The sequence below is a fragment of the Cupriavidus sp. 05L411 genome, assembly GCF_056398045.1.
This window is the reverse complement of the sequence record NZ_JBFTOQ010000013.1, coordinates 57672-115342: the sequence shown is the minus strand read 5'-3', so window position 1 is coordinate 115342 and position 57671 is coordinate 57672. Positions and strand designations below refer to the sequence as shown.

46 protein-coding genes (2 of these 46 cut by a window edge) are annotated in these 57671 nt (G+C 67.2%); 25 read left to right on the top strand and 21 right to left on the bottom strand.

Annotation, left to right across the window (positions count from 1 at the left end; all coding sequences use genetic code 11):
• Positions 1-185: the final stretch of an ABC transporter ATP-binding protein gene (locus AC1DQR_RS17600; protein WP_416053170.1), read on the top strand. It extends 664 nt beyond the left edge of the window; the window shows 185 of its 849 coding nt (coding positions 665-849); the start codon falls outside the window, past its left edge; its stop codon occupies positions 183-185.
• A gap of 18 nt (positions 186-203) precedes the next feature.
• Positions 204-1100, top strand: a complete 897-nt coding sequence (locus AC1DQR_RS17595; protein ID WP_416053169.1) for an ABC transporter permease — start codon at positions 204-206, stop codon at positions 1098-1100.
• A 55-nt stretch (positions 1101-1155) separates the two neighbouring features.
• On the opposite strand, the gene AC1DQR_RS17590 is transcribed toward AC1DQR_RS17595, so the two are convergent.
• The 3 genes from AC1DQR_RS17590 to AC1DQR_RS17580 all read right to left on the bottom strand — a co-directional run bounded on the left by AC1DQR_RS17590 (position 1156) and on the right by AC1DQR_RS17580 (position 4544).
• Positions 1156-1701: a shikimate kinase gene (locus AC1DQR_RS17590; RefSeq protein WP_150987212.1), complete on the bottom strand. Its 546-nt coding sequence runs from the start codon at positions 1699-1701 to the stop codon at positions 1156-1158.
• A gap of 88 nt (positions 1702-1789) precedes the next feature.
• Positions 1790-2614, bottom strand: a complete 825-nt coding sequence (locus tag AC1DQR_RS17585) for a 3-oxoadipate:acetyl-CoA acetyltransferase (protein ID WP_416053168.1) — start codon at positions 2612-2614, stop codon at positions 1790-1792.
• Positions 2615-2660: 46 nt separating this feature from the next.
• Positions 2661-4544 (bottom strand): bifunctional sugar phosphate isomerase/epimerase/4-hydroxyphenylpyruvate dioxygenase family protein, encoded by a 1884-nt coding sequence (locus tag AC1DQR_RS17580; protein WP_477133445.1) that lies wholly within the window; start codon positions 4542-4544, stop codon positions 2661-2663.
• A 131-nt stretch (positions 4545-4675) separates the two neighbouring features.
• Here AC1DQR_RS17580 and AC1DQR_RS17575 point away from each other — a divergent pair, with 131 nt between their 5' ends.
• The gene (locus AC1DQR_RS17575) at positions 4676-5443 is read left to right on the top strand and encodes an IclR family transcriptional regulator domain-containing protein (protein WP_416053166.1); all 768 of its coding nucleotides are present in this window, start codon (positions 4676-4678) and stop codon (positions 5441-5443) included.
• A 24-nt stretch (positions 5444-5467) separates the two neighbouring features.
• On the opposite strand, the gene AC1DQR_RS17570 is transcribed toward AC1DQR_RS17575, so the two are convergent.
• From AC1DQR_RS17570 to AC1DQR_RS17555, 4 genes are all read right to left on the bottom strand, one after another.
• A complete protein-coding gene (locus AC1DQR_RS17570; protein ID WP_477133444.1) occupies positions 5468-6427 on the bottom strand; it encodes an AEC family transporter in 960 nt (319 codons plus the stop codon).
• A gap of 74 nt (positions 6428-6501) precedes the next feature.
• Positions 6502-7563 carry a porin gene (locus AC1DQR_RS17565; protein WP_477133443.1) on the bottom strand — a complete coding sequence of 354 codons (1062 nt, stop codon included), beginning with the start codon at positions 7561-7563 and terminating at the stop codon, positions 6502-6504.
• 330 nt (positions 7564-7893) lie between these two features.
• Entirely contained in the window at positions 7894-9306 is a 1413-nt protein-coding gene (locus tag AC1DQR_RS17560; protein ID WP_416053163.1) for an MFS transporter, read from the bottom strand.
• 291 nt (positions 9307-9597) lie between these two features.
• The gene (locus tag AC1DQR_RS17555; protein WP_416053162.1) at positions 9598-10557 is read right to left on the bottom strand and encodes a LysR family transcriptional regulator; all 960 of its coding nucleotides are present in this window, start codon (positions 10555-10557) and stop codon (positions 9598-9600) included.
• Positions 10558-10676: 119 nt separating this feature from the next.
• Between AC1DQR_RS17555 and AC1DQR_RS17550 the strand changes: the two genes are divergently transcribed.
• Together AC1DQR_RS17550 and aroQ are read left to right on the top strand one after the other, a co-directional pair.
• Positions 10677-11729: a Gfo/Idh/MocA family protein gene (locus tag AC1DQR_RS17550; RefSeq protein WP_416053161.1), complete on the top strand. Its 1053-nt coding sequence runs from the start codon at positions 10677-10679 to the stop codon at positions 11727-11729.
• Between the two features lie 77 nt (positions 11730-11806).
• Positions 11807-12256 carry a type II 3-dehydroquinate dehydratase gene (gene aroQ / locus AC1DQR_RS17545; protein WP_150987230.1) on the top strand — a complete coding sequence of 150 codons (450 nt, stop codon included), beginning with the start codon at positions 11807-11809 and terminating at the stop codon, positions 12254-12256.
• A gap of 421 nt (positions 12257-12677) precedes the next feature.
• On the opposite strand, the gene AC1DQR_RS17540 is transcribed toward aroQ, so the two are convergent.
• A complete protein-coding gene (locus AC1DQR_RS17540; RefSeq protein WP_416053160.1) occupies positions 12678-13511 on the bottom strand; it encodes a shikimate dehydrogenase family protein in 834 nt (277 codons plus the stop codon).
• Between the two features lie 447 nt (positions 13512-13958).
• Between AC1DQR_RS17540 and AC1DQR_RS17535 the strand changes: the two genes are divergently transcribed.
• The 3 genes from AC1DQR_RS17535 (at position 13959) to AC1DQR_RS17525 (ending at position 17177) form a co-directional block, all read left to right on the top strand.
• A complete protein-coding gene (locus AC1DQR_RS17535) occupies positions 13959-15104 on the top strand; it encodes a 4-hydroxyphenylpyruvate dioxygenase family protein (protein ID WP_082055181.1) in 1146 nt (381 codons plus the stop codon).
• Between the two features lie 252 nt (positions 15105-15356).
• Positions 15357-16319 (top strand): hypothetical protein, encoded by a 963-nt coding sequence (locus AC1DQR_RS17530; protein WP_416053159.1) that lies wholly within the window; start codon positions 15357-15359, stop codon positions 16317-16319.
• 87 nt (positions 16320-16406) lie between these two features.
• Positions 16407-17177 (top strand): class I SAM-dependent methyltransferase, encoded by a 771-nt coding sequence (locus AC1DQR_RS17525; protein ID WP_416053158.1) that lies wholly within the window; start codon positions 16407-16409, stop codon positions 17175-17177.
• 41 nt (positions 17178-17218) lie between these two features.
• Here the strand turns inward: AC1DQR_RS17525 and AC1DQR_RS17520 are convergent, their stop codons facing one another.
• Genes AC1DQR_RS17520 through AC1DQR_RS17510 form a run of 3 tightly spaced genes read right to left on the bottom strand, consistent with a single transcriptional unit; the run spans position 17219 to position 23180 of the window.
• Positions 17219-18715 carry an efflux transporter outer membrane subunit gene (locus AC1DQR_RS17520; RefSeq protein WP_416053157.1) on the bottom strand — a complete coding sequence of 499 codons (1497 nt, stop codon included), beginning with the start codon at positions 18713-18715 and terminating at the stop codon, positions 17219-17221.
• A gap of 1 nt (position 18716) precedes the next feature.
• The gene (locus AC1DQR_RS17515; protein ID WP_416053156.1) at positions 18717-21932 is read right to left on the bottom strand and encodes an efflux RND transporter permease subunit; all 3216 of its coding nucleotides are present in this window, start codon (positions 21930-21932) and stop codon (positions 18717-18719) included.
• 15 nt (positions 21933-21947) lie between these two features.
• A complete protein-coding gene (locus AC1DQR_RS17510) occupies positions 21948-23180 on the bottom strand; it encodes an efflux RND transporter periplasmic adaptor subunit (RefSeq protein ID WP_416053155.1) in 1233 nt (410 codons plus the stop codon).
• A gap of 697 nt (positions 23181-23877) precedes the next feature.
• Here AC1DQR_RS17510 and AC1DQR_RS17505 point away from each other — a divergent pair.
• The 6 genes from AC1DQR_RS17505 to AC1DQR_RS17480 all read left to right on the top strand — a co-directional run bounded on the left by AC1DQR_RS17505 (position 23878) and on the right by AC1DQR_RS17480 (position 28573).
• The gene (locus AC1DQR_RS17505; RefSeq protein ID WP_416053154.1) at positions 23878-24039 is read left to right on the top strand and encodes a hypothetical protein; all 162 of its coding nucleotides are present in this window, start codon (positions 23878-23880) and stop codon (positions 24037-24039) included.
• A gap of 46 nt (positions 24040-24085) precedes the next feature.
• Positions 24086-24652, top strand: a complete 567-nt coding sequence (locus tag AC1DQR_RS17500) for a sigma-70 family RNA polymerase sigma factor (protein ID WP_416053153.1) — start codon at positions 24086-24088, stop codon at positions 24650-24652.
• Positions 24649-25440 carry an anti-sigma factor family protein gene (locus AC1DQR_RS17495; protein WP_416053152.1) on the top strand — a complete coding sequence of 264 codons (792 nt, stop codon included), beginning with the start codon at positions 24649-24651 and terminating at the stop codon, positions 25438-25440. Before AC1DQR_RS17500 ends, AC1DQR_RS17495 begins: the two co-directional genes overlap by 4 nt.
• Positions 25441-25642: 202 nt before the next feature.
• Positions 25643-26101 carry a hypothetical protein gene (locus tag AC1DQR_RS17490; RefSeq protein ID WP_416053151.1) on the top strand — a complete coding sequence of 153 codons (459 nt, stop codon included), beginning with the start codon at positions 25643-25645 and terminating at the stop codon, positions 26099-26101.
• A gap of 283 nt (positions 26102-26384) precedes the next feature.
• The gene (locus tag AC1DQR_RS17485; protein ID WP_477133442.1) at positions 26385-27113 is read left to right on the top strand and encodes an IclR family transcriptional regulator; all 729 of its coding nucleotides are present in this window, start codon (positions 26385-26387) and stop codon (positions 27111-27113) included.
• A 230-nt stretch (positions 27114-27343) separates the two neighbouring features.
• Complete coding sequence (locus tag AC1DQR_RS17480) at positions 27344-28573, top strand: GGDEF domain-containing protein (protein ID WP_416053149.1); 1230 nt, start codon at positions 27344-27346, stop codon at positions 28571-28573.
• Positions 28574-28592: 19 nt separating this feature from the next.
• Here the strand turns inward: AC1DQR_RS17480 and AC1DQR_RS17475 are convergent, their stop codons facing one another.
• From AC1DQR_RS17475 to AC1DQR_RS17450, 6 genes are all read right to left on the bottom strand, one after another.
• Positions 28593-29459 carry a citryl-CoA lyase gene (locus AC1DQR_RS17475; RefSeq protein ID WP_416053148.1) on the bottom strand — a complete coding sequence of 289 codons (867 nt, stop codon included), beginning with the start codon at positions 29457-29459 and terminating at the stop codon, positions 28593-28595.
• Entirely contained in the window at positions 29456-30655 is a 1200-nt protein-coding gene (locus AC1DQR_RS17470) for a CaiB/BaiF CoA transferase family protein (protein ID WP_416053147.1), read from the bottom strand. The genes AC1DQR_RS17475 and AC1DQR_RS17470 overlap by 4 nt, the downstream gene beginning before the upstream one ends.
• A 72-nt stretch (positions 30656-30727) precedes the next feature.
• Positions 30728-31711, bottom strand: a complete 984-nt coding sequence (locus AC1DQR_RS17465) for a Bug family tripartite tricarboxylate transporter substrate binding protein (protein ID WP_416053146.1) — start codon at positions 31709-31711, stop codon at positions 30728-30730.
• Between the two features lie 1069 nt (positions 31712-32780).
• Positions 32781-33503, bottom strand: coding sequence for an MgtC/SapB family protein (locus AC1DQR_RS17460; protein WP_477133441.1), 723 nt, complete (start codon positions 33501-33503; stop codon positions 32781-32783).
• Between the two features lie 127 nt (positions 33504-33630).
• Complete coding sequence (gene mgtA, locus AC1DQR_RS17455; RefSeq protein WP_416053091.1) at positions 33631-36387, bottom strand: magnesium-translocating P-type ATPase; 2757 nt, start codon at positions 36385-36387, stop codon at positions 33631-33633.
• Positions 36388-36511: 124 nt separating this feature from the next.
• Entirely contained in the window at positions 36512-36679 is a 168-nt protein-coding gene (locus tag AC1DQR_RS17450) for a hypothetical protein (protein WP_416053090.1), read from the bottom strand.
• Positions 36680-37332: 653 nt separating this feature from the next.
• Here AC1DQR_RS17450 and AC1DQR_RS17445 point away from each other — a divergent pair.
• From AC1DQR_RS17445 to AC1DQR_RS17395, 11 genes are all read left to right on the top strand, one after another.
• Entirely contained in the window at positions 37333-37833 is a 501-nt protein-coding gene (locus AC1DQR_RS17445) for a DUF6630 family protein (protein WP_416053089.1), read from the top strand.
• A gap of 559 nt (positions 37834-38392) precedes the next feature.
• On the top strand, positions 38393-39295 hold the full coding sequence (locus AC1DQR_RS17440) for a polysaccharide deacetylase family protein (protein ID WP_477133440.1): 903 nt from the start codon (positions 38393-38395) through the stop codon (positions 39293-39295).
• Positions 39296-39422: 127 nt separating this feature from the next.
• A complete protein-coding gene (locus AC1DQR_RS17435; RefSeq protein WP_416053087.1) occupies positions 39423-40109 on the top strand; it encodes a MotA/TolQ/ExbB proton channel family protein in 687 nt (228 codons plus the stop codon).
• Positions 40109-40525: a DUF2149 domain-containing protein gene (locus AC1DQR_RS17430; protein WP_416053086.1), complete on the top strand. Its 417-nt coding sequence runs from the start codon at positions 40109-40111 to the stop codon at positions 40523-40525. Before AC1DQR_RS17435 ends, AC1DQR_RS17430 begins: the two co-directional genes overlap by 1 nt.
• Positions 40525-44652, top strand: a complete 4128-nt coding sequence (locus AC1DQR_RS17425) for a cobaltochelatase subunit CobN (protein ID WP_477133439.1) — start codon at positions 40525-40527, stop codon at positions 44650-44652. Before AC1DQR_RS17430 ends, AC1DQR_RS17425 begins: the two co-directional genes overlap by 1 nt.
• A 200-nt stretch (positions 44653-44852) precedes the next feature.
• Positions 44853-45935, top strand: a complete 1083-nt coding sequence (gene cobW / locus AC1DQR_RS17420) for a cobalamin biosynthesis protein CobW (protein ID WP_416053084.1) — start codon at positions 44853-44855, stop codon at positions 45933-45935.
• A gap of 45 nt (positions 45936-45980) precedes the next feature.
• Positions 45981-49832, top strand: a complete 3852-nt coding sequence (cobN, locus tag AC1DQR_RS17415) for a cobaltochelatase subunit CobN (RefSeq protein ID WP_477133438.1) — start codon at positions 45981-45983, stop codon at positions 49830-49832.
• On the top strand, positions 49829-50893 hold the full coding sequence (locus AC1DQR_RS17410; RefSeq protein ID WP_416053082.1) for a magnesium chelatase ATPase subunit I: 1065 nt from the start codon (positions 49829-49831) through the stop codon (positions 50891-50893). The genes cobN and AC1DQR_RS17410 overlap by 4 nt, the downstream gene beginning before the upstream one ends.
• Positions 50803-51567: a vWA domain-containing protein gene (locus tag AC1DQR_RS17405; protein ID WP_416053081.1), complete on the top strand. Its 765-nt coding sequence runs from the start codon at positions 50803-50805 to the stop codon at positions 51565-51567. Before AC1DQR_RS17410 ends, AC1DQR_RS17405 begins: the two co-directional genes overlap by 91 nt.
• Positions 51568-51838: 271 nt before the next feature.
• The gene (locus tag AC1DQR_RS17400; protein ID WP_416053080.1) at positions 51839-52081 is read left to right on the top strand and encodes a type II toxin-antitoxin system Phd/YefM family antitoxin; all 243 of its coding nucleotides are present in this window, start codon (positions 51839-51841) and stop codon (positions 52079-52081) included.
• Positions 52078-52497, top strand: coding sequence for a type II toxin-antitoxin system VapC family toxin (locus AC1DQR_RS17395; RefSeq protein WP_416053079.1), 420 nt, complete (start codon positions 52078-52080; stop codon positions 52495-52497). The genes AC1DQR_RS17400 and AC1DQR_RS17395 overlap by 4 nt, the downstream gene beginning before the upstream one ends.
• Before the next feature lie 43 nt (positions 52498-52540).
• On the opposite strand, the gene AC1DQR_RS17390 is transcribed toward AC1DQR_RS17395, so the two are convergent.
• The 4 genes from AC1DQR_RS17390 to AC1DQR_RS17375 form a co-directional block, all read right to left on the bottom strand.
• Entirely contained in the window at positions 52541-53410 is an 870-nt protein-coding gene (locus AC1DQR_RS17390) for an alpha/beta hydrolase (protein WP_477133437.1), read from the bottom strand.
• Between the two features lie 234 nt (positions 53411-53644).
• Positions 53645-54703 (bottom strand): HoxN/HupN/NixA family nickel/cobalt transporter, encoded by a 1059-nt coding sequence (locus AC1DQR_RS17385; RefSeq protein ID WP_416053077.1) that lies wholly within the window; start codon positions 54701-54703, stop codon positions 53645-53647.
• Between the two features lie 53 nt (positions 54704-54756).
• Entirely contained in the window at positions 54757-56271 is a 1515-nt protein-coding gene (locus tag AC1DQR_RS17380; protein WP_477133436.1) for a PepSY domain-containing protein, read from the bottom strand.
• A gap of 7 nt (positions 56272-56278) precedes the next feature.
• A protein-coding gene (locus AC1DQR_RS17375) for a TonB-dependent receptor (RefSeq protein WP_477133435.1) crosses the window boundary here: on the bottom strand, positions 56279-57671 show its 3' portion. 872 nt of this gene lie beyond the right edge of the window; only the last 1393 of its 2265 coding nucleotides appear in the window; its start codon lies beyond the right edge, outside the window — the gene reads right to left on this strand; the stop codon is at positions 56279-56281.

Sequence of the window (57671 nt, the reverse complement as noted above, 5' to 3'; positions counted from 1 at the left end):
GCCGCATCCTGCTGCTGTCGCCGCATCCGGGGCGCGTGCGCGCCGAGCTCAACAGCCACCAGTTCGACCTGGCCAGCCAGGGCGGGGCGGAGTTCCAGGCTACCGCGCAACGCATCCACCATCTGCTGTTCGACGAGACGCCGCAGCCGGCGCCGTCGCCGGCGCGCACCGCGCAGGCGCGCTGAGCCCCGCCAGGATCCACCATGACGAGCACGCACACGAGCACAACCTCTTTTTCCGCCACCACGGTGGTCCGCGCCGAATACGAGCGCAAGCTCGAGCCCTTCACCGCCTTGCCGGTGGCGCGCGCCGTGCCCTGGCCGCAACGCCTGTGGCAGCAAGGCTGGCTGCGCAAGGCGCTGATCCTGGTGGTGCTGGCCTGCCTGTGGGAAATCATCGCGCGCGTGCAGGACAACGACCTGCTGTTGCCGGGCTTTCTTGCCACCGCACGCGCCTTTGCCGAAGGCATCGGCAATGGCGAGCTGCTGGCCAAGGCCGGCATCTCCATGTCGGTGCTGCTGCAAGGCTATGCCGGCGGCATTGTGCTGGCCTTCGTGCTGACCACGCTGGCGGTGTCCACCGAACTGGGGCGCGACGTGCTGGACACGCTCACCTCCATGTTCAACCCGCTGCCGGCCATCGCGCTGCTGCCGCTGGCACTGCTGTGGTTTGGCCTTGGCAGCAAGAGCCTGGTGTTCGTGCTGATCCATTCGGTGCTGTGGCCGCTGGCGCTCAATACCTATGCGGGCTTTCGCGGGGTGCCGGCCACCTTGCGCATGGCCGGGCGCAACTACGGCCTGCGCGGGCTGCGCTATGTGCTGCTGATCCTGGTGCCCGCCGCGCTGCCGGCCATTCTCTCGGGCCTGAAGATCGGCTGGGCCTTTGCCTGGCGCACGCTGATCGCGGCGGAGCTGGTGTTTGGCGCGTCGTCGGGCAAGGGCGGGCTGGGCTGGTACATCTTCCAGAACCGCAATGAGCTGTACACCGACCGCGTCTTCGCGGGCCTGGCCATGGTGATCCTGATCGGGCTGCTGGTGGAGAACCTGGTGTTCAGGACGCTGGAGCGTGTGACCGTGCGCCGCTGGGGCATGCAGCACTGAGGCTGGCGGTAACGGGAAATAGTGCTGTTTCCGGCACGCGGCGCCGGGGGCGGCTTCAGGGATCGACCGGAGGCGGCAGAACCCGCTCGCTCAAGCCCAGGCGCTCCAGCACGCGGCCGGCAGCATTCGCCACGCTGTCGCCATGCGGGGGCATGATCAGATGCGCGGTCTCGCGATACAGCGGGTCGCGCACCTGGAACAGCGCTTCCAGCGTGGCGCGCGGGTTGGCGACCTGCAGCAGCGGGCGGTTGCGGTTGCGCCGCGTGCGGTGCCACAGCTCGGCGGGCGAGGCACACAGGTAGATCACGCAGCCGCGCGAGCGCAGCATCTCGCGGTTTTCCGGGCGCAGCACGGCGCCGCCGCCGGTGGCCATCACGATGCCGCGGCGCTGGCTGAGCTCATCCAGCACCCGGCTTTCGCGCTCGCGAAAGCCTTCCTCGCCTTCCAGCTCGAAGATCGTGGGTATCCGCACGCCGCAACGCGCCTCGATTTCGTGGTCGGAATCGAAAAAAGGCAGCCCGAGCCGGCGCGCCACCGTCCTGCCGATGGTGGTCTTGCCGGCGCCCATGAAGCCCACGAAGAAGAGGTTATCGAAATCCAAGTTTGCGTTGAGCCGTTTTCGGCTCCGGATCCGGTCTTCTCTACGGTAGCACGAGATGCGTGGCGATCAAAACGTATGGGTAAGAAGCTCATGCCAGGCCGAGCAGCTGGCGAGCCTCTTGCGGCGTGGCCACGGCACGGCCGTACTGCGCGCACAGCGCGGCCACCCGGCCCACCAGCTGCGCGTTGCTGGCGGCCAATGTGTCCTTGTCCCAGCGCACATTGTCTTCCAGGCCGGTGCGGCAGTGGCCGCCGAGCTGGAGCGTCCAGTGATTGACCTCCAGCTGGTGCCGGCCGATGCCCGCCGCGGTCCAGGTCGCGCCGGGCAGTACCTTGCCCAGTTGCGCCACCTGGAATTCGAGGATGTCCTTGCGCGCCGGCAGCGCATTCTTGATGCCGAACACAAATTGCACGTGCACCGGTGGCAGCAGCAAGCCCTCCTTGACCAGGTCCGCCGTGTTGTAGAGCATCGCCAGGTCGAAGATCTCGATCTCGGGCTTGATGTGGTAATCGCGCATGGCCTTGGCCAGCGCCCGCACGAAGTCGGGCGGGTTCTCGTAGACGGTGGTGGGGAAGTTGACCGAGCCCGTGGCCAGCGAGGCCATGTCCGGGCGCAGGTCGAGCATGGCGCCGCGCTGCTCCATGGCGCGTCCGCGCCCGCCGGTGGAGAACTGCACGATCATGCCCGGGCAATGCTTGCGGATGCCTTCCTGCAGCTCGGCGAAGCGCACCGGGTCCGAGCTGGAATTCCCGGCATCGTCGCGCACGTGCAGATGCACCAGCGTGGCGCCTGCCTCGAAGCTCTGCTGCGTGCTCTCGATCTGCTCGGCCACCGAGATCGGAATGGCGGGATTGTCTTTCTTGCGGGGCACCGAGCCCGTGATGGCGACTGAGATGATGCAGGGATCTTGCATGTGAGGCTCCAATGTGAGGCTCTGATAAGGGATGACGCCGCCGCCTTCAGGCCGGACGGGCCTGGCGGTTGCGGCTGGCCAGGGCTTGCGCGGCCATGCGCAGCGAGGCGTTGGCCGCGCCGAAGCCGAGGTAGCCATCGCGCTGCACCAGCTCGAAGAAGAAGCGGTCGTGGAAGGGCTCGGTGTACGCGTGCAGGAATTCACCACCGGCATCCCTGTCGTATAGCAACTGGTGTTGCCTCAGGCGTTCCAGTGCCGCATCGTCCAGCCCGAGCCGGGCGCCGACATCGTCGTAGTAGTTGTCCGGCACGTGGAGCATGGCGGCCTCGGCGGGGGCGACCTGCGCCAGCGTCGCGCACAGATCCGGCGTACGGAATGCGATGTGGTGGATGCCCGAGCCCGCGTAGGCGGTGATGAACCGGCCGGTCGCGGTGCGGCTGCTCTCCGAGACATTGAGTGGAATCCGCAGGCTCTGCTCCGCGCTGACCATGGCGCGGCTCTTGACCAGTCCATAGGGATCGGCGATTTCGTGCAGCGCCTGCGCCTGCAGGCCGAACACCGTCTTGTAGAACAGCACGAAGCTGTCGAGCCTGTGCGGCGGCAGGGCCTGGGCGATATGGTCGATGGCCATCAGCCCCGCGCCCGCGCTGTCGGCGCCGCCAGGTTCCAGCACGAAGTCGCTTTCGTAGATGCTGCGGTCCGAGCCCTGTTCGTCGATCAGGTAGAACAGCATGCCATCGGGCGCGCGCAATGCCGGAATGCGGCGCTCGTGCGGGCCGATGCGCTCGCGCCACTCCTTGCACAACAGGGTCCGGGCACGCGTGACGGCGCGTTGGGCATCGTCCACCTTCAGGCCTAGCGCGCACACGGAGGGGCCGTGCAGCTGGAAGTGCTCGGCCGCGGCGCTGTCCTGCTCGGCATTGAGGATGATGTTGACGCCGCCCTGCCGGTACAGCTCCACCGCCTTGGAGCGGTGGCGGCCCGCATGGCCAAAGCCCAGCGAGCGCAGGCGCGCGCCCAGCTCGCGCCCGGTCACGTAGTCCACCGCGAACTCCAGGAAGTCCACGCCGCCGAAGCGCGGCGGCGCCGGCAGGGGCGGGCCGCCTGCCTCGGACTCGAGCCAGATCAGCGAGCGCAGCCCATCGAGCGCGGTCAGGCGCGCGGGCGCCGCGCGGAATTCGTCATTGAAGATCTCCAGCGAGAGCGGTCCGCGATAGCCCGCGTCCATTGCCGCGCGCGCAAACTCGGTGACGGCCAGGTCGCCCTGCCCGGGGAAATTGCGGTAATGCCGGCTCCACGACAGCACGTCCATGCTCATCCGCGGCGCGTCGGCCAGTTGCATGAAGAAGAGCTTTTCCGCGGGCACTTCGCCGATGCCTTTGAGCGTGTCGCCAAGCGCAAGCGTGTGAAAGCTATCCAGCACCAGGCCCAGCGCGGGGTGGTCGGCCTGCCGCACGATTTCCCACGCCTGGCGCCAGCGCCGGATGTGGCGGCCCCAGGCCAGCGCCTCGTAGGCTACCGACAGCCCGCGTTTCGCCGCGGCCTCGGCCATGGCGCGCAGGTCGGCCGCCGCGCGCGCGGGATCGTCGATGGCGATCTCCTGCACATTGCTGCAGACCAGCACCATGCGCGCACCGAGTTCTTCCATCACGTCGAACTTGCGCTCGGCCCGCGCCATGTTGCGCTCGCGGATCGCATCCGGCATGGCCTCGAAATCGCGGAAGGGCTGGTACAGCATGATGGCCAGGCCGAGGTCGGACGCGATGCGGCGCACGTCGGCTGGCGAGCCGTCGAAATTCAGCAGGTCGTTCTCGAAGATCTCGACCCCATCGAAGCCGGCCGCGGCGGCGGCCTCGAGTTTTTCAGGGAGCGTCCCGGAGAGCGATACGGTAGCGATCGATTTCGGGTGGCGCCAGATTGTGGTGTCCATGTCAGATCCTGCGTGCTTCGTGTAGGGCAAGATTAGGACTGATCGTAGGTGGCAACAAGCGCAATTCGCGCGCGGGCGTGCGACAATCGCGCGTATGCGAGCGACTGGCGCTCGAGATTAGGGTTTCCGCTATGGATAAAGAACCATTGAGCCGTCGGGACTGGATTGCCGGGCTGGAGAAGGGCCTGGCCATCCTGGAGGCATTCGATAACGACCACCCGCGCCTGACACCCACGCAGGCGGCCCAGCTCACCGGTCTCACGCGCACCGCGGCGCGGCGCTACCTGCTGACCCTGGAGCATCTGGGCTACACCACCAGCGATGGCACCTTGTTCAGCCTCACCCCGCGCGTGCTCAAGGTCGGGTGGTCGTACTTCGACTCGGCGCGCCTGCCGCGCACCGTGCAGCCTTTCCTGCAGCAGATCACCGCCGCCGTTGGCGAGCCGGCTTACCTGAGCGTGCTGGACGACTGGGAACTGGTGTTTATCTGCCGCACCGGCACCAGCCGGGTGATGAACACAGGCTTCGTGCTGGGCGCGCGTGTGCCCGCCCCGCTGGCGTCGGCCGGCGTGATGATGCTGGCGTCCGAGGCGGAGGATAAGGTCAAGGCCTGGCTGGAAGGTTGCGTGCTGACGCCTTACACGCCGTACACGATCATGCAGCAGGACCGGCTGATGGCGGAAATCCGCCGTGCCGGCGCGCAGGGTTATGCCCTGGTCGAGCAGCAGTTGCAGATCGGCGTGCGGGGGGTGGCGGTGCCGCTGCGGGATCGCCATGGGAAGGTGATTGCCGCGCTCAGCGTGAATATGCAGATCGGGGACGAGAGCGCGGAGCAGGCGCTGGAGCGGGTGCTGCGGGTGCTGCAGGATACGGCGATCTCGATCATGCGGGTGTTGTGAGGCTCGCCGCGCCCGGCAAGCCTGTCAGGGGAGCGCGTGAAATGCGCCGAGCAAAAAGAGCAACGCGCTCAGCGTGAAGCAGGAAGCGATGGTTGTGATCAGCAAGGTCACAGCGCTGAACTCCTCCTGCCCGTAGGCCTGGCCCAGGGTGGCGTAGATGCCCATCATGGGCATGGCCGCCATCAGCACGGCCGCTGCGCTAAGCGAGCGGTCTATCTCGGGCAGCCCGAGCATCGGCAGCATCGTGATTGCCAGCAATACGCACAACGGATGCAGCACCAGCTTGCCCACGACAATGGGCACAATCCGCGAGCCGAGCCCGCCCATGGGCAGTCCGACCAGCGTGCCGCCGATGACAAACAGGGAGAGCGCACTGCAGGCGGTTGCCAGCGTATCGACGGTGCGCGTGACCGGCGCGGGCAATGTCAAGCCAAGCACCGACACCGTCAGCCCCGCAAGCAAGCCAAGGATCATCGGGTTGCAGATCAGCCGGGCCAGCGCTTTGCCTAACGTTTGCCACCGGCCCGCGCTGCCCGGTTTGCGCTCCGCCATGAAGAGCAGGAAAGGAATCACCAGCAGGTTTTCCACCGTCATGTTGAGCGCGAGCGAAACGCCGGCTACCGGCGCCAGCGTCAACAGGAGGATGGGATAGCCGATGAACCCGCTGTTCGAACACGACATGCCCATCGCATAGAACGCGCTGGTGGCCGGATTCAGCCGGCTGACGCGCCGGCACCAGGCATAGCCCAGGCCGATCACCGCCCACGATCCGATGCAATAGGCAAGCAGGTAGCTGACGTTGAGAATCTCGCCAACCTGGCGTTGCGACAGCGCGCGCAATAGCAGCGCCGGCAATGCCAGGTTGATCACGAACTTCCCGAACACGCGCATGTCGGCCTTGGCAAACAGCCCGGCGCGGGTCGTCGCGAATCCGATCAGGATGAGGATGTAGATCGGCGCGATGATCGCCAGGATATTGAGCATGCGAGTCTTGTCGGTATTCTTGTCGGTATGCTTGCTGGCCTATCTGCTTGCCTGTTTATGTCCGGCTATGCGCCTCAGAACTTGTGCCGCAGGCCGGCCATGAAGCCCAGCCGGGTCGTGTTGCCGAACATATTGCCGCTATTGTTGAAGTTTGGCGAACTGTTCAGCGGGATCCAGGCGCCGCTCAGGTGGGTGTAATCGACTGCCACATAGACGTCCGTGCGCTTGCTGAAGTTGTAGTCCAGCATGCCGGCGGTGGTCATGCGCTTGCCGCTCTCGCCGGCATGCTTGAGCCAGTCGTACTGGAAGGTGCCGATCAAGCTGAGGGCTTCGGTGATATTCACGCGCGCGCCGATATAGCCCACGTTGTTGCGGTAGTCGGCCACATCCAGGCGGTTGTTGGTATAGCCCAGGTAATACTGCGCGCGCGACGCCTTCCAGGTACCCCCCAGGCCCCACACGGTTTGCTTGCTGGCCTGCGCGGCCGGCACGGCGCCGAAGAAGGCGGAGGAGACATCGTGCGTGACCTGGTAGACCGCGCCAACCTCGATGGGCCCGGCGCTGTAGACCAGCGAGCCGGCACTGGCGTTGCTGGCCTTGATGCTGCCCGCGACCTCGCCGAAGGTATAGGCCGCCGCCGCCTGCAGCCCGCCGAACGATTTGATGTACTTGATGGTGTTGTCGTAGCGCAGGCCGGTGTAGTTGCCGCCCTGATAGCCGACGATGGAGTTGTTGGCGAAGGCCATGGCCTCGTAGGAGGACAGGATTTCGTGGGCGAGCGTGTATTGCCGGCCCAGCGCAAGCTTGCCGAAATCGCCGTCCAGGCCGATTACCGCGGTGCGCCCGAACAGGCGGCCGCCTTGCTGGCTGCTGCCGGTATCCGGGCTGAAACCCGATTCGAGGATGTAAAAGGCCTTCAGGTTGTTGCCGAGATCTTCGGTGCCGCGCAGGCCCCAGCGGCTGCCGGTGAGTTCGCCATCGGTCATTTCCCACTTGCTGTTGCCGGCGGCGTTCGCGTGGGTGCTGTAGCGGATGGTGGTGTCGACGAGTCCATACAGGGTAACGCTGGATTGCTGGGCGAATGCGGGCAGGGCGGCGCTCCCCAGAACGAGCAGGGCGGCGGCTTTCTTGTTCATGTCGATACTCCTCCAGATACTTTTCATGTGGATATCAATATTGATATTGATTTTTTTAAAACGTGGGCTCGGCTATTCGATTCAATTCGATTTCACTCGATGGCGCTTTTGTGTTTCAGCGCTTTCGGAGAAACGGGCCCCCTTCGGGGCGTGCGATCGCACCGACATCAGGTGAAAGGAGCGTGAAAGGAACGTGACGGGCCGCGATGTCGCCGATATCGCCAACAAGTGCGGATCGGTGACGGGCGACGGAAGTAGAGCCTGGTTTCAGAGAGCGCTGGTCCGCGGTGGACCGGCTGCTCTGTGCTCCCTAGCCAGGCTGTGGTGCGCTCAGGCGGCTGCCCGGGCCACCTTTGTCTCGCCCATGGCTTCGGCGCGCAGCCGGTTGTAGTCCTGCTTGTCCATGGGAGCGGCGTTGGGCTCGCCGAGTTCGCTCATGCGGATGCGGTGGGTTTCGCGGGCACTCAGGGCCGCCAGGGCTGCAACGATCGTCACGGCGAAGGTAATCGCGCCGATCGTCAGCGGGATATCGGTCGATCCCGGAGGTGCCACGGTGGCGAACAGCGCGGGAAGCAAGGCGGTGACGGCGGTGCCGATATTCTGCGCGATGGCCATGGCCGACACGCGCGAGCGTGTCGGGAACAGCTCGGGGAAGAAGCTCGGGAAAATCGCGTTGTAGCCCTGGTAGACGATGCCCCACATCAGCAGCGATGCCACGATGGCAAGCGGCACGTTATGGATGCTGATGGCGTAGAGATAGAGGAAGGAAAGCAACCCGGAGCTAAGCGCGCCAATGACGATCGGCGGCTTGCGGCCGATCTTGTCGGACAGGTTGCCGACAATCGGAATGACCAGCACCGCGAGAATATTGCCTGCCACCGGAATCCACAGGTAAAGGCTCTTGTCGAAGCCGATGCCGTACGCCGGCTGCACCGCATAGGCCGCGCCGAAGATCGTGGCTACCACCGGAATCACGTTCATCAGGGACATGCACACCACGCGGACCATGTCGCGCCAGCTGAACTTGAAGGCTTCGATGATGGGCGAACGCACCACTTCGCCAGCCTTGGCTTCCTTGGCAAACGCCGGCGTCTCGGAGACTTCACGGCGGATGATGAAGCCGGCCAGCAGCACGACGGCGCTCAGCAGGAAGGGAATGCGCCAGCCCCAGGCATTGAACGCGTCCGACGGCATGTAGTAGGCAAGCGGCAGGAAGACTGCGGCGGCCAGGATCTGGCCGGCTTGCACGCCCTGGAGCGTGAAGCTGGCGTAGTAGCCGCGGCGCCCGAACGGCGCGTGCTCCAGGATCATCGAGCTGGCGCCGGAGATTTCACCGGCGACAGCGAAGCCCTGGATCAGGCGAAGGATAACCAGGAGCACCGGGGCGAGCATGCCAACCTGGCTGTAGGTCGGCAGCAGGCCGACTGCCACGGTCGAGAAGCCCATCAGGAACATGCACAGCACCAGCACGTTCTTGCGCCCGTGGGTGTCGCCCCAGTGGCCCAGGAAGAGGGCGCCGATGGGCCGGGCGATATAGCCGACACCGTAGGTTGCCAGCGAAGCAACGATGGCGACCTTGGGGTTGCCCGAGGGGAAGAAAATCTGGGGGAAGATCAGCGACGCCGCCGTCGCATAGATGAAGAAGTCGTAGTACTCGAGTGCCGAGCCGATCCAGCCGCTCGCGGTCGCCTTCTTGGTCTGGCGCTTGCCGTGCAGGTCACGGTCATTGAGGGTAGTAGCCAATTTCGTCTCCAATCATTGTTGGCTGGAAATTAAGCGATCCCTTGATCGTCGACAAGGCGAATTCTCGCAATTTGCGCGCTATTCGCGCAAGCTGCGCGATATACGCGCAAAAGCCGGGTTTCTACCAGCGAGATGGCACCCCGATCCGTTGCAAGGAGAGGTCGGATTCCACGTCCGTCTCAGGGGCGTGGCAGCCTCACCGGGGTTGTCTGCTCCATCAGGAAAGTGATTTTTAGGTCATGCGGCGCTGGTTGGTGTCAGTTCACGCCCTTTTTTCCAACGTGCGGCACGCTACGCTGCTCCGGCTTCCAGGCTGGTTGCCAGCGCGTGTGGTCCTTGCGTGAGCTGCGCCTTGAGGAAATCGATGCAGGCCCGCATCTTGGCCGAGCTTGAGGCGCGCGCGGTGGTCACCGCCCATACGTCGGCAGGCTGCTGGTACGCGGGCAGCACGCGCACCAGTGCGCCGCTGCGGATGCTGCTGGCCACGTCCCATATCGAAGCCATGATGACGCCGTAGCCTTCGTGCGCCCACTGGCGCACGATATCGCTGTGGTTGGAGGCCATGGGCCCGGTGATCTTGACGGTTTCCATGCCGCTGGGCCCGGCCATGCGCCATACCCCGAAGCGCTGGTCGCGGTCGCGAAAGGGCAGGCAGTCGTGCTGTGCCAGTTCCGCGAGCGTCCGGGGCTGGCCGTGCCGGGCCAGGTAGGCGGGCGCGGCACACAGGATGCGGCTGCCCGGGGCGATCTTGTGGGCAATCAGATGAGGTTCCAGGATCTCGCCCACGCGGATGTCGAGGTCGAAGTTCTCGGCGATCAGGTCGACGCGGCGGTCCAGCAGTTCCAGCCAGACTTCGAGCGCGGGATGGCGCTGGCGCAGCAGGGACAGCGCCGGGCAGAGGTGGTCTCGCCCGAGCCGCAAGCTGGTGCTGATGCGCAGCAGGCCCCGTGGCTCCGCGCTGGCGCCGCCAACCGCTTCCAGCATGCTCTCGACGTCATCCAGGATCTTCTGCGCCCACAGGAAGGCCGCTTCACCGTCGGCGGTCACGCTGACACGGCGCGTGGTGCGGTGGAACAATTTGACGCCGAGCATGGCCTCGAGGGTGGCGATGCGCTTGCTCACATGCGCGGCGGACAGGCCCATCTCGTTGGCGCCGGCGCTAAAGCTGGCGCGCCGGGCCACGGTGCAGAACAGGCGCAGATCCCGGAGGAAGGGATCATTGTTCGCCGATGGGACATTGTGAGTTTCCATGACGCCTGATTATCGTATCGACGTATAACAGTACGCTGTGCTGATGGCCCCTGTCCAGGCGGCCGGATGCGGGGCTCCCCCGGGGCTCCCCCCACGGTCATCCCTCACTAGCACAGCAAATGACAAAGCTCAGAATCGGCATTGCCGGCGCCGGCCTGATTGGCCGGCGCCATATGGAACTGGTGCAGGCCAGCCCGGCCTGCGAGCTGGCTGCCATTGCCGACCCCGCATCGGCCGCGGCCGAGGTGGCGCGCGCTACGGGCGTGCCCTTGTACGCTTCGCTAGATGCACTCCTTGCAGCGCAACGGCTCGATGGCGTGATCCTCGCCACGCCAAACAAGCTGCATGTGGCAGACGCGCTGGCCTGCTTGCGCGCGGGCGTTCCGGCGCTGATTGAAAAGCCCGTGGCGCACAGCCTGGAGGAGGGCATGCGCCTGCGCCGGGCAGCCGAGGCGGTCAATGCAAAGCTGCTGGTCGGCCATCACCGCGCACACAGTCCGCTGCTGGCCCTCGCGCGCGCGATCGTGCAGGAAGGCGTGCTGGGCACGCCCGTGGCGGTGGTTGGCTCGGCGATGTTCTGCAAGCCCGATGACTACTTCGCGGCGGCGCCGTGGCGCCGCCAGAGCGGCGGTGGGCCGATCCTGATCAACATGATTCACGAGATCGGCAACCTGCGGGCCTTGTGCGGCGAGATCGTGGCTGTGCAGGCGATGGCGTCGAACGCCGCGCGGCGGTTTCCGGTCGAGGACACGGTGGCGATCAACCTGCGCTTTGCCAACGGCGCGCTCGGCACGTTCATGCTGTCCGATAGCGCGGCTTCGGCGCGCAGCTGGGAGCAGACTTCGCGGGAGAACGCGGACTATGCCAGCTATCCGGACGAGGATTGCTATGTGATTGCCGGCACGCGCGGCTCGCTCGCGGTGCCGACCATGCGGCTCAAGACCTATGCGCACGACCAGGACCGCTCGTGGTTCAAGCCCTTCCAGGCCAGCGTGGTCGAGCTCACGCGCGAGGACCCGCTCGCGCGCCAGCTCGCGCATTTCTGCGACGTGATCCGCGGCGCTGCCGCGCCGCTTGTCACCGTGCATGACGGGCTGCAGAATCTGCGCGTGACCGAAGCCATCGCCGAAGCTGCGCGCGGCGGGCGCATTGTCGAGACGGTGGACGCCTGAGCCGGGCGTCTTCAAGCCGGCGGCGACCGGCCGGCAGCAATCAACCAGACCCATCAGCGGAAAACAGAGGAACCACCATGAAATCCGTACTCGTCCTGAACGGGCCTAACCTGAACCTGCTGGGCACGCGCGAGCCACAGATCTATGGCTCGACCACGCTAGCCGATGTCGAGGCCAGCCTGCGTCAGCAGGCCGGCCAGCTGGGTTTGTCCCTGGCCTGCTTCCAGAGCAACCATGAGGGTGCCATCGTCGATCGCATCCACGCAGCGCGCACCGAAGGCGTCAGCTTTATCCTGATCAATCCGGGCGCCTTCACCCACACCAGCGTGGCGATCCGCGATGCGTTTGCCGGGGTCGCCATTCCCTTCGTCGAGGTGCATATCTCGAATGTCCACAAGCGCGAGGCGTTCCGCCATCACTCCTACCTGTCGGATATCGCGGAGGCGGTGATGGCGGGGTTCGGCACCCAGGGGTACGGGCTGGCGTTGCAGTTCATCGCAGCGAAACTGGCGGGCACGCCGGCCTGACAAATCCAATGCACAAGCCGAAGCCGCCGAACAGGCCAAAGCCGCGCGCCATGACGACGGCTGTCGCTCCCTCTCCCCTCAGGGGGAGAGGGCCGGGGAGAGGGGTGGCTTAGCTAGGAGCCACTCAAAGCGGAGCCCGTGGTTTTTTCCAGCTCGACAGCGTAACGAGCGCCGGCCCTCTCCCCCGGCCCCTCTCCCACAAGTGGGAGAGGGGAGCAAACCAGCGGGAATAGAGAACCATTTGGTGTAGCCGTGATTTCCGTCGCCAAGGCGGAAATCACCCAAGCGCGATGCGAAGCGAGCCGTCAAGGTTTGAATCGCCCCATCCGGGTCGCCTCCCCGCAGGGGAGGTGAAACCGCCTTTGACTTTAAGCAGTTAAGTCGTTGAATTTGCAGTGAAAACCGCGCGGATGGCAAACACTCAATAAGCGATCCTGGCAACGGCGCGCAGTTCCTCTGCTGTCGCCGTGCCAAAACCAAAGAATTCAAGATAGGCGGGAATCATCTCGAACAGCATGTCGGTGCCCACCTGGACCTGGCAGCCGCGCTCCAGCGCCGCGCGCAGCAAAGGCGTGTACTCCGTCTTCATCACCACCTCGCCCACCCAGGCTTGCGGGTCGATGCGGCTGACGTCGAAGGGCAGGGGATCGTCCTCGTTCATGCCCAGCGGCGTGGCGTTGACCACCAGCTGGTAACCGGCAGGATCGTTCGAGCCCGTGCCGACCTGCAATTGCGGGTAGTGCGCCTGCAGCCGCGCGGCCAGTGCCCGCGCCGAGGCGTCGCGCGCATCGAACAGGCCTAGCCGCGCCACCCCGGCGCCGGCCAGCGACGCGGCAATGGCCGAACCCACGCCGCCGCAGCCGGACACCAGCACGCTGGCGCCCTGCAGCTGGCAGCCTTTGCGCTGGATGCCGCGCACGAAGCCCGCGCCATCGAACTGATCGCCGAGCAAGGTGCCGTCGTCGCGCAGCAGTACCGCGTTGCAGGCGCCGGCGATGCGGGCCGTCGGGGTGAGCGCGTCCACCAGCGCCATGGTGGAGACCTTGTGCGGCATGGTGATCAGTGCGCCGCGCAGGTTGGTCAGCCGGAACAGCGTGCGCAAGCCCTCGGCGAAGTGTTCGGCTTTCAGGCCCATGGGCACCACGACGGCATTGATGCCGCGCTGCGCGAACCAGGGGTTGTAGATCATCGGCGCCTTGAAGGAATCGGTGGGGTAGCCGATATGCGCGATGAGGGTGGTCTTGCCGTCGATCATGGTGGTGTCCGTGTTGCCTGTTGCTTGCTACTTGTTGCGGTCTGTTCCGCAAGGCGGAAGCGAGGTGGGTAGCGCAAGCTTAAGGGGTGAAATGAGCCGAACCAAGAGGTGTAATACGCACTATGCGCGATAGACGGACGTATGTGCGCGCTTATGGGGCGAAATTCGGGTTTGCCCCGGTGGATGAGACCATTTTGTGGAGAAGGCACCGGAACTAAGTGTTTACCCTTGATTGGTGCGTTCATCGCGCGCTGGCGCACGAATAGCGCGACAGTCCGGGGCGCTCGCATTGTTGGCGCGCGGGGCGCCGGCTACGCTTCGGCTGCCGCCGGCCGACTCCGGCACGGCGCCACGGGGGGCACGGCGCCCAAGCTAGAGCGAAGCCATGGCCCTTGCTATGATGGCTAACACCCGCAGCCACCACGGACCACATAGAAAGGAGCAGACATGAGCCGACCGGCAGACGTTTTTTCGCCGCGCGCCGACGATTTCCAGCCTTGGGAGAACCCGCTGGGCATCATGGGTTATGAGTTCGTCGAATTTGCGTCCCCCGATCCCGCGGCGCTTGGGCGCACCTTCGAGCGTTTCGGCTTTCATGCCATTGCCCAGCACCGGCACAAGAACGTGAAGCTGTTCCGCCAGGGCGAGATGAATTTCATCGTTGACGCGGAGCCGGATTCCTTCGCCACCCGCTATGCCTCCGAATATGGCCTCTCGATCTGCGCGGTCGGCATCCGCGTGAACGATGCCGCCACGGCATTCGCACGCGCGGTCGATGCCGGCGCATGGCCGTTCGAGGCCGGCACGGTTGGCCCGATGGAGCTGAATATCCCGGCCATCCAGGGCATTGGCCGCTCCATCATCTACTTTATCGACCGCTGGCGCGGCAAGGAGGGGCGGCCCGGCGACGTGGGCGATATCTCCATCTACGACGTGGATTTCCGCGCGCTGGCGCATGCCGCCACGGATACTGCCGCCACTACCGCTGGCGCCGGCCTGGCCCGCGTGGATCACGTGACGCAGGCGGTCGACCCCGGGCATCTGGAGGAGTGGCTCGATTTCTATCGCAAGGTGCTGGGCTTTCGTGAGATCCATGAGGTTAATGCCGGCTGGCATGTCGCGAGCGATTCCCGCGTGCTGCTCTCGCCCTGCGGCCTGATCCGCATCCCGATCTACGAGAAAGGCACGCAGCGCCACGACCAGATGGAGCACTATCTGTCGGGGCATCACGGCGAAGGCATCCAGCACATTGCGCTGGCGACCGACGACCTGGTGGCCAGCGCCGCCGCCCTGGCGCGCAACGGCGTGCGCTTTGTCGAGCCGCCCGCGGCCTACTACGACACTGTCGACGCGCGCGTGCCGGGCCACGGGCTGGATCTGGCGGCCTTGCGGCGCTACGGCATCCTGGTGGACGGCGCGCTGCGCGCCGACGGCACGCGCGAGGCCTTCCTGCAAGCCTTTGCGCGCCGCGAGGCCGGCGAGTTCTTCTTCGAAATCGTCCAGCGCGACAACTACCATGGCTTTGGCGAGGGCAACCTGCCCGCGCTGGAGGCCGCCATGGGCTCTGCCTCTACGCCCAACGCCCCGGCTTGAGGGCCCGGATGGCAGCCGGCCCGCCTTGACGGCGCGGACCGGCTCGCGGATAGTGCGGTGCGCGGCATCCGCGTGGCCATTTTCCACGGTTCCTGCGGTTCCCGCGGTTCCCGCGGTGCGTGATTCTCGCTTTGCCTCCCTATCCCTATCCCTATCCCTGGCCGCGCAGCCGCGGCCCTTGCGCCCGCCGTCAACATGACTTTTTGCTCGCTTCGTGCTACCTCCACGGATTCCCGACGTATTGCGAGGCGGATGCTGGCGCCGGCCCTGGCGCTTTGCCTTGGCTTGTCCGCCTGCTCGCGGCATGAGGCCCCGCCCGCGGCTGCTGGCGCTTCGTCCGCGCAGGCCGCGCCGGCCTCCGCCGCGGTGGCGCAGGCCGACACCCTCAAGCGCGAGGCCTTGATCCTGCTGGCCTTTCCCGCCTGGCGCGACGACGACAAAGGCCGCGTGGTGCGCGCCGCGTTGCCGGACCCGGACTACAAGGGCACGGGCGAGCCGCCGCTGGTGGAGGGCACCATCGATGTCAAGCCGATCCAGGTGATCCGGCTGGACGACACCCATGCGGTGATGCTGACCGAGGGCATGGTGGTGGAGGAAGGGGGCACGCGCAACAATAGCCGCGCGGCGGGTGCCTGGCTGGGCGCGTACTTCTTTACGCGCGAGGCCACGGCCAGTGGCGAAAGCCCTGGCGGCTGGCAGCTCAGCCGGCGTGTCGATGGCTACGACTTCTCAGGCGGGCCAGGCTCGCTTGGCGAGTCGTCGATCGCGAAGATATCGGCCACGGACTTTGCGCTCACGCTGACCTGGGGCGGTTGCTGGCAAGGCTATTGCGGCAGCTGGGCGTCGTTCTATCGCCTGTCGCCGGGGCAGATCTCCACCTTGCTGGGCGGCGAGGCCATGAGCGCGGAGAATTCCGGCGCGCTCGAGCCATGCGACGAGGCGCTGTCAGGCAAGTCCGACGTGCTCGCGGAACGCGGCACGGATAGCCAGGACGCCGGCGAGCAGGTTTGCTATGCGGTAGAGGGCAAACCGGCATTTGCCCTTGGCGCGGACACGCCGGGTGACCTGACCGTGACGTTCCGGGGCCAGGAGGTCAAAGTACCGGGAGGCGCGGCCAAGCCGCGGCGCAAATCGCTGGATGCGGTGGTGCGCTATCGCTTCCAGGACGGCAAGTACCAGGTCAGCCAGGGCGAGAACCCGGTGCCTTCGTTCTAGTTCCACTTCCTTGCTCCACGCCAGGGCCGCTGCGGCAAGGGGCTGGCTCCGGAGTGACTGTCCAACGCACGAGAGAGAGACGCACCCATGACCGACATCCACCACGCCGCCGCCCAGGGCTTTTCCAGCCAGGCCGATACCTACGCCCGCGGGCGCCCCGACTATCCGAGCGCGCTTGGCGCCTGGCTGACGACGGAGCTCGGCCTGCAGCCCGGCAAGATGGTGCTGGACCTGGGCGCCGGCACCGGCAAGTTCAGCCGCCTGCTGCTGGCCACCGGCGCCAGCGTGATCGCGGTGGAACCCGTGGCGGCGATGCGCGCCCAGCTAAGCGCCGCCTTGCCCGCCGTGCAGGCGCTGGCGGGCACGGCCGAGGCCATCCCGCTGCCCGACGCCAGCGTCGACGCGGTGGTCTGCGCGCAGGCGTTCCACTGGTTTGCCAACGCTGCGGCCATGGCCGAGATCGGCCGTGTGCTGCGCCCGGGCGGCAAGCTCGGCCTGGTGTGGAACGTGCGCGATGAGTCGGTCGACTGGGTGGCGCAGCTGACCGCCATCATGACCCCGCTCGAGGGTGACGCGCCACGCTTCTACAAGGGTGACTGGAAGAAGGTGTTCCCGGCCAGCGGCTTCGGCGAGCTGGGGCTGGCCAGCCTGCCTTACGAGCACGTTGGTCCTGCGCAGCAGGTGATCGTGGACCGGGTGATGTCGGTCAGCTTCATTGCCTCGCTGCCGGCCGCGGAGCAGGACGCGGTGCGCGCCCGGCTGCTGGCAGTGATCGACGGCAGCCCGGCGCTGGCCGGCAAGGCCAGCGTGGCGTTTCCCTACCGGACCGAGGCGTATAGCTGCCAGCGGCTGGCCTGACGGACCTGCTGCGGACCCGCAGCGGGCACACATCGGGCACGCTACGGCGCGGCCGCCGGGCCCGGCGCGTTCGCGCTGTAGTCGAGCGGCGCGTCCGAAGGGCGGGGCGTGTCGCCCGCGCGCTCGATCCAGCCGCCGCCGAGGAACTGGTAGAGATCGACCAGGTTGGTCAGCCGTTGCAGCCGGGCGTTGATCAGCAGCAGTTGCGCGCTGTAGAGGTCGTTTTGCGCGGTCAGCACGCTCAGGTAGCTGTCCACCCCGTTGCGAAAGCGCAGGTCCGACAGCACCAGCCGCCGTTCTTGCGAGCCGGTGAAGCGCTCAAGCGCCTTGATCTGGTTGTCGAAGGTGCCGCGCGCCGCCAGGCCATCGGACACCTCCCGAAAGGCGGTCTGGATGGCCTTCTCGTAGGTGGCGATCTCGATGCGCTTCTGTACCTGCGCCAGGTCCAGCGCGGCGATGTTCTGGCCGCCCTGGAAGATCGGCAAGGTGATCTGCGGCGCGAACGACCAGGCGCCGGAGCCCGGCTTGAACAAGCCGCCCAGCGTGGGCGACAGCGTGCCCGCGCTGCCGGTGAGCGTCACCCGCGGGAAAAACGCCGCGCGCGCCGCGCCGATGTTGGCATTGGCTGCCCGCAGCGATTGCTCCGCGGCGGCGATGTCCGGGCGCCGGGTCAGCAGGTCGGACGGCAAGCCCGCCGGGATGTCGGCCAGCAAGGCCTGGCTGTTGAGCGGCAGGCCAGGCGGCAGGTCATCCGGCAGCGGCTCGCCCACCAGCAGCACCAGCGCATTCTCGGACTGCGCGCGCAGCCGGCTTTCCGTTTCCAGGTTGGCGCGCGCCTGCTCGACCACGCCTTCGGCCTGGCGCAGAGCCAGCTCCGAGCCCGTGCCGACGTCAAACTGCAGGCTGGTAATGCGTAAAGACTCCTCGGCCGTCACCAGCGTTGCGCGCGTGACGGCCAGCGCGTCGTCGTAGCCGAGCATGGTGAGGTACTGGTTCGCCACCGACGACAGCAAGGCCAGCTCCGCCGCCCTGCGGGTTTCCGCCAGCGACAGGAACTGCGCGAGGGCCTGGTCGTTCAGGCTGCGGATGCGGCCGAAGAAGTCGATTTCCCACGACGCGCTGAGGCCCACCGAATACTCGCCGGAGATGGTCTTGCCAAGGAAGGACAGGTTCTCCGGCGTGCGCGAGCGGCTCTGCGAGGCCACCGCGTTGACGGCCGGGAACAGGCCGGCGCGGCTGATCTGGTACTGCGCGCGCGCCGCCTCCATGTTCAGCACCGACACGCGCAGGTCGCGGTTGTTCTTGAGCGCGAGTTCCAGCAGGCGCTGCAGGCGCGCATCGGCAAAGAAGTCCCGCCAGCCGATCTCCGTGGCCGGTGTGTTGGCCGTGGCGCTGGCGGCTTCCGGCTGGGTGTCGTAGACGCCGCCGGCCGGGAAGGTGGGGGCAACGGGGGCGGCGGGGCGCTCATAGCGCGGCTGGAGCGTGCAGCCGGCGGCCAGGATGGCGGTGGCGGCGGCGATCAGTGCGAGTCTGGGCATCTCAATGTCCTTGGCCAGGCGTGCCGGCGCCGCCATCGCTGCTATCGCTGCCATCGTCATTGCCGCCGCCCGCATGGCCGGACGGGACGGGCGCAGGCGGCGACCCCGGCTTGTGCTTGGTCTTGCTGAACTTGCCGATCACGACGAAGAACATCGGGATCATGAAGATCGCGAGGAAGGTGGCGGTCAGCATCCCGCCGATCACGCCGGTGCCGATCGCATGCTGGCTGCCGGAGCCAGCGCCATTGCTGAGCGCCAGCGGCAGCACGCCAAGGATGAAGGCCAGCGATGTCATCAGGATCGGGCGCAAGCGCAGGCGTGCCGCCTCCACCGCCGCGTCGACGGTGCTCATGCCCTGGTCGCGCAGGTCGCGGGCGAACTCCACGATCAGGATGGCGTTCTTCGCCGACAGCCCCACCGTGGTCAGCAGGCCGACCTGGAAGAAGACGTCGTTCTCCAGCCCGCGCAGGGTGGCGGCCAGCAGCGCGCCCAAAATCCCCAGCGGCACCACCATGATCACCGAGAACGGGATCGACCAGCTCTCATACAGCGCGGCCAGGCAAAGGAACACGACGAGGATCGAGATGCCATAGAGCAGTGGCGCCTGCGAGCCGGACTGGCGCTCCTGGTACGACAAGCCGGTCCATTCGTAGCCGATGCCGTCGGGCAGCTTCTGCGCGATGGCTTCCATGGCGTTCATCGCCTGGCCGGTCGATTTGCCGGCCGCCGCCGAGCCCTGGATCTCGACCGCCGGAATGCCGTTGAAGCGCTCGAGCTTGGGGGACCCGAAGATCCACGCCCCCGAGCCGAAGGCGCCGAACGGCACCATCGTGCCAGCCGCATTGCGCACGTACCACGCGTTCAGGTCCTCCGGGTTCATGCGGAACCTCGGTTCGCCCTGCACGTAGACCTTCTTGATCCGGTTGTCGGTATCGAGGAAGTTGTTCACGTATAGCGACGCCCAGGCGGTCGAGAAGGTCTGGTCGATGTCGGCGGCGCTGACGCCCAGCGCATTGGCTTTTTCGCGGTCGATGTCGACCTTGAACTGCGGGGTGTCGTTCAGGCCGTTCGGGCGCACCTGTGCCAGCAGCGCGTCCTTGGCCGCCATGCCGAGCAGCATGTTGCGCGCCTGCATCAGCTTCTCGTGGCCCACGCCGGCACGGTCCTGCAACTCGAAGTCGAAGCCTGCGGCCGTGCCGAGTTCCGGAATGGAAGGGGGGTTCAACGGGAACACGTTGGCGTCCTTGTATCCCGCAAAGTGCCCGAAAATCCGCCCGACCAAAGCGGGTGCTTTCAGGTTGGCGGACTCCCGCTGGGAGAAGTCCTTGAGCCGCACGAACACCAGGCCCGAGTTCTGGCCGCGGCCGGCAAAGCTGAAGCCGTTAACCGTCAGCACCGCCTCCACGGATTCTTTCTCGCTGTTGAGCAGGTACTGCTGCACATCCAGCAGCACCTTGGCGGTACGCTCCTGCGTGGAACCCACGGGCGCCTGCACCAGCACGAACATGGTGCCCTGGTCCTCTTCGGGCAGGAAGGCTTTCGGCAGCCGCACGAACAGCAAGCCCACCACCAGGATCACCATCAGGTAGATGATCAGCCAGCGCCCCGAGCGCCGGATCACATGCTCCACGCCGCCGTGGTACTTCTTCTGGCTCCTGGCGAAGGTGCGGTTGAACCAGCCGAAGAAGCCGGTCTTTTCATCGTGGTGGCCCTTCGGGATCGGCTCGAGCATGGTCGCGCACAGCGCCGGCGTCAGGATCAGGGCCACCAATACGGACAACACCATGGCGGCAACGATGGTCAGCGAGAACTGCCGGTAGATCGCCCCCACCGAGCCGCCGGAGAATGCCACCGGCACGAACACCGCCGACAGCACCAGGGCCACGCCCACCAGCGCGCCGGTGATCTGCTCCATGGCCTTGCGCGTGGCGTCGCGCGGCGACAAGCCTTCCTCGGCCATGACCCGCTCGACGTTTTCCACCACCACGATCGCATCGTCCACCAGCAGGCCGATGGCCAGCACCATGCCGAACATCGACAGGGTGTTGATCGAGAAGCCAACCACCGACATCACCGCGAAGGTGCCCAGCAGCACCACGGGCACCGCGATGGTGGGGATCAGCGTGGCGCGCAGGTTCTGCAGGAACAGGTACATCACCAGGAACACCAGCACGATGCCCTCGATCAGCGTCTTGATCACTTCCTCGATCGACAGCGTGATGAACGGCGTGATGTCGTACGGATACTCCACCACCACGCCTTGCGGTGCGTAGCGCTGCAGGTCGGCCATCTTGGCGCGCACCGCCTTGGCCGTGGCCAGCGCGTTGGCGCCGGTGGCGAGCTGGATGCCGAAGGCCGCGGTCGGCTGGCCGTTGTACTTGGTGTCGAAGTTATAGTTCTCGCCGCCCAGCTCGATGCGCGCCACATCCCTCAGGCGCACCTGCGAGCCGTCGGTATTCACCTTGAGCAGGATATTGCCGAACTGCGCGGGGGTTTGCAGCAGCGTGGCCTCGGTGATGGTGGCTTGCAGCATCTGGCCCGGCACCGACGGCGTGCCGCCCAGGCTGCCGCCGGCGACCTGCACGTTCTGCGCGGCCACCGCGTTCTTGACGTCGATCGGGGTCAAGCTGTAGTTGTTCAGCTTGGTTGCGTCGAGCCAGATCCGCATGGCGTACTGCGAGCCGAACAGCGTCACCGTGCCGACGCCGTCGATCCGGCTGACCGGGTCCAGCACCTTCGACGCCACGTAGTTCGCCAGGTCGTAGCGGCCCATGCTGCCGTCCTTGGACACGAAGGCGAGGATCAGCAAGAAGCTGCTGCTCGACTTGGTGACCTTGGTGCCCAGTTGCTGCACGGCCTGTGGCAGCAGCGGCGTGGCCAGTTGCAGCTTGTTCTGCACCTGGACCTGCGCAATGTCCGGGTTGGTGCCGGCCGCGAAAGTGAGCGTGATGGTGGCGGTGCCGGAGTCGTCGCTGGTCGACGACAGGTACAGCAGGTGGTCCAGGCCGCTCATCTGCTGCTCGATCACCTGCGTGACGGTGTCTTCGACGGTCTTGGCGGAAGCGCCGGGGTAGGTGGCGCTGATCTGCACGGCCGGCGGGGCAATCGTGGGGTACTGGGCAATGGGCAGCGTGGTGGTCGCGGCGAGGCCGGCCAGCATCAGGATGATCGCGATCACCCACGCAAAAATCGGCCGGTCGATAAAGAACTTTGCCATGAAGCTGGCTCCCGGTTATTGCGCGGCCGATGCTGCCGATGCTGCGGAAGGCGCCGATGCCGCTGGCGCGCCGGCGCCAGCCATGGCCTGCGCGCCGGAGGCCGGCTGCGCCGGTACCTGGGCTTCGACCGGCTTGACCGTCATGCCCGGTTTGGCTTTTTCCACGCCGTTGACGATCACGCGATCGCCCGGCTGCAGGCCGCTGTCCACCACCCAGCCGCTGCCGTAGGTGCCGGTGGTCACAATCTGGCGTTGCGTCACCTTGTTGTCCTGGCCGACGACCAGCGCCACGGCCTGCCCCTTCGCGTCATGCGTGACGCCGATCTGCGGCACGACGATGGCTTTGTCGTTGACGCCCTCGTCGATGCGCGCGCGCACGAACATGCCGGGCAGCAGCACGCGATCCTTGTTCGGGAAGATCGCACGCACCGTCACGGATCCCGTGCTCTGGTCCACGCTCACGTCGGTGAACTGGAGCTGGCCGGGCTGCGGATAGGCGCGTCCGTCTTCCAGCAGCAGCGTGACCTTGGCGGCATTGGCGCCGGCGGTCTGCAGGCGGCCCTCCTGGATCTGGCGGCGCAGCCGCAGCCCCTCGACGCTCGATTGCGTCAGGTTGACGTAGACCGGGTCCAGTTGCTGGACCGTGGTCAGCAGCGTGGCCTGGCTGGCCTGCACATAGGCGCCCGGCGTCACCTGCGACAAACCGCTGCGCCCGCTGATGGGGGATACGACATCGGTATAGCCCAGGTTGATCTGCGCGGTTTCCACCCCTGCCTTGCCCGATGCCACGTCGGCCACGGCCTGGCCCAGCGCGGCCACGGCGTTGTCGTAGTCCTGCTTGCTCACGGCGTTGGACGCCACCAGGATCTTGTAGCGCTGGACCAGTGCGTCCTGCGTGCCCACGTTGGCTTGTGCCTTCGCCAGCACGGCCTTGGCATTGTTGAGCGCGGCAATGTAGGGCGTCGGGTCGATCTTGTAGAGGCGCTGGCCCAGCTTGACCTCATCGCCCTCGGTGAACTCGCGGCGCAGCACGATGCCGTCGACCCGCGCGCGCACCTGCGCGACCAGGTACGCGCTGGTGCGGCCCGGCAGCTCGGAGGTGACGGGCACGGTGGCCGGCTTGACGGTGACGACGCCGACCTCCAGCGTCTGCGGCGGCGGCGCGGCGGGCTTCTGTCCGCATGCAGCAAGAATTACGGCAACCGTCGCGGCACTGATATGGCGAAAGGGAACCCGCTCGATGCGCATGAAGGGACCTCGGAATCGGTGGAAGTGGACGGAAAGCAAAAACACGCGCACGCGCTGGCCACCTGGCATGGACAGGCAGAGCGCAGCTACACGGCACGATGATCGGAGTCGCGCGCCGGCAACGGCTGTGCCGGCTGGCGCCTGGGAGGTGAGCAACTGCCGCCCCGGCCTTGCCTGCCGGTGGGCGGTTGTCGTGGATTCGGTTAGGGACGGACGTGGCGATCGGGGCGCCGGCGATGGCCCCAAGCCTCGCGCGGCGTGCGGGAGAGGCCGCGAAAGCTTGGATGCCCGACCTTGCCATGCCGCGTGGCAGGACGAAGGCGAAGAGGGTGGAAGGAGGTGATTTCCGCAAACTGAATGCGAGCCCGTGTCAGTGCACACATGCCGGCCATTGCGCGATCACTTCATCGTGTCCTTGCACGCTGTGGCCCTTCCGGCACCGCCACAGCCGGGCGAAATGGTGCATCACACCACTCTAGATCACTTGCATGACAAAGCAAGAAGCGTCTCGACGTACCGTGCACCGCACGGGCCGGCCCAAGATGTGGGCCATGCTGCGCGCACCGTGGGAGCGGGGGCAAAACATCCGCTTTGCGGAATAAAACCGGGGCGCCACGCGTTTACTCGGGTGGGCAGGACCGAGCGGCGGCATCACCCGATGGCGCCACCATGCGGCCCGCCCGTCAAGGAGACCAACATGAAAGCGCTCCGCCTGGTTTCTGCCCTGCTGCTAGCCTTGATGGCGGTGGCTGCGTGTTTTTCCGATGGCGGTGGCGACGGGTCCGGCGGCGCCTCGGCCTCGCGCGATGGCAGCCGCGGCACGACTGGCACCGGCGGCATGGGGACGAGGGGATATTGATCCCCGCCCCGATGCTTGCGGATGCGCCCCCCATGTCCTGTCAGCAGTGAGCGTTGGCGACGACATCGCGGTCTGGCTTCCGCAGTTGCGGCGCTATGCGCGCGCGCTCACCGGCGACGCGGCGTGGGCTGATGACCTGGTGCAGGACACCGCGGAGCGCGCGCTTGCCCAAGGCAAGCGGCTGCCCGCGGGCATTCAGGCCCGGGCCTGGATGCTGACCGTGCTGCGCCACCTCTTCATCGATCAGTTGCGCCGGCGCCGCGAAGTGGCGTTGGACGCGGACGATCCGCTCTGGCAGCGGCAGGCGGCCCCCGCCAGCGAAGTCGACGGGCTGATGCTGCGCGATGTGCAGCGTGCGCTGTACCGCCTGCCGCTCGAGCAGCGCGAGGTGCTGCTGCTGATCGTGCTGGAGGGCCTGCGCTACCAGGAAGCCGCCGCGGTCTTGCACGTGCCGCTGGGCACGGTGATGTCGCGCCTGTCCCGCGCGCGCGAGCATCTGCGCGCACTGCTGGCCGATGGCGCCGGCGGCTCCGGTGGCATGGGTGGCATGGGTGGCACGGGTGGCGCCGGCGAGCGGCACGTACCGCTGAGGGTGGTGAGGAACAAGCCATGAACGACGACCACGGCCCCGGCTACATCCCTGACCCGAACGCCAGCGAGCCCGCACCCGACCTGGCGCGGCTGTGCGCGCTGGTGGACGGCGAATTGCCCGAGGCCGAGGGGGCGGCCCTGCGCGCGGCCCTCGCGCATGACGCGCGGGCCGCGGAGCTGGCGGAGCACTATGCCCAGCAGAACGCCGCGCTCAAGGCCTTGTTCCCGCTGCCGGCGGACCTGCGCTACGTGCTGGTGCGGGCGCGCGTGCCGTGGTGGCGCAGTGCGCTCGCCGCCACGGGCTGGGTGATGGCTGGCCTGGCGCTTGCATTCGGCGTGGCGTGGCTGCCAGGCGCCAGCGCGGACCCCAACGCATTTGCGCGCCATGCCGATGCCGCCTATGTGGTGTTCGCGCCTGAAGAGCGTCATCCGGTCGAGGTGGCGGCAGCCGACCAGGCGCACCTGCGCGCGTGGTTGTCGCGCCGGCTCGCGCGTACGCTCACCATTCCGTCGCTGGACGAATACGGGTTCACGCTGCTGGGCGGGCGCCTGCTGGCGGGCGAGGCAGGCCCGGCCGCCCAGCTGATGTACCAGGACCCGGCCGGCGAGCGGCTCACGCTCTACATCACGCCGGCCGCGCCCGCCCTGGCCACGCTTGGCGTGCTGCGCCAGGCGGATCGCCGCACCTTTTACTGGGTCAGCGGCGGGGCCGGCTATGCGCTCTCCGGCCAGTTGGCCGAAGCGCGGCTGCGCGCCATCGCCGGCGACGTCTGCGCGAGCCTGGGCGGCGATCCGCAGGCATGGCAATAGCAAGGGACAAGGGACAAGGGAGCGCGAAATGTAGCGGGAATGCATGGAATAAACGGGGAGCCTGATCCGTTTACCGAATGCAGGAACGCGCGCCGCGCAAGCGTGCCAGCGGGCCGGCAGGCAAACCGATGTGCCGCGGGATGCGGTTCGGGCAATGGCCCGGCGCATCGCAACGTCGGGCATTCGATCCCGGGATGACATCATGAGCAAGGCTCTGGGTGCCGTGGCGGCGTTACTTGCCGGCCTCGGCCTGAGCGCGCCCGCGGCGGCGCAGGCGGTAGCCGCGGACGCATGGAATGGCTATTCGTCGCCTTGCCAGCAGATGGCGGGGCAGGTGGAGATCGACGGCTACCTGCAGCAGGTGGTGGGGCTGGCCTGCCTGCAGCCGGATGGCTCCTGGCAGATGGTGGATAGTTCGGGCGGCGCGGTGGCGTATGGGCAGCCAGCTTACTACTACGACCCTTGGTACTGGACGCCGGTTGGCGTCGGCTTTGGCGCGAGCTTTATCTTTGTCGATCGCTTTCATCACGCGCACAACATGCACCGCGTGTTCCTGCCGCGCCCGGGCGGCGGTTTCCATGGCGGCTCGCGCGGGTCGTTTGTCGGCGCGCCGCGCGGCGGCTTCCAGGGCGGATTCCATGGTGGCGGCCATCATCACTGACGCAGGACGGCGCCCAATGTGAATGCGCGACAGGCGCCGCCAACTATTGCTTGGCCGCACGCTTCGCGCGGGCCCTGCGTCGCTTCGCCGCAGGGCATCTGGCCAGCGGGACATCCCTCCACACCCGCTCGTGGCACCGATTGACAAGGCTGGTACCGTTCTGTACCGTGGAACTCCGTGCGGCTATGCTGCTGGCTTCTCCGGTCGACGGGATGCCGGCCCTGTGCCACGCCGCCGCTCCGCTTTTTTCTGCTTTCCTGACCTTTCCTGCCCTGTTTCCTTCATGCCACGTAAAGCCGCCCAGCTCTCCGAAGCCGACAAGCATGCCGCCGAAGGCGGCGCCGTAGCCGTAGACCGGGCCTTGTTCGTGCTTTCCGCGTTCCATCTGGGCGACACCACGCTGAGCCTGGTGGCGCTGGCCCAGCGCACCGGGCTCTACAAAAGCACGCTGCTGCGCCTTCTGGCGTCGCTGGAGCACGCCAGGCTGATCCTGCGCCATACCGATGGCCGCTACGGGCTGGGCCCGGAAGTGGCGCGGCTGAACTCGGTGTATTCGGCTTCGTTCTCGCTCGAGCTGATCGTCATGCCGGTGCTGCGCCAACTGGTGCAGGCCACGCGCGAAAGCGCCGCTTACCACGTCGAGCAGGGCGAGCACCGCCTGTGCCTGTACCGCGTCGACTCGCCCCAGCCGGTACGCGACCATGCCAAGGCGGGCGAGCTGCTGCCACGCAACCGCGGCGCCGGTGGCCGCGTGCTGCGCGCGTTCAGCGGGGCGCGGGGGGAGCTTTACCAGAAGATACGGGAAGAGGGCGTCGCGGCGATGGTCGGGGATCGTCTACCGGAGATTGCCGGCGTATCGTCGCCGGTGTTTGGCCCGGACGGCGAACTCAAGGGCGCGCTGACCCTGACCTGCCCGACGCCGCGCTTCGACGAGGCTTTCCGCCCGCACGTCCTGCGGGCGGCCCGCGACCTGACCCTGGCGCTGGGGGGCACGTTCCCGTTTCCGGCCTGATTTGCCCCAGATCTGCCCCAGATCGGTGCAAAACCGGTCCGAGCGTGGTGTTTGCCCCTCGCGCCTTGTGACGTGCCCGGCAGCCAGGCCGATGCCCGGCTTGTCGGGGGTGGCCCTGTCGGCGTCCGTGGCGATATCATGCGCCTTTGCGAAGTTGACCACGCAACCGGGCCTGCCTCAGAAGCCTCCCGTCAACGTCACCGGCAACACGGTATCTTCAAAGGAATTCCGTGCAGTTAGACCAGCAAACGATTGTCGTCGTCATGGTGGTGGTGTACGCCAGCACGCTGGCCATTTCGGCGGGCCTGCTCGGCGCCTTGCGGCCTAGCGCGGCCGGGCGCCTGTGGGCGTTCGGGCATCTGCTGGTGTCGGCCGCCGGGCTGGTGCTGGCGGCCAACGCTTCAGCCAGGCTGGTCTATGTCAGCGCGGGCGGGGCGGCCGCCTTTATCGCCGGCAGGCTGCTGATCTACCGCGGCGTGCGGGTGTATTACGGCATGGCGTCGTGGGATCGCACGCTCGCGGTGGGCGTGACGGTGGCCGCGCTGGCGCTGGTTGGCGCCGCCGGCATGGCTGGCGGCCAGGCGCGCATGCATGTGATCGGCTACGGCAGCCTGGCCCTGGTGGCCGTGCTGACGGTCGTCACCCTGCTGCACGCCTACGATGGCCGGCGCAGCGTGGGCACGCCCCTGGTGGTGGTTGCCAGCCTGATTCACCTGGCCACGCACCTGGCCGGCTTTGCCGCCGGGCTGGCAGGCAACGTGGGCTCGGGGCCGTTCTATGCCAGCAGTGCCAACGGGATCTTGCTGGTGGCGCCGCTGGTGGGCACCTTGCTGGCCTTGTTCGGGTTTACGGTCATGGCCATGGAGCAGGTCATTGCCACCAATGAAAACGGCGCCAGGCTCGATGCGCTGACGCGCCTGCTCAACCGGGGCGCGCTTGACAAGTCGGCCATCAGCCTGGTGGCTGCCTGGGAGCGCCACGGCCAGCCCTTGTCCTGCCTGGTGATCGATATCGACCATTTCAAGCAGGTCAACGACCGGCATGGCCACCATGCCGGTGACACCGTGCTCAAGCTGATCGCCGAGGCCATCGACAACTCGCGGCGTGCCTCCGATGTGGCCGGGCGCTACGGTGGCGAGGAATTCTGCATCCTCTGCCCGCATACCGACGAAGGCCAGGCCACCGCGCTAGCTAACCGGATCCTGAAAAAGGTGCGCGGCATTGCGCTGCCCGGCGAGTCGGCGGCGTTCGCCAGCGTCAGCATCGGCGTGGCCGAGCTGCGGGGCGGGGCGGCGGGGGTGGAAGGGCTGTGGCGCGCCTTGTTCGCGGCGGCCGACCGGGCGCTCTATGCGGCCAAGGAGTTTGGCCGGGACCGCTATGCGCTGGCGTCCTGGATGGCGCCATCAACGCGCCCGGTACCCGGCGACGTGGGCGACTCCGCCCACGTGCCTGGCCGGTAGCGCTTTCCCTGAGCCTGGATCAGTCCTGCGCCGTCGGCACGTCCCGGGGCGGGTGGCCGTCGTAAGTCCAGATGTACTGGCGCGGGATCGGGCCCTTGTTGCGGCCGCCTTGCTGCGTTTGCTCCCAGGCATGCGCCAGGATCCCGACCGAGCGCGACAGGCAGAACAGCCCGCGCGCCAGCGGCGCCGGGAAGCCAAGCTCCGCATAGATCACAGCCGTGGCACCGTCGATATTCATGGGAATCGGCTTGCTGCGGCCCGCGCCCAGTACGGCCTCCACCGCGCGTGCAATGGTGGCGAAGCGGCCCGAGACCACGCCATCGGCCGCGGCCTGGTCCACCAGCGCCAGCAGGCGCGGGGCGCGCGGGTCCAGCGGATGGAAGCGGTGGCCGAATCCGGACACGAACTTGCCGTGGTTGTCGCGGTAATCCGCCAGGGCGGCCTTGACCGCGGCTTCCTGGGTTTCGCCGCCGTCGATACGGCGTGCCACATCCTGGTACAGCTCCACCGCTTGCTCGCCGGCGCCGCCGTGCACATCGCCCAGCACGTTGACGGCGGACGCCATCGCATTGTTCAGGCCCACGCCACAGGTGGCGGCCATGCGGGCGATGGCGATGCTCGGCGCTTGCGGGCCGTGGTCCACCGCCGACATCAGCGCGGCGTCCAGCAACTCGCCTTGCCCACGCGCCGGCAGGTCGCCGCGCAGCATCAGCCAGATCATCTGCGCGAACGACACCTGGCCGATCAGTTGCTCGATGGGATAGCCGCGGTAGCGGATCTCGCCGGGCTGCATGTCGATGATCTCGGTGCGCCACCAGTCCTGGGAGAGGCGCTGGCCTTCGTTGATGTCATTGGTGCCGGTGTTTGCCTTGGTAGGTTCACTCATACCGCGCGCTCCTTTTGCAGGGTTTCGATATCCGCCTCGCCGTAGCCAAGCTGGGCGAGGATCTCACGGGTGTGCTGGCCGAGCTCCGGCGGCGGGGTGTCGACCGACGGGGCCTCGCCATTGAGCTTGACGCCCGTGCGCACCAGCCGGATGTCGCGGCCCACGCCGGGCACGTCGGCAAACTCACCAATCATGCCGCGCCCGCTCACCTGCGGGTGATCCAGCGTTTGCTGCACGCTGTAGACCGGGCCGGCCGGCACGCCCGCCTCGTTGAACAGTTTCCACCACGCATCGGCGGATTTCTTCGCCAGCTCCGCCTCCAGCTCGCGCGTGAGTTCGGCGCGGTTGGCCAGCCGCGCCTGGCGCTGCGCGAAGCGCGCGTCGGTGGCAAGTTCCGGGCGGCCCACCACGCGGCAGACCGCTTCGAACTGTTCCTGCTTGTTGGCAGCGATATTGATCAGGCCCTCGCCGGTGTGGAAGGCGCCGGACGGGCTGGCCGTCATGTTCTCATTGCCCATCGGCGCCGGGGTCTTGCCTGCGATCAGGTAGTTGGACACCACCCATCCCATGGTGGCCAGGGTGGCTTCCAGCATCGACACGTCGATGAAGTAACCCTCGGTGCGCTGGTGATCCGCCAGCGCGGCGGCCACGGCAAAGGCCGCGGTGATGCCGCCGATGGTGTCGGAGACCGGGTAGCCCACGCGGTAAGGCGCGGTCTGCGGGTCGCCGGTGATGCTCATCACCCCGGACATCCCCTGGATGATCTGGTCGTACGCCGGCAGGTCCGACAGCGGGCCGTCCTGCCCGAAGCCGGAAATGGCGCAATAGATCAGCTTGGGATGGATCTGTTTGAGCGCCTCGAAGCCCAGCCCCAGGCGGTCCATTACGCCGGGGCGGAAGTTCTCCACCAGGACGTCGGCGCTCTGCACCAGCTTGCGGAAGACTTCCTTGCCGCTCGCGTGCTTGAGGTTGATGGTGATGGAGCGTTTCCCAGGGTTCTGCGCCAGGAAGGACACACCCATGAGCCGGCTGTTGAGCTCGGCGTCGGCGCCCAGCTGGCGGGCCAGGTCGCCGGTGCCGGGGGTTTCCACCTTGATGACCTCGGCGCCCATATGGGCGAGCTGGTGGCAGCAGAAGGGCCCGGCCAGCACGTTGGTGAGGTCGAGGACGCGGATATGGCGTAGCGGTTTTTGCATGGCGAGGCTTTGAGGTGTCGGTGCCGCGGCGCTTCGCAGTGGCGAAGCCGGCCGCGGCGGGCGGCGAAGGCGTTACTCTACCTTGGCGCCGGACTGGCGCACGAGGGTGCCCCAGCGGGTGTTTTCAGCTTTGATGAACGCGGCCAGGTCTTGCGGGGAGCCGCCGCGCGGCTCGCTGCCTTCCTCACGCATCTTGGCGATGGTATCGGGCTGGGCGATGGCCTTGTTGATCTCTTCGTTGACGCGCTTGACGATCTCCGCCGGCGTGCCCGCCGGCGCCACCAGCGCTTTCCAGTCCTCCGCCTGGAAGCCGGCATAGCCGCCTTCGATCACGGTCGGCACGTCGGCCAGCAGCGGCAGGCGCTTGGCCGAGGTCACGCCGAGTGCGCGCAGCTTGCCGGCCTTGATCATCGGCAGCGCGATCGGCGGCGTGGCGAAGTAAAAGTCGGTCTGGCCGCCCAGCAGGTCGGTCAGCGCCGGCGAGGCGCCCTTGTACGGCACGTGCAGCATCTTGATGCCCGTGCGGCGCGCGAACATCTCGCCCGTCAGGTGGCCCACGGTACCCGTGCCGGCCGACGCCATCGAGAGCTGCCTGGCCTTGCCAGCGGTGATCAGGTCGGCCAGGTTCTTGTACGGCGCATCCTTGCGCACGATCAGCACCAGCGGTTGCGCGGAAACCAGCGCCACCGGGGTGAAGTCCTTGACCGCGTCGTAGGGCATCCTGGGGTACAGCGTGGGATTGATCGCCAGGTTGGCGGTCTGGCCCATGCCGAGCGTGTAGCCATCGGGGCGGGCCTTGGCCACCGCGTCCATGCCGATATTGCCGCCCGCGCCAGCGCGGTTTTCCACCACCACGTTCCAGTGGGTGGTCATGCCCACCTTGTTGAACACCAGGCGCGCCATGACGTCGGTGCCGCCGGCCGGCGGGAAGGGGACCACCAGGCGCACCGGCTGGCTCGGATAGGTGTCCGCGGCAGCGGGGATGGCGCCTGCGGCGAGCAGGGCGGGGACTGCGAGCAGCAGCAGGGCGCGGAGGGAGGAGGGGAAGCGTTTCATTGTGTCTCCGGATTGGGGTGGTGCATGGCACTGGCGGATGGTTTTTTGTGTTCTGTAGAATAGAACGATGATCTTACTTAGGGAATTTAGGTGGGAGGATAGGAGGGGGGAGGGGGGATGTCAAGGGGGGAGGGGGGGGAAGGGTTTGGGGGGATGGGGGTAATTTGGGGCGGCGTTGGCTTTTGGACCCAAGGGCCATACGACATCCCCCTGCGGGGGCTGCCGGTCACTTTTCTTTGACCGGCAAAGAAAACTAACGAGAAGAAAGCCGACCCTGCCGGGCGCAGAGCAATCACGCTTGTGGGCCTCGGCGGTTGCGTCGTACGGCCCGGAGTGTTGGCTGGCGAATCCTACCGGCCCCAAGGCCATCATTTCTGCATGACCCATGGGTTACGTCGTGCAGCCCCTGACCTCGCTTGCGGTGACCATTCACACATCTGCCGTTCGCGGTGCGAGGGGCTGCGCCGTTTCGGGTGTGGCTGGTTTCGTGGTTTTGTCTCGGAGGACAAGCGCCGTGGGCGCGAGCGCGGCCCTCGCGGACGGGCCACGGTGCCCACCACGAAACCAGGGGAGTTGGTAGAGAGGTGCCCCTCGCGCCGGTACGGCAGGGCATCAAATGGCCGGGCGGCCACCGTAAGAGACAAAACGACGAAACCACCAAGGCAGGCAGGATCGTGGCGCTGCACACCGCGAACGGCAGATGGCCGAACGCTCACCGCGCAAAGCGATCAGGGGCACCACCACGTGACCATTGGGTTATGCAAGTTCGATGTCCTTCGGGCCGGCAGGATCGGCTAGCCAGCACTCCGGGCCGTACGACGCAACCGCCGAGGCCCACAAGCGTGATTGCTCTGCGCCCGGCAGGGGCGGCTTTCTTTTCGTTAGTTTTCTTTGCCGGTCAAAGAAAAGTGACCGGCAGCCCCCGCAGGGGGATGTCGTATGGCCCTTGGGTCCAAAAGCCAACGCCGCAAAATAAAAGCGCAATCAAGCAACAAGAGCCCAATGTGCTGCCCTTGGGCCCAAAAACCAACGCCGCCCCAAATAGACCACAAGCACAAGCCAACCAAATTCAATCCGTCGTACTAGGACTCCAAAACGCCTGATGAATATGCTCCGACTCCGCCAGCTCCGCCATCAATCGATCCAGCACATCCCCATCGACAGAGGTCGACGTGAGCACCGCTTCAATCTCGACATCGCTATCCCCGAACGCATGCACCTCCAGGTCCCGGGTCGGGTAGTTCCCCGCCTCCAGCGTATCTTCAAGCAAGCGCAACGCCAGCTTCTGCGTGGATCGCGGCGCAATCACATAGACCGTGTTGGTCACCTCCACCGCGGTCGTATCCATTGGCTGCTGGTTGATGCGATTCACCACCGGCCGCAACAGGGTATTGGCCGCCAGCACAAACAGGCAGCCCAGCCCGGCCTCGAGAATCAGGTCCGCCCCCGCACTGGCGCCGATCGCCGCCGATCCCCACAGCGTGGCCGCGGTATTCAACCCCCGCACATTGCCTTCTTCCCGCATGATCACGCCGGCACCGAGAAAGCCGATGCCCGAGACCACATAGGCCACCACGCGCACCGCGCCGTCGTGTCCGGCCATGCGGTTGGCCATGTCGACGAAGATGGCGGCGCCTACCGCCACCAGCACATTGGTGCGCAGGCCGGCCGTGCGCTGGCGGATCTGCCGCTCGTAGCCGATCACCGCGCCGAGGATGAAGGCGGTGCTCAGGCTGACGGCGGTGTCGAGCAGCGAGTCAAGGTTGATGTTTTGAAAGGCTTGGAGGGACATGATGGTTTTCCCGGGCTTGAAAGTTATTGTTATGGAGCCGCTCGCGTCTTTTTACGCCGGCCAGGTGTCACGCCGATGTCATCGGAGCGCCTCTCGCGCAAGCATCGCGATAGGCGCCGCCCAAAGCTTATTGCCAGCCAAAGCGTCGGATATAGAATCGCTTGACCGCCGTCACCAGCAGGGCGTAGCCCAGCACGATGCCGATCATCCAGGGAAAATAGCCCGGCGGCAATGCCTCCAGCTTGAAGTACGCCGCCAGCGGGCCCATTGGCAGCCAGATGCCCACGGCCATGATGGCCACCGTGGCCAACGTCAGCGGCCACGCCGCGCGGCTCTGAATGAACGGCAGCTTGGGCGTGCGGATCATGTGCACGATCAGCGTTTGCGTGAGCAGCCCGACCACGAACCAGCCGGACTGGAACAGCGCCTGCGCCTCCACGCTGTTGGCGGCGAACACGTACCACATCACCACATAGGTCGTGATGTCGAAGATCGAGCTGATCGGGCCGAAGACCACCATGAAGCGGCCGATGTCGCCCGGGTTCCAGCGCAGCGGCCGCGCCACCAGTTCCTTGTCCACGCGATCAAACGGAATCGCGATCTGCGAGACGTCGTACAGCAGGTTCTGCACCAGCAGTTGCAGCGGCAGCATCGGCAGGAAGGGCAGGAAGGCGCTGGCCACCAGCACCGAGAACACGTTGCCGAAGTTGGAGCTGGCCGTCATGCGGATGTACTTCAACATATTGCTGAAGGTGCGCCGGCCTTCGATCACGCCTTCTTCCAGCACCATCAGGCTCTTTTCCAGCAGGATGAGGTCGGCAGCTTCCTTGGCGATATCCACCGCGCTGTCTACCGAGATGCCGATATCGGCCGCGCGCAGCGCGGGCGCATCGTTGATGCCGTCACCCATGAAGCCAACCACGTGGTCGTTGGCGCGCAGCGCCAGCACCAGTTGCTCCTTGTGCAGCGGCGACAGGCGTGCGAATACGTTGTGATCTTCCACGGCACGGGCCAGCGTTGGGGCGTCCATCTTCTCGATGTCCGGCCCCAGCAGCACGCGCGTGACGGGCAGCCCCACTTCGCGGCAGATCTTGGCGGTGACCAGTTCGTTGTCGCCGGTCAGCACTTTCACGGTGACGCCGTGCTCGGCCAGCGCCTTGAGCGCGGGCAGCGTGGAATCCTTGGGCGGATCGAGAAAAGCGATGTACCCGACCAGCGTCAGCTCGCATTCGTCGGCCACGCCGTACTGCGTTTGCGTGGTGGGCGTTTCCTTCATGGCCACCGCGACCACGCGCAAGCCTTCCTCGTTGAGGTCGTGCGTCACCTGGCGCACGCGCGCCAGCATGTCGGCGTCCAGCGCTTGCGCCGCGCCATCGATCTGCACGCGCGTGCAGATGCCCAGCATTTCCTCCACCGCGCCTTTGCAGATCAGCTCGTTGTGATCCTCGCGCTCGGCCACCACCACCGACATGCGGCGCCGCTCGAAATCGAACGGGATCTCATCGACCTTGCGGTAATGCTGCGTCAGCTTCAGCTCGCTTTGCAGCTCCACGTGATCGAGCACCGCGCGGTCGAGCAGGTTCTTCAGGCCGGTCTGGTAGTAGCTGTTCAGGTAAGCGTGCTTGAGCACGTCGGTGCTGATGCGGCCCAGCACATCGGTGTGGCGCTCCAGCACGATCTTGTCCTGCGTCAGCGTGCCTGTCTTGTCGGTGCACAGCACGTCCATGGCGCCGAAATTCTGGATCGCGTCGAGCCGCTTCACGATGACCTTGCGACGCGACAACATCACCGCGCCCTTGGCCAGCGTGGAGGTCACGATCATCGGCAGCATCTCGGGCGTGAGCCCTACCGCGACGGACAAGGCAAAGAGGAAGGCCTGCGTCCAGTCGCCCTTGGTAAATCCGTTGACCAGCAGCACCAGCGGCGCCATCACCAGCGCGAAGCGGATCAGCAGCCAGCTCACCTGGTTGACGCCAGCCTGGAAGGCCGTGGCCGAGCGGTCGGTGCTGGTGACGCGCTCGGCCAGCGTGCCGAAGTAAGTGTGGTTGCCGGTGGCTAGCACCACGGCGGTGGCGGCGCCCGAGACCACATTGGTACCCATGAAGGCGATGTTGGAGAGCTCCAGCGGGCTGTCGTGGCGATCGCGCAGCTCGGCGAATTTTTCCACGGGCAGCGATTCGCCCGTCATGGCCGCCTGGCTGATGAACAGGTCCTTGGCCGCGATGATGCGGCAGTCGGCGGGAATCATGTCGCCGGCCGAGAGCGCGACCAGGTCGCCAGGGACCAGCTTGCGGATAGGCACTTCGATCTTGTGCGGCGGGCGGGAATGCACGTGCACGTTGAAGTACTCCGCGCTGAAGGCGGCGACGCCGGCCGAAAGGTCCCGCCGGATCACCGTGGCGGTGGTGCTGACCATGGCCTTGAGGCTTTCCGCGGCCTGGTTGGAGCGCCGCTCCTGCACGAAGCGCAGCAGCGTGGACAGCGTCACCATGGTGCCGATGACAATCGTCGCCTTCATGTCCTCGGTGAAGTAGGAAATCGCCGCCAGAAGTGTCAGCAGCAGATTGAACGGGTTGCTGTACGAATGCCACAGGTGCAGCCACGCCGGCAGCGGCTTTTCATGGTCCACTTCATTCGGGCCGAACTGCTTGAGCTTTTCGTCCGTCTCGGCGCTGGTCAGGCCGTCCTCGTGGGAGTGCATGCGTACCAGCACGGCCGGCACGTCCTCTCGCGCGGCGCGCTTGAGCGATTGTGCCAACTGCTCTGGCACGGTGCGCAACGGCCCCGGCTTGCCCAGCGACTCGAACATCGCCAGCCGGCGGAAGTGGTGGGTCGCCCGGCGCGTGCGCAGGAAGGCGACGAAGAGCGTTTTCATCAGGTTCATCGGTGCGGTTTCCCAAAAGTCCCGGCGTGCCGGGCAGCGATGCTGGAGTGAGGCGAGGAGCGGCAAAGGCGGGCGCGGCGCGCCGCCTTTGCCGGATGCGGTGAGCGTGACAGCGGCGCGCGCGTCAGCCCGGCCGGGGCCGCTGTGCGGCGTCATGACGCGCTGCGGCACGGCGCGCGGGAGGCAGGGCCAGCGTGAGCAGGAGGACGGCGGCACTGCCTGGCCCGCCGGCGTGGCAGCGCAGGATCTGCAGCGCCAGCAAGGCATGTTGTGCGATGAAGATGGACGGCATGGGGCCTCCTTGCGCTAACGCTCGACGGCGCGCGCAGGCAGCGGCGGATAACGCATCGCGAAACTGCGGACGAACGCATTCTCGCGGCGGGATAGCCGCAGGCATTTGCAACGAACTGGGAGGGGGTCGCACGGAGAACCCGTGCAACGGACCACTACCCGCCGGTATCGGCTAGGCAGTGGCGGTAAGACGCCTGGACTTGCCTAGCCGTTCAAGGTTTGGCCGTAAGGCCAACTAGAACAACTGTCCATGGAGATGACTCCGAAGCGATAACGGGGCGAAGGGTAACAAAGGCGGCGCGCGCTTGGCAATCTTTTTCTTCCGGCTTTTTCCGCCGAATAGGACACGTCCTAAACTTTGCGTTTTTCGTGCCGTAAGGCAATGCGTATGGGCTGGTCTTGCGAGACGATCAGCGCGCCTTCAATGCGTCTTCCATGTGTATGTGTAGTAGCGCCTCGCACCAACCTTTGTCAGAATAGGGGGCTGCCATTTTCTCGGCGTTGGGCAAAGCACCGCCAGACGTTCAGCCACTCGGATGCTCGCACAAGGCTCCAGCATCCGAGTCAACCACCGCGTCGGCTCGCGGCATCACGCTGTGGCCTGCCAGCATCGAACCCCTTCCGTTCCCTGTGTTCCCAACCTGCCAGAAGCCTATGACCACTGTGCTCCCGAGTGAAACGCAGGACGCCGTGCGCGAGCTGATCCTGCTGATTTCTCTGCACGACCAGGATGCCGCGGACAACTACTGGACCGCGTTCCAGCATGCGCTTGCGCGCACCGAGACCGGCTGCGAGGGCCATATGCTGCTATGGCCGCTGACCGAAGCGATCGGCGCCGCGGGCTTCTACGTGGAATGGAAAGACACGGCCGCCGTGGTGCGCGGTGTGCAAGCCTTGTGCGACCGGGTCGGCCTGCGCGTGGACTGGGGCGCGCCCGAGCCGCTCGCGGCGGCCTTCCTCGCGGGCAAGGATGTGCCCGGCTTGATGGCGATCGCGCAGGTCTCGTTGCAAGCGGCTGGCTTTACGCTGTGGTGCTGGGACACGCAGGCGGACGCCTACGCGGGATGGATGATTCGCAGCGCGGACGAGCCGGTGCTGGCCGAGCTTGCCAGGCAACTTCACCTGATGATCGATCCCGCGGACGAAACCTACTGAGCCAGCTCCGGCTCGGCGTTCACAATTGTTTACATTTGCGCCGGGTGGCAGCGAGAGCTTCATGGCCGTCCGATGCTGGCTCGGCTGCATGCCTGTGCGCTTTGCGCATTGCCGCTGTCTTTCACACTTTTTGACAGAGCCGGACCGTGCGATCCACGCGCGCGCCAGGTGTATCGTCTGGCGGATTGCCAAATGGGTGAGGCGCAGTGACACAGTTGTTTGCGTTTGCAAAATGGGGGAGCCGCTAACCTGTTGGCCGGGGTGTCCAAAACGGCGTCCCTTACCCGCAGGCAGCAGTGCCCCCTGCTGCCGATTTGCCCGCCAGGCCATGTCTCATGGCCTGGCTTTTTTCGCTGCGCGGGCTCGGCTGCGCCAGCGCAAAAGCGCGCCAACACGATATGGCACAATGCCATCTTGCTTTTTGCCGGGGCCACGGCGATCGCTGCGGCGGTTCGCGCACATGGCTGCGGTTCGTCCCCGTTTTCTTTGCTTGAGACTCATCCGGATTGCCCGCGCAGCGCGCCAAAGAGCGCCCGAAGTGGCGAACCGGACGCCCCGCATGCGCTTTTCCCATATTGTTCGTCTCGCCGCCGGGACCCTGGCGTGCAGCCTGAGTCTCGCCTGCGTGGCCGCGCCGGCAGCCCTCGCCGACATGTCCGCGAGCGCGCTGCCCGCGATCCAGCTGGCCGCCCTGCGCGCGCAACGGCCACTCCCGCCCATCCGCTTCCTGCTCACGTTCGACGACGGCCCCGATGCCGGCGAGGATGGCAGCACGCCGCTGATCCTGCGCCAGCTTGCCGATAACCCGGTGACGCCGGGCATCAAAGCGCTCTTCTTCGTGCAGACCGCCCACCCGAGGCGCGGCGGCGGTGAGGCCGGCAAAGCGCAGATGCACGCTACCTGCCTCGCCGGCCATCGGCTGGCGGTGCATAGCGGGTTGCCGATCGGGCATCTCTCGCACACGCGCATGTCGCCCGAAGAACTGGAGGCGTCGCTGCTGTCGGGCGAGGCCGACATCATCGCGCAATGCCGCGGCGCGGCCCAACTGGTACGCCCGCCCAACTGGGCCTACAACGATGCGGTGCAGGCGGTCTATCGCAAGCTCGGCCTGGGCATGCTGATGTCGGACGTGAACGCGCGCGACGGCAAGATCTACGGCTGGCATATCAGCCTGCGTCGCCGCTCCCATATGAATAGCGAGCTCGCGCAGGTCAAGGTGGCCATCGCCGAGCAGCGGCTGCCATCCACGGGGGGCGTGGTGCCGATCGTGGTGAGCTTTCATGACACCAACGACTACACGGCCTCGCACATGACCGAGTACCTGCAGATCCTGGTGGAAGAAGCCCGGGAGAACGGCCTGGTACTGGCAGACCCGCCGTTCTACACGGATGCCCGGGTGGCCGAACGCGCCGCGCGGCTGCGCGCGCAGTCGGGCGTGTATGCGCGCGACAGCTGGCCCTGAGGCCTTGGCGGCAAGGTAATCGCAGGCGGGTCCTGGCTTGGGATGAGGGGGCGCCTGCGACGTACAATACTGCGCCGGGGCTGGCTGTGGCCCGCCGATCCGCCTAACCCAACTGCCGCCAATCACAATGGAAAGCGTCGTCACCGAGATTTTCTTCCGCCTTTCCACGGCGTTCTTCTGGCCGGTCGCGCTGGCGTTGCTGGTGCTGTTCGTGCTCTCGCTAGCCGATCTCGGCAGCCTGATCGTGCAGTCCCGGCGCCGCGCCGTGGCGCCGCGCAGCGATCTCCCCGCGCTGGCCAACGCGCTGGCCTCCAGCCTGCAAAATGGCACGCGGGCGCATCTGGACGCGGCATTGCTGTCGCCTTCGCTAGCCCGCTTCTGGGGCATGCTGGAAGAACGGCTCGCCCGGCTCGATTCGCACGAACACCTTGACCTGTGGCTGGACGAAACGCTGCAGCGCGAGGAAATGCGCGTGGCCAACCGGCTTGACCTGACCCGCACGCTGGTGCGCATCGCGCCGATGCTGGGCCTGGCCGGCACCATCATCCCGCTCGGGCCGGCGCTGCAATCGCTGCTCGGCGGCGACATGGCCGGCATGGTCAACCACCTGGTGATCGGCTTTGGCGCGGTCGTCTGCGGGCTGGTGCTGGGCGGCATCGCCTACGTGCTGACGCTCACGCGCGAGCGCTGGGCGCGCAGCGATCTCAAGGAAATGGAAAACCTGTGCGAGCTGGTGCTGCGGGCCATGCCCGAACCAGTGGCGCCCGCGGCACACACGCGCGCCGCCATCCATCTGGCCGGGACCCAGGCCTGATGGACGAGAGCCAGGGACACCAGTTCAGGCGGCGGCGCTTCGTGCGGCGGCGCCGCGCGCTGGGCGAGCTTGCCTCGGTGCATCGGGAAGACCCGCTGGCCGGCGTGGCCAACCTGTTCGATGCCTCCATCGTCTTTGCCGTGGGCCTGATGGTGGCGCTCACGCAAGCGTTCAGCCTGACTCAGCTGCTCAATCCCGACTCGCAGTTCACCCTGGTCCAGCGCGATCCGCGCACCGGCGAGCTGCAATGGCTGGAGAAGAACCGCAAGGAGGTCAAGGTCAGCAAGATGTCCCCGCGGCAGAAGACGGGCGAGGGCACCCGGCTGGGCGTGGCTTACCAGTTGCCGGATGGCAGCGTGGTGTATGTGCCGGAAGGCGCCGCGGCCGGCGCGGCCTCGGCCCCGGGCGCGCGTTGATGGCTTCGGCGCGGCGGGTTTTGCTGTGGCAGCGTTGGCTGCTGATGATGCTCGGGCTGCTGTGCGCATGCCTCGGCGGCCCGGGCCATGCCCGCGCCGCCGAACCCGGACAGCCTGCCCCGGTACGTGTGCTGCTGGTCACCACCAATACGCACCTGCTGCCCGCTGCCGAAGCGCGCCTGCGCGAGCTGGCCGGGCCGGGCAGGGTGGTGCTGGACGCCGTGACGGCAGCGCCCGATGCCGCGCAGGCCGCCGCCGCCGATGTCATCTACGCGTACTTCGTCCCCACGGCCGTGCTGCGCCAGATGGCGCCGGCCGTGCGCCAGGCGCGGCAGCGCGGCGCGCTGGTGCTGGCTGCGCCGGCAGCGTCCGCCGAGGCCGCCTGGGGCGTTGGCCTGGACGCCGCGCGCAACCAGGCCGCCGAGGCTTACTGGAGCGCCGGCGGCGCCGATAACCTCGCGGGCTGGATGGCATGGCTGGTGGCCGCCGTGCGCGGCGAGCAGGCTATCGCCGTGCCGCCGCCGCGCCCGCTGCCCGCGGCCGGCGTCTATCATCCACGCGCAGCGCAAGCGTTTGCCACGCTCAAAGACTATCTCGCCTGGTACCGTGCCGGTGCAAGCGGCCTGCCGGCCGGCGCACCGCTGGTCGGCATTGCCTTCTATGCCAGCAACTATCGCCAGCAGGATCTCGCGCATATCGATGCGCTGATCGCGGCGCTGGAGCGCCAGGGCATCGGCGCGGTGCCGGTGTTCGGCTGGCCGCTGTCCGGGCTGGATCCGATGCTCACGGTCGACGGCCAAAGCCCGCTGCGGGCATTGCTGACGCTGAACCTCACCATCAGCCGCGCCGAGGACAAGACCTGGCTGGAGCGCCACGGCCTGCATGCCATCAACCTGATCGCCACGCGCGACAGCCAGTCCGGCTGGCGGGCCGATGCGCGCGGCATTGGCGGCGAGCGCTTGCCGCTGCTGCTTAACACGCCCGAGCGGGCCGGCGCCTCGGAGCCGATCCTGTTCGCCACGCTGGAGGACGAACACGGCGCCAAGGCCAGCCGTGCCGTGCCGGAGCGGGCAGACGCGGCGGTGGCCCGCGTGCGGCGCTGGATCGCGCTGCAGGACAAGCCCGCGGCGGACAAGCGCGTCGCCATTCTTTACTACAACAACCCGCCGGGCCGCGGCAATATCGGCGCCAGCTACCTGGCCACGCTGCCCTCGCTGGTGCAGGTCATGGCGCGGCTGCGCGAGGCGGGCTACCGCACGGGCGCCACGCTGCCGGACACGGCCGAGCTGACCGCGCTGCTGGAGCGCAATGGCCGCAATATGGAGGAATGGTCGCCCGGCGAACTGGCCGAGATGGTGTCGCGCGGCCGCGTTACGCTGCTGCCGATGGCGCAGTACAAGCGCTGGTTCGATGCCTTGCCGGCGGCGTTTCGCCAGTCGGTGGTGGCCGCCTGGGGCCCGCCCGAGCGCAATCCGCTGATGCTGGTGAGTGATGGCCATGGCGGGCAGGATTTCGTGATTCCGGGCCTGCGCTTCGGCAATCTGTTCGTTGGCCCGCAGCCGCTGCGCTCGACCTTCGCGCGAGCGATGGACAGCTCGCACGATACGGTGACGCCGCCGCCGCACTCCTATATCGCTGCCTACCTGTGGTATCGCCACGCCTTCGGCGCGGACGCGATGGTCCACGTGGGCCGCCACGGCACGCTCGAATGGCTGCCTGGCAAGCAGGTGGGGCAAAGCGGCGACGACAGCGCCGAGGTGTTGCTGGGCGACCTGCCCAACGCTTACTACTACATCCAGGACGGCGGCGGCGAAGCCATCCAGGCCAAGCGCCGCAGCGCCGCCGTGCTGGTCAGCCACCTGACCCCGCTGATCGCCCGCGCCGGCTGGCCGGACAAACTGGCCAAGCTCGACGCGGTGATCGAGCAGCAGGAGGCCGCCGCCGACAGCTCCCCGGCGCTGGCGGACCAATACCGCCTGCAGGCGCTGGCGCAGATCCGCGCCCTCGGGCTGGACCGCCAGCTTGGGCTGGATCCCGGCACGCCATGGGAGCAGGTCGAGCCGGTGATCCACCGCTTCTTGCATAAGGTAGAAGCCGAGCCGGTGCCGCTGGGCATTCACACGCTGGGCGAGCTGCCGCCGTTGGATGCGCAGCGCCAGGCGCTGGCCACCGTGCTGGAAAGCGCGTTCGACGCGAGCGAGACGCGGGTGCTCGGCAAGGACGCGCTCTCGCGCTGGGCCGGCGCTTTGGCGGAAGGCCGCGAGCCGGACGGCGCCGCGGATGCGCCATTGCCGCCGCCGCTGGCGGAGAAGGTAAAAGCTGCACTGTCCAGTACGCGCGCCTGGCTGGCCAATCTGCGCGAATCGCCGCGCCGCGAGCTGGATGGCCTGGTGACCGTGCTGTCCGGCCGCTACCTGCCGACCGCGCCGCTGGGCGACCCCGTGCGCACCCCGCAGGGCCTGCCCACCGGGCGCAACCTGCACGCCTTCGACGGCGCGCTGATCCCCACGCCTGCGGCCTGGCAGCTCGGCAAGCAACTGGCCGCGCAGACGCTCGCGCGCTATCGCGAGGAAACCGGCAAGGCGCCCGAGCAGGTCTCGATGGTGCTGTGGTACGGCGAGACCGAGCGCCACCAAGGCGCGATGGAGAGCGAGGCGCTCTACCTGATGGGCGTGGAGCCGGTCTGGAACGCGCGCGGCGTGGTGGAGGATGTGCGCCTGATCCCCGATGCCGAACTCGGCCGCCCGCGCGTCAATGTGCTGTTCACCATCTCCGGCATCTACCGCGACGGCTTCGGCGACAAGGTGGCGCTGCTGGACAAGGCCGCGCGCCTGGCCGCCGCCGCCGGCGACAACGCCATCAGCCGCCACGACCGCGAAGCGCAGGCCACGCTGCTGGCGGCCGGCGTGGAGCCGCAACTGGCCGCGCGCCTGGCCCGCGCCCGCGTGTTCGCCGCCAAGCCCGGCAACTACAGCATCGGCGTGCAGCAGATGGTGGAGCAGAGCAAGGACGCGGCGCAGGCCGGCGAGCCGCCGGGCGCGCTGGCGCGGCAGTACCTGCGCTACATGAACTTTGCGTTCTCCGGCGAGGGCTGGGGCGAGACCGCGCCGCAGGCGCTGGCCAGCCACCTCAAATCCAACCAGGCCGTGCTGTTCTCGCGCGCCAGCACGCTTTACGGCGCGCTCGACAACGACGATACCTACCAGTACGCCGGCGGCCTCAACATGGCCACGCGTGCCGTCAGCGGGCAGGCGCCGCGCTTCTGGCTGCACAACCTGCGCCGCGCCGGCGAAGAGCAGACCGTGGATGCCCGTACCTGGCTGGCCACCGAGCTCAACGCGCGCAACTGGAACCCGCGCTGGATCGAAGGCATGCAGCGCTCGGGCTATGCCGGCGCGCGCGAAATGTTCAAGGAGATCGAGCATCTCTACGGCTTCCAGGCCACCAGCCCGGAGCAGATGAGCGGCAGCTTCTGGCAGAACACCTATGACGTCTATGTGGCCGACAAGAATGGCCTGGGCATGGACGCTTTCTTTGCGCAAAACAACCCGTACGCACGGCAGGGCATCCTGGCCCGGCTGCTGGAAGTGGACCGGCAGGGGAGCTACCGCTTCACGCCTGCCGAGCGTGCCGATATGGCACGGCGCTATGTGGCGTCGGTCAATCGCGACGGCTTGTCCTGCTCGGCCAATAGCTGCGGCAATCCTGTGCTGATGCAGTACATCGCCGGGCTGGGGCAGCAAGCCCGGCTGCCCACGCAGGCGCTGCGCGAATTCTCCGAGCGTCTGGCGACAGCCATGCCGGGGCGCGAGCCGGCCGCGCCGGCCGCGCCGGCCGCGGCGTCTGGCCGGGCTGCACCGCCCGACGCATCTCGTGCGAGTCCGCCGCCGGCCCGGCAGGCCAAGCCCCAGCCAGCACCGGCGCCGGCGCCGCGTCCCGCGACCGGCCAAGTGACAGGCCAATTGCTCGAAAGCCGCGTGCTCAAGCTCGCCGCGCCCGCCCCGCTAAGTGGCCTGGCGCCGCGCGAGGCGCTGTGGACCGCTGCGCTGATGCTGCTGCTGGTCGGCGCTGGCGCCTTTGCGGAGTGGTGGCGCGGCCGTGGCCGGCGGCAGCCCGCGCCACGCTGACGCGCTGCGGGTGGACAGCACCGTGCGATCTCTTTATGCTGATCCCCTCGCCGCGGCCAGGCCCGTCGCCGCTTGCCGACACTGCGTTTGTCGATACTGATTGCCGGCTGCGCAAAACACAACTTGCGAAGGGCCTGCCACGCCGCGCATCGCGCGCCCCGATTCAACCCCAGCGCCAGCGCTGAATTCCCTTATCCGCCATGCAGACCCGTAAAATCCCCGCCACCATCGTCACCGGCTTCCTCGGCAGCGGCAAGACCACCTTGCTGCGCCATATTCTCGAGAACGCCAACGGACGGCGCATTGCGGTGATCGTCAACGAGTTCGGCGAGTTGGGCATCGATGGCGAGATCCTGAAGGGTTGCGGCATCGGCTGCGACGAATCCGGCCAGAGCAATGGCCAGCTCTATGAGCTGGCCAACGGCTGCCTGTGCTGCACGGTGCAGGAGGAATTCTTCCCGGTGATGGAGCAATTGCTGGAGCGCCGCGGCGATATCGACCACGTGCTGATCGAGACCTCCGGCCTGGCGCTGCCCAAGCCGCTGGTGCAGGCCTTCAACTGGCCCAGCATCAAGAACGCCTTCACCGTGGACGCGGTCGTCACCGTGGTGGACGGCGCGGCAGCCGCGGCCGGCCAGTTCGCCGCCGACCCGGACGCCGTGGACGCGCAGCGCAAGGCCGATCCCAACCTCGATCACGAGTCCCCGCTGCATGCGCTGTTCGAAGACCAGCTCGGCGCGGCCGACCTCGTCATCCTCAACAAGACCGACCTGATCGACGACGCGCAGCGCGCCGACGTGGAAGCGCTGATCCGCCCGGAGATCCCCGCCGAAGTGAAGATCGTCGGCGCGCAGGGCGGCAAGCTGGATATCGAGTTGCTGCTGGGCCTGAACCGCGCATCGGAAGACACCATTCACCTGCGCCCGGATCACCACGGCTCGGCGGACGATCCCGATCACGCAGATCACCATCACGACGAGTTCGACTCCGTCGTTGTGGCGCTGGGCGAGGTGGACCGCGACCCGTTGATCGATGGCTTGCGCCAGCTGGTGGAAAGCCACACCATCTACCGCATCAAGGGCTTTGCCAAGCTACCCGCCAAGCCCATGCGGCTGGTGCTGCATGGCGTGGGACGGCGCTTTGACAGCTACTTCGACCGCCGCTGGCTGCCGGGCGAGGCGCAATCCACGCGTATCGTGCTGATCGGCCAGGCGCTTGACCAGCCTACGCTGCAGGCTGCCCTGGAGGCCGCGCTGAGCGCCGCCGCCGTGCGTACGGCGTAAGGCGCAAGGCATAGGGAATAAGGTCCACACCAGCCCAGGCACCCGATGCACCTGCTTTCCACCCGTCCGGGCGGCTTCGTCGACGATAACGCCGGCGTGGTGCGCATTGCACAAAGCCCGGCGCAAATCGTGGTGCTCAGCGCGGCGGATACCACGCTGTCGCTGCTGGCCGGCGTCTTTCCGCGCCTGGGAAAAGATTTTCCCACGGTGCGGCTGGCCAACCAGATGTACCTGCGCCAGCCGGCTTCGCTCGACATGTATGTGGACGACGTGCTGCAGCACGCGCGCGTGGTGGTGGTCGACCATCTTGGCGGCGACAGCGACTGGCCCTATGGCCTGGAGCGGCTCACCGAACTGGCGCGCTCGCGCAACCAGCTGCTGGTGATGTTCTCCGGCGACCTGGCCGAGGACGCCAACCTGCTCGGGCGCGGCAACGCGCCGCAAGCGCTGGCCAGCAACCTGTGGCGATACCTGCGCGAGGGCGGCGCGGACAACGCCGAGCAGTTCTTCCGCTGCCTGGCGCATCACGCTTTCGGCTGGGGCGAGCCCGCCCTGCAGCCGCGCGTGCTGCCGCAGGCGGCGATCTATCACCCAGCACACGGCGTGGCCACCGCGGCGGACTGGCAGCGGGAGTGGGCGCAGGATGGCCATGCCGATGCGCCGGTCGTGGCGCTGGTGTTCTACCGCGCCCACCTGCAGGCTGGCAACACCGCTGTGTTCGATGCCCTCATCGCCGCCTTGCGCGCACAGGGCATGAACCCGCTGCCGCTGGCGGTCAATTCACTCAAGGACACGCTGTGCCGCGAGGTGCTGCAGCATCTGTGCGCCGGGCACGGCGCGGCGCTGGTGCTGAACACCACGGCGTTTGCCGTCTCGTCGCTGGACGCGCCTGAAACCCTGGCGCTCGCCGGCGACGCGCCGGTGCTGCAGGTGATCCTGAGCGGCGGCAACCGCGAGGACTGGCTGCAGGACAGCCAGGGCCTGGGCCCGCGCGACGTGGCCATGCATATCGCCATGCCCGAGGTGGACGGGCGCATCATCACGCGCGCCGTCAGCTTCAAGGGGCTGGCCTATCGCTGCCCCCATACCGAGGTCGACGTGGTGCGCTACCAGCCCGACGCGGAGCGCATCGCCTTCGTGGCCGAGCTCAGCCGCCGCTGGTGCCGCCTGCGGCAGCTGGACAATGCCGACAAGCGCGTGGCGCTGGTGCTGGCCAACTATCCGGCCAACGAAGGGCGCATCGGCAACGGCGTGGGGCTGGATACGCCGGCCTCCGTAGTGGGCATTCTCGGCATGCTGCGCGAGCAGGGCTACCACTGCGAAGGCCTGCCCGCCGATGGCGACGACCTGATGCGCGGGCTCACGCAGGGCATCACCAACGACCTGACGCACCGCGACCTGCGCCCGGCGTTCCAGAGCCTGTCGATGGCCGACTACCTGGCGCACCTGAGCCGCCTGCCGGCGGACAACCAGCGCGCCCTTGCCGAGCGCTGGGGCAGCCCGGACCAGGACCCGATGGTGCGGCAAGGGCGCTTCATGATCGCCGGCGTGCGCAGCGGGCATCTGTTCGTCGGGCTGCAGCCTGCCCGGGCATACGCGCTGCCGGGCGAGCAAGGCAGCCAGAGCTACGCCAGCTACCACGATGCCGATCTGGTGCCGCCGCATGGCTACCTGGCGTTCTACTTCTGGCTGCGCCACAGCTTCGGCGCCGACGCCATCGTCCACGTGGGCAAGCACGGCAACCTGGAATGGCTGCCCGGCAAGAGCGTGGCGCTGGCCGATACCTGCTGGCCCGATGCCATCCTCGGGCCGCTGCCGCATCTCTATCCCTTTATCGTCAATGACCCGGGCGAGGGCGCGCAGGCCAAGCGGCGCGCGCAGGCCGTCATCATCGACCACCTGATGCCGCCGCTCACGCGCGCCGAGAGTTATGGCCCGCTGCAGGACCTGGAGCGGCAGGTCGACGAATACTACGAGGCGCTGGCTGTGGACCCGCGCCGCGCGCGGATGCTGCGCAAGGAGATCCTGAAGCTGATCGTGGACCAGCAGCTGCATCGTGAACTGGGGCTGGATGCGCCGGCGGATAGCGATGGAGAAGATGCGCTGCTCAACCGCACCGACGCCTACCTGTGCGAGCTGAAGGAGTCTCAGATCCGCGATGGCCTGCATGTTTTCGGCGTGTCGCCGCAGGGCCGCCAGCGGCGCGACACGCTGCTCGCGCTCGGGCGCTTTCCGGTGGGCGACGGCAAGGGCGCGCAAGCCAGCTTGCTGGCGGCGCTGGCCGCCGACCTGGCATTGGGCGATGGCTTCGACCCGCTCGATGCCGACTGGTCCGCGCCCTGGCAAGGGCCGCGTCCGGCGCAACTGGCCACGCTGGACGGCGGGCCGTGGCGCCATCATGGCGATACGCGCGAGCGCCTTGAGATGCTGGCCACGGCGTTGCTCGGCGATGTGGCTGGCGAGGCGGCTGGCGACGTTGCCTTGCCGCTGGCCTCGGCCGTGCTCGCGCGCCTGCGCCAGGACGTGATGCCGCGCCTGGATGCCTGCGGCCCGCAGGAAATGCGGCAACTGTCGCGTGGCCTGGCTGGGCAGTTCGTGCCGCCGGGCCCCAGCGGCGCGCCCTCGCGTGGCCGGCCGGATGTCCTTCCCACCGGGCGCAATTTCTACTCGGTCGACACGCGTGCGGTGCCAACTCGCACGGCATGGACGCTGGGCCTGAAGTCTGCCAACCAGCTGATCGAGCGCCACCTGCAGGAGCACGGCGAATATCCGCAGTCCATTGGCCTGTCCGTCTGGGGCACCGCCACCATGCGCAGCGGCGGCGACGATATCGCGCAGGCCTTCGCGCTGCTGGGCGTGCGGCCCAAGTGGGCGGCCGGCAGCTACCGCGTGACCGACTTCGAGATCTTGCCGATGGCGATCTTCGACCGTCCGCGCGTCGACGTCACGCTGCGCGTGTCGGGGTTCTTCCGCGATGCCTTTGCCAACGTCATGCGCCTGTTCGATGCCGCCGTGCAGGCGGTGGCGGAGCTTGACGAACCCGCCGAAGTCAATCCCGTGCGCGCCCGCATCGAGAGCGAGCGCGCGCGGCTGGAAGCCGAGGGCGTGCCCGCTCCCGAGGCGCGCCGCCGTGCCGGCTGGCGCGTGTTCGGCGCCCGCCCGGGCGGCTACGGCACCGGCCTGCAGGATCTGATCGATAGCCGCAACTGGCAGGACGACAGCGATCTGGCGCAGGCCTACCTGCATGCCGGCGGTTACGCCTATGGGCAAGGCACGGATGGCGTCGAGGCGCGCGCCAGCTTTGCCCAGCGCCTGTCCAGCCTGGACGCGGTCGTGCAGAACCAGGACAACCGCGAGCACGACCTGCTCGACGCCAACGACTACTACCAGTTCCAGGGCGGCATGGTGGCGGCCGCGCGCGAGTTCGGCGGCGCGCAGCCAGCGATCTACCACGGCGACCACAGCAACCCGGCGGCGCCGCGCATCCGCACGCTGCAGGAAGAAATCAGCCGCGTGATCCGTGCGCGCGTGGTCAATCCCAAGTGGATCGACGGCGTCAAGCGGCACGGCTACAAAGGTGCGTTCGAGATGGCCGCCACGGTGGACTACCTGTTCGGCTTCGATGCCACCACCCGCGTGGTGGCCGATCACCAGTACGCGCTGGTGGCCGATGCCTATGTGAACGACGCCGGCACCCGCGCCTTCCTGCGCCAGCACAATCCACGCGCGCTGCACGCCATCTGCGAGCGCCTGCTCGAAGCGGCGCAGCGCGGCCTGTGGCAGGAGCCGGGCGAGCGTCGCGCCCAACTGGAACAACAACTGCTCGACAGCGAGCAGGCGCTTGAAGGAATCGAAGGAATCGAAGGAATGAAAGGAATCGAAGGAATCCCCTCATGAATGCAACCGCCCGGCTCGCCCGCATGCCATTTCCCTTCAGCGCCCTGGTCGGCCAGCAGCGCCTGCAGCAAGCGCTGCTGCTTGCCGCGGTGGACCCCGGCATCGGCGGCGTGCTGGTCAGCGGCCCGCGCGGCACGGCCAAGTCGACCGCGGCGCGAGCCCTTGCGGAATTGCTGCCCGAAGGCCAGTTCATCACGCTGCCGCTCGGTGCCAGCGAGGAACAACTGATCGGCACGCTCGACCTCGGCCACGTACTGAAGCAGAGCGAGGTCCGCTTTGCCCCCGGCCTGCTCGCGCGCGCGCACCAGGGCGTGCTTTATGTGGACGAAGTCAACCTGCTGCCGGATCACCTCGTCGACCAGTTGCTGGACGTGGCCGCCAGCGGCGTCAACGTGGTGGAGCGCGACGGCGTGTCGCACCAGCACGAGGCGCGCTTCGTGCTGGTGGGCACCATGAACCCGGAAGAGGGCGAGTTGCGCCCGCAGCTGCTGGACCGTTTCGGCCTGTCGCTGGCGCTGGAGAACTGCACGGACGCCGCGCAGCGCCAGGCGATCGTCAAGGCCCGGCTCGCGTTCGACAACGATCCGGTGGCCCTGCGCGCTCGCTTTGCCACCGAGCAGGAAACGCTCACGCGGCAGGTGCGGCTGGCGCGCGCCGCGCTGTCCGCGCTGTCGTTCAGCGATGCCGTGCACGAGCGTGTCAGCCACCTGTGCCTGGCCGCCGCCGTCGACGGTGTGCGAGCCGACCTGGTGATGCTGCGCGCGGCGCGCGCGCTGGCTGCCTTGCAGTGCGACGCGGCGGTGGTGCCCGCGCATGTGGACACCGTGGCGGAGCTGGTCTTGCACCACCGGCGCCAGGCGCCGCCCAACGCCGGTGGGCAGGCCGGTGGGCAGGCCGATGGCGATGGCAACGCGAATGGCAGCGGCGATGGCGATGGCCGCAATGCGGGCGAGGCAGCCGCCAACAACCCATGGGGGGCACTCCCGCCTGCGCCGGCAAGCACTGCGGCCGGCATCGCCCCGGTCAAGGGCGTGAGGCCGCTGCCCGCAAAAAAAGCCTGAGCCACCGGCAGGCCGCCGCCGAACCCGGGCAAGGCGGCAACCGGTGGCAAGCCCCTCGTTTCGCCCCACGTCTGCCCGCGCCGCACGGCCGCCCGGGCAGCTCGCGCATCCACTGGACACGGACGCTGGCCGCCAAGGGCAGCCAGCCGTTTGCGCCCAGCCATCTGCGCTGGCGCGCACAGCAGGCGCACGCCGGCGTGCTGCATTGCTTCGTGCTCGATTGCTCGGCCTCGATGCTGCACGGCCGCCAGCTCGCGCTGGCCAAGGGCGTGCTGCTGCGCCTGCTGCAACGCGCCTACCAGGCGCGCGCCGAGGTGGCGCTGGTGTGCTTCGCCGCCGGCCGCGCCGAAGTCCGCCTGCAGCCAGCACGCGCCCGCCCATGGAGCGAAGCCTGGATCCGCCCGATCGCCGGCGGCGGCGGCACGCCGCTCTCGCTCGGCATGGAGCGCGCCGCCCAGTTGCTGGCCCACGCCGCGCGACGGCGCCCGGCGCAACAGCGCTGGCTGTGGCTGCTCAGCGACGGCCGCAGCACCGAGCAGCCGCCGCGCCCGCATTGGGCTGATGCGGTGATGGTGGTGGATTTCGAGCGCCAGGCAGTGGCGCTGGGGCGCTGCCGGCAGCTGGCGCTGGGATGGGAGGGGGAATATCTGGTGGCGGATGCGTTGATGGGGTGATGTTGCGCAGAGTCGCCATGACCTCGGCTACGGACGATCAGCGCATCGTCCCCCTCGAATCTGAAATATCTCAACGGAAGTCTCGACGACCGGCGCTATCCTTGGCGCACTAGACCGCCAGGGAGACCACCATGGCTCGGATGCACAAGCCTGCGCGTCCCTGCATAGACCTTGCCAGAAGGCACGCAGCCGTTCACGCAGCTTGCAGTCATTTACATGCTGAAGCAGATCCACTAGACTAGACCAGTCTATAGACTGGATGGAGTCAGGCATGTTTGTGGAAGTCGGTTCTTACGATGCCAAGACCAAGCTCCCGGAGTTGCTTAGGAAAGTGGAGCAAGGCGAGCGGTTCACAATTACGCAGCGTGGACGCCCGATTGCAGATCTGGTGCCGAGCGCGGACAACGTTCGCCACAGTGGCGAAGAAGCCGTAGCCGCAATGCGCGCGACCAGGCGTGTGACGGGTGTCGCCCTGGCCGATCTTGAACATTGGATAGAGGAGGGGCGCCGATGACACTGGTGCTAGATGCATCTATGGCACTTGCATGGCTATTTGAACGAGCGGACCAAATCCAGGCGGAATGTGCCGACAAGGTGCTCTCGGCGCTGACCTCAAACGAGGTCGTTGTGCCGACGCTATGGCATGTGGAGACCGCCAATGCGCTTCTGGTGGCGGAGCGGCGAAAAGTTGTGACCGAAGCGCAGGTCGCGGATTTTGTCAGCAAACTCGGCAGTCTCCCGATCACAACCGACTCTGCCGCGCCGGCGGAGCGCCGTGAAGTCGTCATGGCCTTAGCGCGCGAGCACAGGCTAACGGCTTATGACGCGACCTATCTGGATCTCGCGTTGCGCAATGGTGCTGCACTGGCTACTTTCGATGGCGCATTGGCTAGTGCCATGCGCAATGCTGGTGGCGTCGTGTTCGAATAGCCGAGCAGCTAATCAACCGGCGATGTGGGGCTCTGATGCAACGTCATGGCTCGATGCCTACGTCCTGCAACCACGTTGCCATGTCGTTCACGACATCTGCAAAACGGCTCTGTCCATTGGGTCCGAAAAACCGGTGGTCCAGCGCCGGGTAGGTCTTGTAGGTGATATTGCGTTTGCCCGCCTGATGGAGCCTGGCAACCATGGCCAGGACGGCGGCGGGTGAGACGGACTCGTCGGCGCCGGCCTGGATGATCAGCGTCGGCGATCTGCTCGTCTGCAGCACGGCCAGTTGATCCGTGTCGAGCGAGTCGCGCCACCAGCGGTAGCCGTGGCCGCTGGCCGTTATTTTTGCCTGCGCCTTGGGCGTGGCGGTGCGGATATGGTGGGCGAAATCACGCATGCCCTGCATCGATTCGGTCTTCTCTTGCGCGCTGGCGGGCGAACTGGCGATGCTGTGCAGCACGTCGTCGAGGAACCACTGGCCACCGCCATTGAAGGCGATGGTTGCTGTGACGTGATCCGATCGCGCCGCCAGCAGGTGCGCGACCACAGCCCCCTCGCTGCCGCCAAGGGCGACCACCTGGTGGTAGGTGTGCTGGCGTAGAACTTCGGTGACGACGGTGTCCAAATCCGCGGCGCGTTGCGCCGGGCTGTCGTGGCGAAGATAGGCAGGCGGGCAATCCGCGCGTTCGGGATCGTCACTGTAAGGCAAGCTGGAATCGATACCAAACTTCTCTACCGTCAGGACGTCGGCTGCGGGCAGTACCCGTACGACGTAGCGGTTGATTGCCTCGACCCGGGTTACGCTGTTGCAATCGGAGCCCTGGATCACCACCAGCAATTGGTTCGCGTGCCTGGAGGCATCTCGCATATTGAGGTAGTAGCGGATCCGCGAGCCGTCCGCGCGGGCCATGTCTCGGCCCATCTCTCCCGCACGCGCCCAACCGGACTGCGCCAGGCACACCAGCAGGCATGCAAGTATCCATACTCTGACTTTCATTTGCTCCACTAAGGCTGGCAGCCGTTTTCGACGGTAGAGACTATAGCCCACGCAGGGCCGGAGCATCCGGCGCTTCCTGGCTGATGGACGTATTCGGGCTCGCATGTCCGCCAAGCCGTTATCCGTCTCGCAGACTCGTCAAAGCTCTCACCCCACCCTCACCTCGATCTCGTCATAACGCCGCACCCGGTACACCACCATCGAGATCAGCCAGCTCAGCACGAACACGCCGATGATCACATAGCCGAGCATGCCGAAATGCGCGTTAAGCGCGCCGATCACATCCCACAGCCCGCCTTCCAGCCCGAGCTTGTCGGCAATCAGCCCGAGTGCTTCGATGCCGCCGATGACCACCGCGACCACGACCGAGACCAGCGTGATGGTCATGTTGTAGTAGAGCTTGCGGATCGGCTTGGTGAAGGCCCAGCCGTAAGCGCCCAGCATCAGAATGCCGTCGGTGGTGTCCACCAGCGACATGCCGGCGGTGAACAGGGCGGGGAATACCATGATGGTCCAGAAGGGCACGCCCTTGGCGGCTTCGGCGGCGGACAGGCCAAACAGCGCGACCTCGGTCGCGGTGTCGAAACCGAGGCCGAACAGCAACCCCATCGGGAACAGGTGCCAGCTGCGGCTGGCCAGCCGGAACAGGGGGCGGAACAGCCGCGAGAGCACGCCGCGGTTGTTCAGCAGCAGGTCCAGGTCCTGCTCCTTGAGCGCTTCGCCGCGCTTGACCGCGCGGAAGGCACGCCACACGGAGATCAGGATCAGCAGGTTGAAGAAGGCCAGCAGGAACAGGAACAGCGCGGAGACGCTGGTGCCGATCATGCCGCCCACGGCTTTCATGTCGGCAAAGCGCGTTTGCAGCGCGGCGGCGGCAATCGCGATGCCGATCGACATCAGCGTGACCACGGTGGAGTGGCCGAGCGAGAAAAAGAAGCCGACCGTCACCGGGCGCTTGCCTTCCTGCATCAGCTTGCGCGTGACGTTGTCGATGGCGGCGATATGGTCGGCGTCAACGGCGTGGCGCAGGCCGAGCGTGTAGGCGAGCACGGCGGACGCCAGCAGCATGGGGTGGTCGCGCAACGCTGCCAGTGCCCACAGCCAGGCCCCCACGTTGGCGGCGATCAGGAAGACGTAGAGCGCAATGACCTTGCGGCGCACGTCGGCGTCCTGGTCGTTGAAGATGCTGGCTAGAAAGCGGAACATGAGCGGTCCGTGAAAGATCGGGAATTCTGAATGGATGGACGCCAGGCCGGGACTCAAGCCCGCCGGCGGCGCCCGCGAAACAACCTGCGCCAGCCAATCACCACGCCACTGACCGAGACTACCAGCCCGGCAACCGAGAGTAACCAGACCGTTGCATCCCAGGCCGGGCGATGGCGCACCAGCCAGCCAAAGTCCCAGCTGTGCGCGGCATGGAACAGCCATCGGTAGGCTCGGCGGCTGCGGTCGCTGCGGCCCAGCAGGTTGCCGGTGTCCGGGTCGATGTACGCCCACGTGGCGCAATCGTCGTCAAAGCGCACGCGCAGCACCGGCAGCTTGCGCGGCAGGTGGTGGCTGTACCGGTAGGCGTCGTCCTCGTGCAGCAGGTCGCGGCCGGCGACGGTGGCGTCCGGCATCAGCCGCGCGGCTGCCTGGGCCAGTGTCCGGGCAGAGAGCGCCAGCGGCGCGCCGGTGTTGGCGTGATAGGCGTGCGTCGTGGCCGCGGTCGCCACCAGCATGACCGGCACGCCGGCCTGCCAGGCCAGCTTGATCTCCCTTGGAGGCAGCGCGGTGTCGGACAGCAGGCTCGCCAGCGCCGCGCCATCGCCAGCGGGAATGCGCGGCAGGGTTTCTCCGGCGTAGCGTTCCAGCGCTGGCTGCGCAAACGCGCGCCCGGGAAACCACTGATTGGGATTGACCGATAGCCAACCGCTGGCCAGCCACGCCACAAGGAACAGCGATGCGGCCAGCCCGGCGATATGGTGCCAGGCCATCCACCCGTGATAGGGCGACGTGCCGCCGGCGCTGCCATGCGCAAACCGGCGGCGCACGCGCAGCCGCAGCCAGCCGATCCAGATGCCGCTGACGGCCACGGCAATGCACGCGCCGGAGGTCCACAGCACGACCTGCCGCCATAGCGGCGGGTCGGCCCGCACCGGCGTGAAGTACAGCCAGTGCGGCACCGAGCCGAGCCAGTTCCAGAACCGTTCGGCGCGGTTCGTGTCGCGCATCACCTCGCCGGTCCGGGCAGACACATACAGCTCGGAGCCGGCCGCATCGTCCAGCGCAATGCGATGCAGCGGCCGCCAGGGATTGAGCCCGTTGGGCACGGTCCACTGGTCGCGCTCCGCGGTTTCCACCCAGCGCGCGCCCGCCGCGCCGGAGAAACGTTGGGCGATGGCTTGCGCGGCAACGGCATCCACCTGCTCGATGCGCGCCGCGTCGCGGGCGGAGACGGTGTAAGGCTTGCCGTCCCAGTCGATCATCCGGTAGACCGGGTGCGCGCCCATCATCTCCAGGCGCAGGCTGCGCGGAAAGCGGGTGAGGCCCGCGCTGGCCATCGCGGCATCCGGCGTGATCCTTACCCCGGGCAGGTCCAGCGGCGGGAGCCCCGCATGGCGCTCGGTGTCGGTCAGCGCGGGAAAGGCCACATACATCATGACCAGTCCCGAGAGAAACCACATGGCGATCAGCAGGCAGCCCGCGATCCCGGCCCAGCGGTGCACCAGGTAGAGCCAGCGGCGCGTGAAGCGCCAGCAGGCTTCACGCCAGGGCAGGGGTGTGCTTGCCATGGCCGGCCTAGAAGTAGAAGTTGGCCGACAGCTCGGCCGCGCGCGGCCGGCCCAGCAGCCACTGGCCGCCACTGTTGCCAGAGGATTCGGCGTAGTCGCGGTTGAACAGGTTGTACACGCGCAGCGTCAGCGCCGTCTTGCGCGATACACGCCATTGCAGCGAGGCATCCACCACCGTGTACGACGGCATGGTGGTGGTATTGGCGTTGTTGGTGTAGCGCTTGCCCACGTAGCGCAGGCCGCCGCCTGCCTGCCACTGCGGTGCGAAGGCCCACGTCAGCCACAGGTTGGCCGCCTGCTGCGCAACGCTGGTGGGCACATTGCCATTGCGCGAGGCCAGCGCGCCGTTCACGCTTTCCGCGAAGTCGTCGTAGCGGGCGCGCAGCACGGTGCCATTGGCATCCAACCGCAACCCGCGCATGAGTTCCACGCTGACCGAGGCCTCCAGCCCGCGCGAGGATTGCTCGCCCACCTGCACCGACAACGCCGGGTTGCTGGCGTCGCGTGTCAGCAGGTTCTTCTTGATGATCTGGTAGGCGGCAAAGGTCCACTCGCCGCGCTGGTTCCAGAACGATTGCTTGACCCCGGCTTCGATCTGCCTACCGGTGGCCAGCTTGAAATCCTTCTGTGCGTCCGAGGTGGAGATCAGTGCGCCAAGGGGATCGGTGGCGGTGGCGTACTGCGCATACACCGACAAGGCTGGCGTGAATGCGTAGACCGTGCCCGCGCGCCACGTGATGTTGTTGAAGCTGCGGGTCCAGTCGTCGCCCGTGACCAGGTTGCCGCGTTCCAGCTGGGCATGGTCCAGCCGCACGCCGCCAATCACCGACCATTGCCGGGTCAGCTGGAGGCGGTCCTCGCCAAACAGCGCGGCTTGCGTGGTGTGGGTGCGAAAACGCGGCAACGTGACAATGCCCGGCGGGCTGAAGAACTGGCCCGGGTCGAACTGGTAGGCATTGACCGTGGATGCGCCGCCATAGGGCGAGTTGCTGCTATTGGTGTAGTTGATGCGGTTGACGTCGAACCCCAGCATGGCGGTATTGGCCATGCCGAACAGCTGGCCATCGATCTTCAGGTCGGCGCGGTCGCCCACCTGTTCCTGGTCATGCAGGATCTCCAGATAGTCGGTGCGGCGCACCTGGCCCGTCGCGGGCAGAAAGGTATAGGACTCGGCGTCGCGCCAGTGGCGCTGGCTGGTGAGGTAATAGAACTGGTTGCGCACCATGACGCGCTCGTTGGGCTGCCACTGCGCCGCGAGCCGGGTCCAGCGGTCGCGGTAGGTGATATCGGCATCGCCAACGTTGTAGTTCTTCTTGCGCAGCGAGGTGTCCAGGCTGCCGCCCGCCAGCGGCGTGCCCAGGTATTGCATTGGGTGCTGGTCGGCGTCGTCATAGGACAGC

Excerpts from the sequence above, each read along its gene's own strand:
- AC1DQR_RS17595 (WP_416053169.1), top strand. The coding sequence starts at position 204 with ATGACGAGCACGCACACGAGCACAACCTCTTTTTCCGCCACCACGGTG.
- AC1DQR_RS17585 (WP_416053168.1), bottom strand. The coding sequence starts at position 2,614 with ATGCAAGATCCCTGCATCATCTCAGTCGCCATCACGGGCTCGGTGCCC.
- AC1DQR_RS17580 (WP_477133445.1), bottom strand. The coding sequence starts at position 4,544 with ATGGACACCACAATCTGGCGCCACCCGAAATCGATCGCTACCGTATCG.
- AC1DQR_RS17575 (WP_416053166.1), top strand. The coding sequence starts at position 4,676 with ATGGATAAAGAACCATTGAGCCGTCGGGACTGGATTGCCGGGCTGGAG.
- AC1DQR_RS17570 (WP_477133444.1), bottom strand. The coding sequence starts at position 6,427 with ATGCTCAATATCCTGGCGATCATCGCGCCGATCTACATCCTCATCCTG.
- AC1DQR_RS17565 (WP_477133443.1), bottom strand. The coding sequence starts at position 7,563 with ATGAACAAGAAAGCCGCCGCCCTGCTCGTTCTGGGGAGCGCCGCCCTG.
- AC1DQR_RS17555 (WP_416053162.1), bottom strand. The coding sequence starts at position 10,557 with ATGGAAACTCACAATGTCCCATCGGCGAACAATGATCCCTTCCTCCGG.
- AC1DQR_RS17550 (WP_416053161.1), top strand. The coding sequence starts at position 10,677 with ATGACAAAGCTCAGAATCGGCATTGCCGGCGCCGGCCTGATTGGCCGG.
- aroQ (WP_150987230.1), top strand. The coding sequence starts at position 11,807 with ATGAAATCCGTACTCGTCCTGAACGGGCCTAACCTGAACCTGCTGGGC.
- AC1DQR_RS17540 (WP_416053160.1), bottom strand. The coding sequence starts at position 13,511 with ATGATCGACGGCAAGACCACCCTCATCGCGCATATCGGCTACCCCACC.
- AC1DQR_RS17535 (WP_082055181.1), top strand. The coding sequence starts at position 13,959 with ATGAGCCGACCGGCAGACGTTTTTTCGCCGCGCGCCGACGATTTCCAG.
- AC1DQR_RS17530 (WP_416053159.1), top strand. The coding sequence starts at position 15,357 with ATGCTGGCGCCGGCCCTGGCGCTTTGCCTTGGCTTGTCCGCCTGCTCG.
- AC1DQR_RS17525 (WP_416053158.1), top strand. The coding sequence starts at position 16,407 with ATGACCGACATCCACCACGCCGCCGCCCAGGGCTTTTCCAGCCAGGCC.
- AC1DQR_RS17520 (WP_416053157.1), bottom strand. The coding sequence starts at position 18,715 with ATGCCCAGACTCGCACTGATCGCCGCCGCCACCGCCATCCTGGCCGCC.
- AC1DQR_RS17515 (WP_416053156.1), bottom strand. The coding sequence starts at position 21,932 with ATGGCAAAGTTCTTTATCGACCGGCCGATTTTTGCGTGGGTGATCGCG.
- AC1DQR_RS17510 (WP_416053155.1), bottom strand. The coding sequence starts at position 23,180 with ATGCGCATCGAGCGGGTTCCCTTTCGCCATATCAGTGCCGCGACGGTT.
- AC1DQR_RS17505 (WP_416053154.1), top strand. The coding sequence starts at position 23,878 with ATGAAAGCGCTCCGCCTGGTTTCTGCCCTGCTGCTAGCCTTGATGGCG.
- AC1DQR_RS17495 (WP_416053152.1), top strand. The coding sequence starts at position 24,649 with ATGAACGACGACCACGGCCCCGGCTACATCCCTGACCCGAACGCCAGC.
- AC1DQR_RS17490 (WP_416053151.1), top strand. The coding sequence starts at position 25,643 with ATGAGCAAGGCTCTGGGTGCCGTGGCGGCGTTACTTGCCGGCCTCGGC.
- AC1DQR_RS17485 (WP_477133442.1), top strand. The coding sequence starts at position 26,385 with ATGCCACGTAAAGCCGCCCAGCTCTCCGAAGCCGACAAGCATGCCGCC.
- AC1DQR_RS17475 (WP_416053148.1), bottom strand. The coding sequence starts at position 29,459 with ATGAGTGAACCTACCAAGGCAAACACCGGCACCAATGACATCAACGAA.
- AC1DQR_RS17470 (WP_416053147.1), bottom strand. The coding sequence starts at position 30,655 with ATGCAAAAACCGCTACGCCATATCCGCGTCCTCGACCTCACCAACGTG.
- AC1DQR_RS17465 (WP_416053146.1), bottom strand. The coding sequence starts at position 31,711 with ATGAAACGCTTCCCCTCCTCCCTCCGCGCCCTGCTGCTGCTCGCAGTC.
- AC1DQR_RS17460 (WP_477133441.1), bottom strand. The coding sequence starts at position 33,503 with ATGTCCCTCCAAGCCTTTCAAAACATCAACCTTGACTCGCTGCTCGAC.
- mgtA (WP_416053091.1), bottom strand. The coding sequence starts at position 36,387 with ATGAACCTGATGAAAACGCTCTTCGTCGCCTTCCTGCGCACGCGCCGG.
- AC1DQR_RS17450 (WP_416053090.1), bottom strand. The coding sequence starts at position 36,679 with ATGCCGTCCATCTTCATCGCACAACATGCCTTGCTGGCGCTGCAGATC.
- AC1DQR_RS17445 (WP_416053089.1), top strand. The coding sequence starts at position 37,333 with ATGACCACTGTGCTCCCGAGTGAAACGCAGGACGCCGTGCGCGAGCTG.
- AC1DQR_RS17440 (WP_477133440.1), top strand. The coding sequence starts at position 38,393 with ATGCGCTTTTCCCATATTGTTCGTCTCGCCGCCGGGACCCTGGCGTGC.
- AC1DQR_RS17435 (WP_416053087.1), top strand. The coding sequence starts at position 39,423 with ATGGAAAGCGTCGTCACCGAGATTTTCTTCCGCCTTTCCACGGCGTTC.
- AC1DQR_RS17430 (WP_416053086.1), top strand. The coding sequence starts at position 40,109 with ATGGACGAGAGCCAGGGACACCAGTTCAGGCGGCGGCGCTTCGTGCGG.
- AC1DQR_RS17425 (WP_477133439.1), top strand. The coding sequence starts at position 40,525 with ATGGCTTCGGCGCGGCGGGTTTTGCTGTGGCAGCGTTGGCTGCTGATG.
- cobW (WP_416053084.1), top strand. The coding sequence starts at position 44,853 with ATGCAGACCCGTAAAATCCCCGCCACCATCGTCACCGGCTTCCTCGGC.
- cobN (WP_477133438.1), top strand. The coding sequence starts at position 45,981 with ATGCACCTGCTTTCCACCCGTCCGGGCGGCTTCGTCGACGATAACGCC.
- AC1DQR_RS17410 (WP_416053082.1), top strand. The coding sequence starts at position 49,829 with ATGAATGCAACCGCCCGGCTCGCCCGCATGCCATTTCCCTTCAGCGCC.
- AC1DQR_RS17405 (WP_416053081.1), top strand. The coding sequence starts at position 50,803 with ATGGGGGGCACTCCCGCCTGCGCCGGCAAGCACTGCGGCCGGCATCGC.
- AC1DQR_RS17400 (WP_416053080.1), top strand. The coding sequence starts at position 51,839 with ATGTTTGTGGAAGTCGGTTCTTACGATGCCAAGACCAAGCTCCCGGAG.
- AC1DQR_RS17395 (WP_416053079.1), top strand. The coding sequence starts at position 52,078 with ATGACACTGGTGCTAGATGCATCTATGGCACTTGCATGGCTATTTGAA.
- AC1DQR_RS17390 (WP_477133437.1), bottom strand. The coding sequence starts at position 53,410 with ATGGCCCGCGCGGACGGCTCGCGGATCCGCTACTACCTCAATATGCGA.
- AC1DQR_RS17385 (WP_416053077.1), bottom strand. The coding sequence starts at position 54,703 with ATGTTCCGCTTTCTAGCCAGCATCTTCAACGACCAGGACGCCGACGTG.
- AC1DQR_RS17380 (WP_477133436.1), bottom strand. The coding sequence starts at position 56,271 with ATGGCAAGCACACCCCTGCCCTGGCGTGAAGCCTGCTGGCGCTTCACG.